Below are 57,671 nucleotides of genomic sequence, written 5' to 3'. Positions count from 1 at the left end.
GCTGCTGCAATCGTGCTCGCTATTCAACAGCAGCCATCGAATCGATGGCTGTGGCTGTTGTTTGTTGCTGCTTTCATCTTGGCGACCTCGAAAATTCAAAATGCGCCTGTGGGCTTTGCTTTTGCACTGTTTGCCTTCCGCTTATATACGAAGCGTGAGGATGTGAGCTGGAAGCGCATCATTATCGCAGGTTCTGTGATAATGCTTGCTACGACAGCTTTTATGTATATGCTTGCTCCAAAAGAGTTAAAGCATATCAATTTATACCAGACGATCTTTTTTGGCATATTAAAAGATTCACCGCACGTGAAACAAGATCTGCAAGAGCTTGGTATTCCCGAAAAGTATGCGGTGTTAGCGGGGACGAACTATTTTCAAACCGATGTTGCCATTAAGCAAAATGCCCCTGAACTGAGAGAGCATGTATATAATCGGTTAGGGCATGTTGATGTGCTAAAGTATTATTTGCGCCATCCCGAGCGTTTTATTGACAAATTGGAGGCTGCGGCGACGCAAGCGATGATGTTGCGCCCTTATTACTTGGGTAATTACGAGCAGAGTTTAGGTAAAGCACGAGGTGAATTGTCGTATACGCACAGTTGGTGGAGTGAACTGAAAAGAAATGATTTTCCGCCAAACTTAATATTCTACGTCGCGTGCTTTGCTATTTATATCGGGGTTATTGTAGGGGAATATTTCCGTAAGCGCTATGCCAAACATTTGCTAGATGTGATGCTGCTTATTAGTTTGATCGGGATGTTTTCTGTTGTCGTGCCATTAGCTGGTGATGGAGAAGCGGATTTAGGTAAACATTTATTTTTGTTTAGTGTAAGCTTTGATATTATGATCATTGGTGCACTGATTTGGATAGTGGCCCAAATGGTACAAGTTAAGCATTCGTTTGGTTGGAGAAAAAAGTAATGGGGTAAGTAGGAATAACACGTTCAGGATTGGAGAGGGATACGATGAGTTTTTTGCAAAAGATTAAAGATGGGGCTTCAATAGCAGCAGAGAAAGCACAGGTAACAGTAGAGGTAACGCGGTTGCATACGAAAGTATCGTCCAAAAAGCGTGAGAAGGAAGAACAGTGCGCACAGATTGGACAATATGTGCTTGAAGCTTTCAAAAAAGGCAGTATTATCATTCAGGATCAAGTGATTATTTCGAAGTGTGAGCAGTTAGTAGGCATAGAAGCTGAGATGAAATCGTTAGAAGAGCAAGTCAGGCAGTTGAAAAAGGAAAAAGATTGTGTGTGCGGCAAAACGATTTCTGTGGATGCTAAGTTTTGTCCGGAGTGCGGTCAACCTGTAAACTAGAGCGCAGCGATAGGAAGATCCCGATTAAGGGGTATGAATAGGTGCAATTCGGCTCGACTTTATGCGAATCATTTTCCGGGAAATAATGTCGAATCGTATGCTGCGATAAATGGAAAAGAGGAGTAATAAAGGAAATGACAACGATGTGGCGGCTGTTCCTAGCGATTCCGTTGGCACCACAAGTCAGCCAACAGCTAAATGATTGGCTGCTTGAACGTACTATCCGTACATGCAGTACAAATAACGAAGACGTATCTTCGCTGCCGTTATTAGCAGCGTTTCGTCGAGATGTGCATCCACAAGATTATCATATTACGGTTCAGTTTCTTGGTGATGTGTTTCCAGCGCGCGCAGCGGAGCTGCAAGCTTCATTAGACGAAGCGGTGACCGGATGCAAGCCGTTTGAGCTTCAGGTGCAGGGGATGGGCAGCTTTGGCAGCCCAGCGGCGCCGCGCATATTATGGGCGGGTGTAGAAGGTCAAACGGAGCAGCTACATCAATTACAGCAGCGAATCGTAGCCGCCACGAGCTTGCTTGGCTTTGCGCCAGAAGAGAGGCCCTATCGACCGCATATTACGCTAGCACGGCAATATACAGGGCAGCATGAAGGCAAGCAGTTAGGTGTCCCTGCTAGCCTATGGAGAGAGTTAGCGGCCCATATGCCATCCTTATCGTGGACGGTCAATGGTGTTGCGCTGTACCGGACCCATTTAGATCGCCGCCCCATGTATGAGGCGGTGCATACAGCCTGTTTTGTGAGCGGCTGATTGAACAAAAAGCTTCGCTCTCCGTTACGAGATGGAAACGGGAGATGCGAAGCTTTTTGTTGTGGTTATTTGGTTTAGCTATCAGGTTTGGCTAAAGATCACACATAAGGTTTCTGCACGAAACGTTATATGATGCAGCTTTGTCTTTGGCTGTTACTTCGTTAGATTGGGCTGAACAGGGGATTTAATCCACGCTTTGCCGTGTGAAGTGTTGATTTTGTACCAGATCGCACCTTTGTTATCCGTGCTTTCGCTCAACACTTTTACGCTCTGTTTGCTTAACGAACCAAGCGCTTTACCGTTGGGAGCTGCAAAGTAGTAGGTGTTACTTGCTACAACAGCCGTTTTAATATGGGCGTTCGGGTCTTTAATCCACGCTTCGCCAATCCATGTATGTACGCGATACCAAGTAGCATTAGAACTGTCTGTTGTTGCTGTATGTACGGGAACGTCTTGCGGTTGTAGCCAACCGAGCAATTTGCCGCCAGGAGCCTCGTGGAAATAAGTTTGCTCATTTAAGGCAAGTGGACTCTTTATAGCGCTAACCGTATTGCTCGTCTGAATGATAGTATTTGTCGTCGTTGTATGGTTTCCCTGATTTGTGTTGGTAGTAGAAGCCGACTGGGCAGAAACGACCACCGTTGCAAATGTACTTAACGCAAGCAGTAATGCTGTTGCTGATAACATTTTTTTCATCGTACTGATCTCCTCTCGATTTGCAAATTTCATTTAATGCTATGTAACCGCTGCTTAAACAGTTTGAAACAACGAAGCTTAAAAATGTAGTCATAAAATTTGGAAGCATAGACTCTAATGTAGCTAATCTACACAATATGTTATAAAATGTTCAGCGTTACATATAACATGAGTATGTGAAGAGCTTGGATGAAATGTCCACAGATGGGCAGTAATATTAACAGCCCCTCGCAGCAAGGGCCACGCATCCAGAAGGGGAGTTGATGTGCCGTGTCACAACCATGGTGGATAGGAATACATTTTGTCATTATGGCAGCACTGCTAGTCGTGCTTTACATAATGCAGCGTAAGCATATTAGCTTTACGAAGCGCGTGTTTACAGGCCTAGGATTGGGGATTGCGTTCGGTGCGCTGCTGCAATGGCTGCACGGAGTAGATTCTAACGTCGTTACCGTGTTGAATGACTGGTTTAATATTGCGGGCAGCGGTTATGTAAAGCTGCTGCAAATGATTGTGATGCCGCTCATCATCGTCTCGATTATTTCAGCAATCATTCATGTGAAATCTAAAGCGGGTGTCGGCAAAATGAGTGCATCCATAATCGGTGTCCTCATTGGCACAACCGCTATTGCCGCCGCAATCGGCATTTTTACATCGCTGGCATTTGATTTATCAGCGGTTGATATTGAGGCGGGCCAGCGTGAAGTAGAGCGAGGCGCCTATTTGGATAACAAAGTAGGCGAAGTGCGCGACTTTACATTGCCGCAGCAAATACTTGAATTTATTCCGAGCAATCCGTTCGCGGATATGACGGGTGAACGTCGGACATCGACGATTGCTGTCGTTATCTTTGCCGCGTTTGTCGGCGTAGCCGCGCTCGGTGTAGCGCGTAAAAAGCCGCAACATGGCGAAATGTTCAAATCGATCATCGATAGCTTGCATGCTGTCGTTATGCGCATGGTTACGATCGTACTGCGCTTGACGCCTTACGGCGTACTCGCCATCATGACGCGTGTCGTCTCTACGACAGCGCCCGCTGAAATTTGGAAGCTCGGCAAATTCGTGCTCGCTTCCTACGTGGCCTTGATCTTGATGTTTATTGTGCATCTGGTTATGCTGGCGATATCCGGAATATCTCCGCTGAAATATTTACAGCGCTCGATGCCTGCACTCGTGTTTGCATTTACGTCTCGCACAAGTGCAGGGTCTATCCCGATAAATGTAGAGACTCAGGTAGCGCGTCTAGGCGTGCCAGAGAGCTTTGCTAACTTTAGCGCGACGTTTGGTGCTTCAATGGGACAGAACGGTTGTGCGGGCATTTATCCGGCAATGCTGGCGGTCATGATCGCACCGACGGTCGGCATTAACCCGTTTGATATCGGCTTTATTTTGCAGCTTATCGCGATCGTGGCTATCAGTTCATTTGGTGTAGCTGGTGTCGGCGGCGGAGCAACATTTGCGGCGTTGATCGTACTGTCTTCGATGAATATGCCTGTCGCATTAGCGGGCTTGCTTATTTCTGTCGAACCGTTGATCGATATGGGACGTACAGCTTTAAATGTGAACGGATCAATGACAGCTGGCGTGCTTTCTTCCCGTTGGTTAGGCCAGTGGGATAAGAAGAAATTTTTGCGCAACGAACAATCAGCAACAGAAGCATAAGCTTAAGCGAATAGAATGATTTTAAGAGGAAAAGGACACTGTTACGGTTATGTATGACATAGCCTAGCAGTCGTCCTTTTTTTGTTTCATTTTGAAGCCAATATTTAGAAAAAAATATTCAAAATCCTGTATATAAAATGGTTTGATTTACCGATATACAATATATAAACTTCGAAGGCCGAAGCCATGCTCATACCTCAAGGTAAGAAACTCTCTCATACAAGGAGATGTCAAATGAAGCACGCAGATGAGAACATACAGGCCGCACTTCATGTAGCGGAACAATCACAGTATCCGAAAGACATTTTAGCTGGCCCCGTTAGAGTGGGGAATCAATACATCGAGTTTGCGCCGCAACTCTTTTTCAAGGATACATTATCGGTCTATATCCCAACTGAGTTTGAAGATATGCCCGAACATTTAAGAAAGCTTAAATATCCCTATGAGCAGCGCCCGCAGATCATTAAGAGCGACGGGTCTGGAAGTATCAATTTTACATTTAATTGGATTGATCAAGATTTGCAGGAGCAGTGGGTCAAACAAATGACGGATGGGATGAAATCGATTATTCAAAAGGCTAACCCATCTAATGTCTTTTTCTCAGAAGGTATCGAGGTTGTGGATAACAAGCAAATCGGATTTTTCGATTTTAAGAGCCCAGCTTTAGACGGATTTATTTATCATGTGATGTACTTTTTTGAGTTGGAAGGCAAGACGATTATGGGCACCTTTAACTGCCTTTACATTGACCATAAGCAGTGGCGGGATTTCGCGTTTCAAGTGATGCGTACGATTAAGGTTGTACAAGAGGATGAGAAGGGGGTGTAAGGATGAGCCAAGCGGTTTATACGTATACGAACGTGTTTGTGGCTCCATACCAATTTGAGACGATTACGGATTTGAAATTAACGAAACAAACGAACGAGCATGCGAAGCTGACGATTAGCGGAATTGTACCTGAGTCTAAGCTGGATCAGTATGTAGTGCGAGCGAATGAACAGGAGCATATCGAACTATTTGTGCAAGACGAAGATAACAAGATTGTATTATTTCAAGGCATCGTTACCAGCATAGCGGTACAAGCTGTACGGAACGTGAGAAGCATAACGATTGAAGCTCGCAGTTCCAGCTATTTGATGGATATTAAGCGAGAGAGTCGTACTTTTCAAAATAAACAGTTAGCTTATACGGAGTTATTTTCTACAATTGGACAATCGTATCCGCAATACGATGTTATTGATGAGGCCTCGCAAGGCAAGAGTATTGGTGGACTCCTTGTTCAATATAAGGAAACGGATTGGCAATTCGCCAAGCGATTGGCGTCGCATTTTAACGCTCCGCTCGTGCCGAACACGACACTGCGCGGGGTTAAGTATGTCGTAGGAGTTCCGGAGTCGAGTGAGCCTCAGCGGCTGGAAGAGTTTAATTATACGATCAAAAAAGATTTAAATGAGTATAGGCTGAAGTCTAGCAGCGATATGCAGGACATTTACGAGCAGAACATGATTAGTTATGAGGTGACGAGCAACAAAATTGTCCAGCTGTGCAGTCCAGTTATCTTCCAGCAGCGGACGTTGTACGTATATCGTGTTGAGACGAGCATCGCCAACGGTGTGCTTATTAACAAGTACACGTTGCGTGATAAAAAGGGATTGAGTTCCCAGAAGTTATATAACAACGGTCTGTCGGGCATTTCGCTCTTTGGCAAAATATTAGACGTGTCAAAAGATAGAGTTAAGGTACAGCTGCATATAGACGGGCAGCAGTCTAAGTCTAAGGCAATTTGGTTCCCATACTCCACGGTGTTTTCTTCTCCAGATGGAACCGGTTGGTATTGTATGCCGGAGACGGGTGATGAAATTCGCGTTTATTTCCCAGATGAACGAGAAGAGAATGCATTTGCAGCCAGTTCCGTAGATACGGACGCGCCTGATCCTGAACGACGCAGCGACCCATCTGTCAAAAGTATAAGCACCAAATACGGCAAGCAAATTGTGTTTAAGCCAGGGGCCATTGAAATTATCGGGAGCGGCAAACTGTTGATGCGCCTTACCGATGAAGGTGGTATCGAAATTAATAGCGACAAAAAGATTGTGTTATCGGCAGTAGAAGACATTGAAATCAATGGCGGGGCCAAAGTGTTAATTCAAGGCGAAGAGGGCGTTGATCTCAAACAAGCCAATGCGAGCCTTAACATTTTGGAGCAGGTCCAACTTAGTGGCGCCAAGGTCAATATTGAATGAGTCAGCTTATAAGCAAGCAAGAGGCGTTACAGCATTTTTATGAAACCTATGTACGTGACCAATGGCAGTATGATTTTGTGGTCATTAATGAGCGCTACAGCGAGCAGCGGGAGAGCATTGAACACGGATTAATATCGGCCTTTCATGACTTATGTATGCAAGCTTACGAGCAGCAGGAGCAAGGAATCAAAGGGGATATTCACTATATGTATATTTCCTTTTTGCGGACCAGCATGATGCAGCAGTCGTCTACTTATCGATTTGATGCTTATGATGAACAATGGTTTTTAGACCGAACTGAGTGCTCGAAGATGTGGCAGGCTGATTTTATATTTGATCCTCTTTTTCGCACAATCGATCATTTGGAACGAAAAAAAGGTGACTATGCCCGCAAAGTCACGTCGATGGATATTGAGCATATGGTACAGCTTGAAGCGCTCAAGTATCACGTGTTAGTGGTTGAATTTATGAAAAGCATGGTTCCTGCATTGCTGAATTGTAAAGGATTTCAACAGATGGCGAAGTCTACTCAGCTGAAGTTATTTGTTGGTGAATACCGAGATCAGTGCGAGCTGTTGCATGAATACAACGAAAGTCTCGAAGGTGCTGACCATGGTTATGAATGAACGTCATAACAGAGCTGATGGAGCGGATCACGGATGATGGATTACTTTTTACTTAAACAAGACCGACGATATACGAATGTTCCCGTGTTGCAAGAAGTAAGACAGAAGCTCGATTCACGCCATATTAACCGTTTGAATGCCCACAGCATCGCGGATACGTTGATGTTCTATGTTAAAGCAGAAGCAGACAGCAGCTATTTAGACTTGTTCGATCAACAACTCTTTCTAATGTCTGATCAACTGAAACGAGTTGTTGAATTGTATGCACCAGATACGATATTTAAACTTACTCCCCTTGTCGATCACGTCCATCATAAGCAGCACAATTATGTTCTCCCTATCTTTGAAGAAGTAGATGCGCTAAGCCCAAGTTGTGAATTTAATACGGATAAAAGCGTAATTAAAAAGCTTATTTTGCTTGGAGATGCCTTGCAAGGTAAGAAGATTGTATCGATCAAGGGAAGTTCACAGCGGCTCGTAGTCGTTCGGCTAGACGTTGCAGAGAGCATTTTGCGGCGGAGTTTGGTAGGCATTCAGCTTGAGAAGGTAGCGATTGAACAAATGCGGAGTTCTTATTTTTAAAAATCGTGGTTAGAAAGGAGGAGGGGAGATGTCGGATGTACATCAATACGTGGTCAGAGGAGCGTCCATGAAATGTGATTGCGGCAGTCACCGAAGAAAAATTAACTTGCCAACTAGCCACGGTTCCTATGTGAATGGGCAACCGATGATGAATGAAAGTGATTGCAAGCCAGTGGACAACATCTCTCACTTTGGGATTTGTACGGGTGCAAAAAATCAAAGCGGAGCTGTAATTTACTTAATTGCGGAGGAAACTGGGGCAACGATATCCGGTAAGCCATGCCTCCCTGCGATTTTGAGCAATTGGATGAAAGTGAAGGAAAATGCCAAGGTCGAACAAAAGGCGGCGCTGACGACGCAATCAGAGCTGCTGTGTGAGCTAGGTGGGTTGATCACTTTCCTAAGCAATGGGCAGGATGGCAAGTAATCGAAGCGGAGGCGGACATGGATGGGGATAATCGGATTTGATTATTTAAGAGCTGCTTCGCCGTACGGAATTAAACGCATCGAAGATATACGAATGGAATGGCGGGCTAACGAACATGGGCGGCTCTATTTACGAGGAATCGTAGAAGATACAGCAAAGGTGAATGCTGCGCTGCAAGCTACAGCGGACGATGTTATTCGGGTATATGAGAGTGGTAGGGAGTCTGAAAAGACTCTATTCGAAGGAATTGTGACGTCGGTCGAAATGAGCCATCTGAACGGTGTGTATACGATTGAGGTGGAGGCTGCATCGGCGAGTTTTCAATTGGATGTGAAAAGGAAGAAGCGCTCATTTCAGGATACGAATATGACTTATTCTGCACTGATTCGCGAGATCATTAAGACGTACCCAGGTTATGATGTGATCGAAAGTGTCGGTGATGGGGTTAAGCTTGGAGCGCCGCTGTTCCAATATAGCGAGACGGATTGGGCGTTTGTGAAGCGATTGGCGAGCCATTTTAGCAGCGTTGTGGTGTGTGATATATTAGAAGCAAAGCCGCGTTTTTATTTTGGTTTGCCGCAAGGAAAGAGCTATACGCTGTCTGATGAGACGCCGTATGTGGCAGCCAAGAATTTGCTTGCCTTTCAACAGGCGGGCGGGAGCGCAGCAGGGCTGCATGATACTGATTTTTTTACTTACGAAATTGAAAGTGGAGAACGGTACCTGATCGGTGATGAGATTCAGTTTCGTGGGCTGAGGATGGTTGTTAGCGAAGTAAGGGCACGGATGGATCGTGGGCAGTTTATTTATACGTACTTGCTGTCACGTCGGGAAGGTGTGCGTCAAGCGATTATACATAACGATAAGCTGGCTGGAGTGTCGCTTGAGGGCGAAGTGCTGGATGTGAAGGGGCAGCAGGTCAAGCTCCACTTGGAGTTTGATCAGGAGCAGTCCAAGTCGACTGCGTATTGGTTCCCGTTTGCGCCGCCGACGGGAAATGTGATGTACAGTATGCCGCAGGTAGGAACGAATGCGAGCTTGTATGTGCCGGATGCAACGGGGAAGCGGGCAATTGTGATAGGCTGCGTGCGCAAAAATGGCGGAAGCTGTGCGAAGACGAGTGATCCGAATATTCGTTATTTTGGCACGGAGCATGGTAGCGAGCTGGAGCTGTCGCCCACCGCGATCAACGTGGTGAGCGGGAGTAAGGAGCCGTTAAGCGTTAGCTTTGATGACAAGGTTGGGGTGACACTTACCAGCCACAAGAAGCTGACGCTCAATGCGGATGGTGAGATCTCGCTGTATACGCCTAAACGGGTAGTGGTGAGTGCGCAGAGCCAGATTTTTGTGAAGAAGCGCAATGTGCCTAGCGGGTTTGCGATTGAAAGTGAGTTCCATTTCCTCGGGGAAAATGTGTTGCTGGAAGGTCAGGATCGCACGACATTCCCACCGTACAACGATGAGCCGAAGAAGGGTGAGCCGCCACCGCCGCCGGATCCGGAGCCGCCATTTAGTTGGGGGAAGCTGGCGATGAACGTGTTGGGCGGCCTTGCTGTAGTCGCTGTTGTGGTGGCAGCGGCGGCCTTGACGGTAGCGACGTTGGGCGCTGGGGCGGTTGTGATTGGAGCGGTCGTTGCAGGGGCTGCTATCGGCGGAACGGCGGCTGTTGCGAGTGTCGCTGTCTCGGATGTGATGCGCGGCGAGGTGAGCGATTTCGGCGCCTATGCGGGAGCGGCGGCGCGAGAATCGGTGATAGGCGCGGTGTCGGGCGCGATATTTGGGCCGCTCGGTTCGATGGCGACTGTCGGAGGCAAGATGGGGCTTGGCGGTCTAACGAATGGCGTGGAAAGCGTGATCCGCCAGACGTTAGAAGGGAATGGATTCAGCTTCAAGACAGTACTCATTGATACTGGAATCGGTATGTTGACCGGAGGTCTCGTTGACCCAGTGCTGGGCAAGACGATTGATAAGGTGTCGCCATGGTTGGAAAATGGCGTGAAGAATGTTAAGAAGCAGCTTAATCTCAACCAAAATGGAGGACGGCTTGTTCCTGCGCATGCTGGCGGTGGACAGGGGTACGTTAATTTCTCCAAGATGGATGATGAAATACCTGTTCCTACTGGTGGTCGAGGCAGTGGTGGGAGTAATCCTTCGAAAGTAGATGATGTTGCTGAGGGGATGGGTAAAAGTAATCTAGATAATTTTACATCAGAGGAAATTCAGAAACTTAAAAACCATGTTATTGAAGAGGCACAGATGTTGAAAGATATTGGTCTTACTAATAAGCAACTTGGTCCGGCAGTTGCAGGAGCATACGATAGAACTACTGGTAAGATTTACACGGCGATTAATGATGTTGAAGGCAAATTACCAAAAGAATTACACCCTCATATTGAAAAACGAATTATTGACATGCCGGATGATGTTTATGATTCATATAGTCTGTATACTCATGGCGCAGGGTCTCACGCTGAAGTATATGCGGCTAATAAAGCATTATTGGATAATCAAAATGCGACTCTTGATGATATACTAATATACGTTATTAAGCCAGGAGGCACAACAAAGCCTGTAACCGATATTCCGTTTCATACGTGTCCGCACTGTAATTATATTTTAAAAGGCTTTCCTATACTATCTGATTTGAAAAAGTAGGTAATATTGAGAGGCGGTTATCAAAATGGGTAATGTTGATATTTTACCTATAGAATTTGTACTATCTAATGGCATAGAGTTCACTGGGGACGTTTGTTATTCTGGGGTTTATGGGCAAGAAGTTTTTAATAAACCTTTAGAAGAAGGGGGAATACCTATATCAGGTATACTCTATGAAAGGTATAAAAGTGGTAATTTGGCATATTATGCGCATTACAAAAATGGTATGTCTGATGGAGAAAATGTGAATTATTATGAAAGTGGTAAAGTTGCGAGTTCTCAACAAATGAGCAATGGGGTCATATCAGGAAAAAAAATCACTTGGTTTGAAAATGGTAACATAAAATCAAAAGAAGAATATAAGTATGGATTTTGCATAACACACAGACAGTGGAGTGAAGCAGGAGAATTAGTCATCGAAAAAACAGAACCTAGTGAATTTGATAAAAAAATGATCGAAAAGTATAATAAACGGGCTGAAAAGTCAGAGGGAAAATAATAATACTAGGGGTTAACAATGCTTTTTGAAAGGATCAGTGAATATTAACTTGAATGAGGCTCGAAAATCGGATTAAATTTCTAGATGGGGTACTATATAAAGATGGGCGCCCTTCGCCCATCTTTATAATTAGCTAAGAAACTTCTAGCTGAGTGACAAGTTTTTTTTCACGATCTGATCTGCCTGTGGAGTCGTTTCAGGTAACCGATATTTCGGTGACAATCGGAGTATCCACTCGCAGGCAGTTTTTAGAGAAACTCGATGACCGATTGAAACAAAGATGGGTTTAATGTTCTTCTGCGTTCGTAATACATTTCCAATGATTTCGTTGTTATCAACTAATGGTGACAGATCTCCTCTATTTTGATCAGGTTCAGTAAAATTACCCAACAGCTTCATTTTTTCACACCCAATTGTAGGAATATCAAAAAGGACCCCTAAATGATAGGCTAATCCAAACCGTCTAGGGTGGGCAAGCCCATGTCCATCGCAAACGACTAGCTGAGGAGTAGTCTTTATTTTTTCAAATGCCTTAATAATTGGAGGAAGTTCTCTAAATGAGAACAATCCTGGGATATAGGGGAATTGAACTGTATCTTTAATAACAATTGACTCTACTAATTCCAATGAATCTGATTCTAAAATAACAATTGCTGCTATTAATTTATTATTACTTTTGCTATAAGCAACATCTACTCCGGCAACATAGCGAATTTGATCCGAAAAATCTTTTTTATAATTTTTTGGATAATTCCTGCTGTATTTTAATGGCTTCCATTTCACACAAATTCCATTTATGCACATTTGTTTTCATTTCAATTCCTCCGAGTTTCAAATAAGCAACAGATCTATTTTAACAAATTTCCGTTTTCTATAGAGGGGATGGGTAATTCTTCAAAGATACCTAGATCAGGATCAGAATGGGATGAGTATTTCCGTTCAAAATATGGTGATGACAATGTGGACTGGAAAACGAGCTCTGAATACAAGCTATATGGTGATAAGCATATTCCTTATACACCTAAAATTAGACCAAATTCTAAAATTACTAAACCATCGTTATCTAAGGGGGGGGAAGCGGAAGGGGATTATGCCAAGATCCCACCGAAAGGTGATAGAGGATTAGAAAGACAAAATGAATCTGCTATTGTACTTGCAGAACAAGGGTATCGTACTATAATGCTTGATGAACTTCCAAACGGAAATGGTTTTGGTGGAAATGGCTATGGTATTGATCCTAAAAAAAGCCCAGATTTTATTATAGAGGGACAAGTATTTGATTGTTATGCTCCTGATTCAATTATTCTAAAAAATACTCTTGACATGCTTAGAGAAAAAACTACAAAGCAAGCTAGAAGAATAGTGTTAAATTTAAATGACTATCCTGTTGAGAAAAGGACGGAGCTTATTGATCATTTAATAAGTCAGACACACAAGGATTTAAAACATTTAAATGAACTATTAGTCATTGAAGGTCGTCAAGTAACTAGAGCGTACTGGAGGTATGAGTAATATGGATTTTAGGCTATCTATTGGTTTTGATTTACCTAGAGAATCCTTGAGAAAGTTGCTTTATGATATGATATGTGAAGTATTATTTGTAGAATTAATTGATGATGAGGCAGAAGTGCGAGATAGGTCTGATAATCGAGAAGTGAGTATTGGTTGCACTTATTTTTCAATGAGTATTGATTTAGATGGTGAGGATGAATATTTGGAGCGTTTTCGAGAAATGAATTTTGAAGCGTATGGTGTGACTACAAATGTTCTTATTAGTATTCAATTTATAACAAGCACTTTTGATATTGGTTGGTTAAAAATGTTGGAGTTAATTGGTAAAATATTGCGAATGAACAATTTGGATTTGGTTATTGAAGATCATACCTCGTATCCACTATTGAAAAGAATTAAAGGGCGTTTAATTATTAATAGTAATTTAGATTATCGGGCATGGTATCTGGCAAAAGAAAATCTAGCACTATTGAATTATCCATATGAAGAGGAGGATTTTTTAAAAGATAGTGAAGAAGAAAAGTGAAGGTTTTTCCAAATTTCTTGAGTCCTATCAATAATCTTATTAACCACGCCACAATGCGAGCTAACCGCCCGTGTTGTGGCCTTTTTTCTCTGATATAGATGACGGGAGTTGATGAAGCAGACCCGACCCAGTGCCGAACGAACTCATCATTCCAGAAACGACATACTTAACCCAAGTAATATCCGTATAAAGATTTCGTCATTTTGGTTGTACGCACATGAAGCTTGAATTTTATACACTATTTAACATAATAATACAAAAGAAACAGGTCGATTATAGTTAGATACCACCATGATTGCCCTGTTTCTGTTATATTCGTTTTTTCACGGATTTTTCAAAATCTTCCTCAATCGAAGAATGGGACGCCTCAATAGGAAAAGTGAAGGGATAATTCCGCAACTCAAAAGTAAGACGAGGAGGAATTTTTGAGAATATAAAGGCTTCCTAGTCATTAATATAGCTCATGACATACGGAGAAGTAGAGGGTTAATCAAGCAGTCAGACATTATATTAACTCCAGAAGCAAGTCCTCCTCGAATATATGGAAAGAGCCGCAACATTGTACCATAACGGCATCACTCAATTTATTCTACCTTCTGGTGGTACGATCCCTCATGTAGAAAGAACCGAATGGGAGTTTCTTAAAAATGTCGGGTAGCGTTAGGAGTACCTTCAGAATCATTACTTAAAGAAGAGAAAGCAACTAATACCTTTGAAAATGCACGTTTCTCCTCGGAAGTGTTACAGCAACAAGGAATTTACCCGAAAATGGTTGTTTTAGTTCATTCAAATGATTAAGCTAACGGATAACAGTAGGTTCAAGTAATCGATGAGACGAAGAGGGGGAAACCGTAATGAAGACGATAAAGTGCATGATGGGCCACCTGTACTGGGCGGACGGACGCATTTTGGACGCGCTCGAGGAGAGTGAGACGAAGAACAAGGAGCTTTTGAAGCTGGTTCGGCACGTCGCGGTCGCGGAACGAGTCTGGCTGTCCCGATTGCAGGGCAAGGGCAGCGCGCAATATTCGTTGTGGGAGGAAGCGGAAGACCTGACGGCGATTCGGACCATGTTCGAAGAAAACGCTGAGCAATATCGCGTCTATATTGAAGGGCTAGAGGAATCCGAGTTGGACGAAATGATCGATTATGCGAGCCAGAGCGGGGTTCCATTCCGAACGTCCGTCCGGGACATCCTGTTGCAGGTCCTCTTACATGGGCAATATCACCGGGGACAGATCAACCGAGCACTTCGGATCGAATCGGCAGAGCCTGCCCAAGTCGATTACATCACGTTCACGAGGCTCTAACAGGGCCATAATAATCATCATTACTCGGAATGGGATTTAACGGGTACGATAGACGCCAACTAGGACTTAAGTTGGCACTGAAATATCTTGCCGCACAAGAAATGGAAAAGGAAACTCAGGATAAACTTAGGCGAACTCTAATAGCGATTGGAGCAAAATCAGCTGCTACAAAAGCCGCCACGGCTTTAGCAGAACTGTTACCGAATACTTCGGCATTTAATATTCCACACTTAACTCAAGGGCAAACATGCTAGTAAAATGGGAGTGACTTTAGAAAGCGATAAAGTAAGATTAAAGATCCCGGCTAATTTAGAAGATTTCGAACTTCAGGCTGATAAATTAGCAGACGATGATGTTCTATAAATGATAAGAACCTACACTGCCTTATTTAGGATCAAAAAGAGCCCATTCCCTTATAAATTGGACAAATAATTTGCTTCCAAATACGGTTATGGGCTTATTTGTTTTTCATAAGTACTACACTACATAAGGCTTAAAAAATCTTGTAGTGGCAGAGATTGAAATAGATGACGCTCGTGCTCTGAAGGTTTTTGAGAGTACAAAGAGGTAAGATTTCAAGAGATCGAGGAAATGCTGAATTAGCTAAAGAGCTGAAATATTAAAGGAGTGAGAGTATGGAATTTGATATCCATGAGATCCTCGGTTATTATGATACTAAATTACGAGACTATAATTACTTTGAATTGATTGAACTTGGTATTAGTCATGAAAATGCTGATTTTATGGTTAGTATTGGAGTGCCAGAGAAATATGATAATTTTGTATTCTATGACGAAAATGCTTTTCAAAAAACATTTATTGAAGGTGAACGATTTATTATTATCGGTCATTATGCAGATTACGGTGGGCGTAAATCAAAAGATTTGTACTTAAAAGAAGGTAGCGATGGTTTTTTCACTACTTCTTCCCTTCATGCCCCCCAAATTTATATGTTTAATAAAAACTTGAGAACATTTTTTTTGTTCGATTTAATTAAAAATGAAGTGGCCACGAAAATGAGAAAAGAAGGTGAATTTAATTCATATAAATATGCGATTGAGCTACGTGGGTTATTTGAACAAATTGATCCCGAAGCGATGAAAGACGTTGAAGGATATTGGTCACATCTAATCGAAGACTATGAAACCGGATTATGAAACTGGGTGAGAAAGTAAGCTCCATTCACATCCACACGAACCAGCATGACGTTGACGTTTCAACCGCAATCATTTAGGGTAAATCATAATGATTGCAACAATAACTGTAACTACGCGAAATGGGCAACCATTTCTACGAGGCAACAACCAACTAACGCTAAAAGAGAATATTATAAATCATGTTGCGCACCCAAAACGGCTGCTGTCCATAAGCAATGGATGGCGTAGCCGTTTTCTGCTTGTATACTACAACACTTTTTAGTCCAGAAGCGAACGAATGAATGATAGGGCTTTAAAGGAATGTTTTTACAAAAAAATATGTCGAAGCATGTTCATTTTCGGTATAGTTAGAGTAGCGGTATAGTTTGGCTTGTGTCGTACATAAGAGGAGGAGCAGCTGATGAACGTACTTATTGTCGATGATAACCCAACCAACGTCATGCTCGTTCGTGAAATTTTACGCAAGGCTGGATACACAGGCATTTCAACAGCTTCGTCTGCTCGCGAAATGTATCGCATATTAGGTATGGAAGAACCGACTGGCCCATTGGCCGTTCCTGAAATAGACATTATTTTGTTAGATATGATGATGCCCGAAATCGATGGTCTTGAGGCGTGTCGCACCGTGCAGCAATATGCGGAGTTAAAAGATATCCCGATCATTATGGTAACCGCGGTGGGAGATTCCCATCTGTTAGCGCAGGCGCTGGATGCGGGTGCTGTTGACTATGTGACGAAGCCAATCAATAAAATTGAGTTAATGGCGCGGATTCGGGTGGCGCTGCGCTTGAAGCAGGAGAAAGATTGGCACAAAGAACGTGATCGGCTTATTCGTGAAGAGTTAAGATTGGCTGGAAAAGTACAGTCCTCCGTACTGACGGAACCGTATCAGGACGAGCGGATTAACATTCATGCCTTGTATCAACCGTCGGATGAATTGGCGGGGGATTTATACGCATGGTTTCCGTTAGGGGAGGGGCGATACGGTATCATCATTATCGATATGATGGGACATGGCGTTTCCTCTGCGCTGCTATGCATGTTTATCGCTTCCGTGCTGCGCGATACCGTTGTGCAGAAAAAAGAGCCTGATGAACTGCTGCGCCTGTTAAACACGAAGTTCAATCAGCTGCATATGAACGGGAATTTGATGCTGTATTACATGACAGCTCTTTACGCGATTGTAGATACCCGCGCTCATACGATCCATTATGCCAATGCGGGCCATCCACCAGGCATCGTCCATATGGAAGATGGCAGCATCGTGACGTTGGATTCGACGGGGTATCCGGTCGGCATGTTTTCAGAACTAGACATTGAGGCGCGGATAATTTCAATGACGCCAAATGCGAAAATGGTGCTGTTTACAGATGGTTTACTGGAATCATGCAGTGAAGATATTGACGAAGCAAAAGATTATATCGTCCATTTGCTTCAATCCGAGCAATCGCTAGCTGCACCTGCTTGGAAAGAGCTATTTAAAATAGCAGACGAAGAAACGCGTGAAGATGATAAATGTATCATCTGGATTGATATGAATAGCACAGCGGATTCAAATGGTGAGTAGACTTGGAACAAAGGAAGGGGGGGACAAGCCTTGAATTTGCGTACGAAGCTTGTGATCGGCTTTACGAGCTTTCTTGTCATTTTATCATCACTTGGCTGGATGTCGTATTCTCGAATTAGCAATTTGAAAAGTGAATTAGATACGTTCTATTATGAACGCTACAATATGGTCAAATATGCGCTGATAGCACGAGACGATGCGAATAGTATCGCACGAGAGCTCGTCAATGAGCTGCTGAATGAGACGCATGTGCAGGACAGTACGGTTGAAACGATTCGCGTATACAAAGAACGGATTGTTAGTTCACTCGATTTGCTGGAAAGTGGTATCCAAACGCCACAAGAAAGACAGCTTGTAGAACGGGTGCAACGTGCTTGGACGACATACGATCAGTTTATACAAGAAGCGATACGACTTGCGAAGCAGAGCCAGACCGAACAAGCGAACAAACTGCGCAATTCAATCGGTCTGGACAGGCAAAAAGAAGTACTCGAAAGCACACGGAGCCTTGCTTCCCACCATGAGCTCATTATGGACAACCAGCTCCAACAGTCGAATAAGGCATACGCAGAAGCCGTTACAATGACGATTACGGTTATGATTGCTGGTTTCGTTGTGGCGATTGGCGTTATGCTCTGGGTGATCCCGAGTGTGACACGGAACCTGAACAAAATGTCACTCATGATTCAGAGCTTGGCGCGTGGCCGCCTGCGCAGAGTCCGCAGCATTCAGCCATATGCACGTGATGAAATTGGCGAAGTTATCGAAGTGTTTAAGACGATGGCTGAAGATATTGAGCAGCGCAAAAGGGCGGAACAGCAATACGCCCGCACGCAGAAAGAGCAAGCTTGGATTAACAGCAGCACAGCTAAAATGACAGAGCTGCTTACGGACATTACGAACTTGCAGCAAGTCGGTCAAATGTTTGTGAGCGAATTTGTGCCGATCTTAGGCGCTCAATATGGAGCCCTCTATTTACGCGATGATTTGAAAAATCCGAACCTGTTTCATTTGTTCGGAACATACGCAGGTACGGATCTCTTGGCAGCCGAGCGTTCTTTTGCCGTCGGAGAAGGGCTAGTCGGTCAATGTGCGGCCGACGCACGTCCGATCATTATCGATGAGCTGAACGATAGCTCGCTTCGAATTGATTCCGGGTTGTGTCATTCACAACCCGTTCAGCTTGTATTGTACCCCGTTACATTTGAGAAGCGGGTAATCGGTGTGCTTGAATTGGCGAGCATCAAGCCGCTTGGCGAAGTCCCAATGCGTCTGCTGGAGCAGCTTATGTTAAGTTTGGGTGTGATCGTGCATACGATTTCAGAACGTTTGCGTATCGAAGATTTGCTAAGAGATTCACAGGCACTAACAGAAGAGCTGCAATGTCAGTCTGAAGAATTATTGTCGCAGCAAGAAGAACTGCGCCGCTCAAACGAGCATTTAGAATTGCAAACCGATAGACTCAAGCATTCCGAAGAAACGTTGCAGCGTCAGCAGGAAGAGCTAGAGCATTACAATACCGAACTTATCGCCAAAACACGGGCGTTGGAAGAGCAAATGTCGGCGTCAAATGATAAAAACGATGAGCTAGAGCGTACGCGTACGGAGTTGGAGCGCCAAGCGTTGCAATTGGCACTTGCCTCTAAGTATAAGTCGGAGTTTTTGGCGAATATGTCTCATGAGCTACGTACTCCGTTGAACAGCTTGCTCGTCTTGTCACAGCTCCTTGCCGAGAACAAGGAAGACAACTTGCTGCCGAAGCAAATGGAATACGCGCGTACGATTCACATGTCGGGCACCGATTTGCTGAAAATGATTGATGAAGTGTTGGACTTGTCCCAGATGGATGCAGGCAAAATGCGCTTAAACGAGGAACAGCTTCATCTGAGCGAGTTCACTTCTTTTATGAGGGATAGCTTCGCCCAGATCGCGTCGCAAAAAGGATTGTCGTTTGACGTCCATATTGAAGACGGTTTGCCATCGTATATGTATATAGATGGCTACCGTGTCAAACAAGTCGTCCGCAACTTGCTATCCAACGCGTTCAAATTCACAAGCAGCGGGCACGTTGAGCTGCGTGTAGAAACGGCGCAAACGGATGAGCTACCTTTATTTATGCTTAGCACAGGACGAAACTACATTGCCCTGCGCGTTGCGGATACAGGAATCGGCATCCCTGACGATAAACAGGAGTTAATCTTTGAGGCGTTTCAGCAGTTGGACGGCACCACAAGCCGCAAATACGGTGGAGCAGGCCTAGGCTTATCCATTAGCCGTGAGCTAGCTCGCATCTTGGGTGGTGCCCTACTCGTGCGCAGCGAAGAAAACGTGGGCAGTACGTTCACGTTTATCATTCCGCAGCATACCGAAACGCCTAGCAAAGAAGCGATGTCTGGTGCCATACATTCGACAGCTTTAGATGCAACAGTGATGGACACCATAGCTTCGGGATTAACTGCTTCAGAGACAGCAGCCTTAGTATCTGCTGCATCTGCGAAAATTGCTTTTCTGGAACATGGATCGGAGCAGGTGCAGGAGCAAGGGTTCGGGCAAAATTACACGTTCGGACAGGAGCAGCCACAGGCGCAAGTGCAAATAGAAGGGCTAGGGTACGGACAAACATACACGCATGACCATAAGGAAAAGCCAGCATCAAGCAATCAGCAAATGGAACAGCTGGCTCAACAGCTAACGCAGCAGCGTGAAGTAGCTGCCGCACAATCACAACTGTATCAACGCCATTGGCCATTTGAACGGAAGCAGTTGCTAATCGTGGAAGACGACGGGCCGCAGCTGAAATCGTTAATGGCGCTCATCGAAGGTGTGAACGTGAAAGTATCAGCTGTTACAACTGGAACCGAAGCACTCGCTCAGTTGGAACAGCAGTGCTTTGACGGGATGGTTCTTGACCTGACTTTGCCGGATATGAGCGGATTCGAGCTGCTTGAGCACATAAGCAAGCTCAAGCAGCACCAGACCATGCCGATCATTATTTACACAGGTAGAGTACTAAATGCGAAACAAGAGACCGAGCTACGCCAACGTGTGCAAAGTATCATCATTAAGGATGTGAAGTCGCCAGAGCGGTTGTTGCAAGAAACGATGCTTCTTTTAAGCAAAATGAAAGCCGAACGTGCAGCAGAGGAGCAGCCCCACATCGCCGTCAAAGATGATCACCTGTCAGGCAAACGTATTTTACTCGTCGATGATGATGTTCGTAACGTATACACGCTTTCCAGCGTGTTAGAACAATATGATATGAATGTCACTTACGCAGAAAATGGGGCGGAGGCGCTACAATTGCTGGAGCAGGAGCAGCACTATGATCTCATCCTGATGGATATGATGATGCCAGAGATGGATGGCTATGAGGCCATGCGCCGTATTCGCAGTAGCAGCGCCCCGAACATGGCCACGCTCCCGATTATCGCTTTAACCGCCAAGGCAATGAAGGAAGACCGTGATAAGTGCATTGAAGCTGGCGCATCGGACTATGTAAGCAAGCCGTTTGAAACCGAGCAACTGCTGTCCTTGATGAGAGTGTGGTTGTATCGATGAGTAGCAATGAGCGAATATATCAAGAAACCGATCGTGAACGGATCGAGATTGAACTGTTGCTAGAAGGGGTATATCGTATATATGGATACGATTTTCGTGACTATGCCTACTCTTCGCTTAAGCGAAGAGTGTGGCATCAAGTATATGCTGAGCAGCTAGTTACAATATCCGAACTACAAGGCAAAGTGTTGTATGATAGAGCCTGTTTTCAACGGCTTATTAATGCGTTTTCGATTCCGGTTACGGAAATGTTTCGTGATCCGACTATGTTCAAGATGTTTCGCAGTGAAGTGATTCCGCTACTGCGAACTTATCCATACATTCGTATTTGGCATGCAGGATGCTCCACAGGTGAAGAAGTGTACTCGATGGCGATCATGCTGCAAGAAGAAGGACTATATGAGAAAACGCGATTGTATGCGACGGACATCAATGACCGCGTGCTCAAACAAGCGAAGGACGGCATTTATTCACTCGAGAAAATGAAGCTGTTTACGACAAATTACTTAGCAGCCGGCGGCACGCGTTCCTTCTCGGAATATTATGTTGCTACGCAAGACGGGGTGCAATTTCATCCCGATTTACGTAAGAACGTTATTTTTGCTGAACATAACTTAGCGGCTGATCACTCATTTAATGAATTCAACGTCATTTTATGTCGCAACGTCATGATTTACTTTAACGAGCCGTTACGCAATCGTGTTCATGACCTGTTCTACGAAAGCTTGGCACCATTAGGGATACTTGTACTAGGGTCCAAGGAATCCATGCATTTTACACCACGAAAAGCGCAGTATGAAGAAATGGATCGTAACGAAAAAATGTATCGAAAAATTCGCTAAGGGGAGGGGCGCCGATGCCTACTTTGGAACCGATAAACATCCTGCTCGTTGATGATAGACCGGAAAACTTGTTGGCGCTTGAAGCGGTTCTATCTGATGAGCATTATCGTCTCGTAAAGGCGACATCAGGAGAAGAAGCGCTGCGGCACTTAATGAGGGAGGAGTTCGCGGTCATCGTGCTGGACGTGCAAATGCCGGGAATGGACGGTATCGAAACCGCCAAGTGGGTTAAAGCACGTGAAAAAACAAAGAACATTCCGATTATTTTTGTGTCGGCGAACTATAAAGAGACCGAGCATCTGTTTGCGGGCTATTCAGCTGGCGGCGTCGATTACATGGTTAAGCCGTTCGTGCCGCACATTTTGAAGTCGAAAATTCAAAGCTACGTCGGCATGTTTCTGGCGCAAAAGCGGCTGCAAGCCCAAAAAATGCTGCTCCATCAAAAAACGCAGGAACTGGAGCGAATGAATCGTGAGCTGGCTTCCGCTAAAGAAACAGCAGAGCGGGCTGCGATGGCACGGACACAGTTTCTCGCGATGATGAGTCACGAAATTCGCACGCCGATGAACGGTGTGCTCGGGATGGTAGATTTACTGTGCGATACGGAGCTGGAGCCGGAGCAGCAAAGCTATGCCGAAATGATTCGCAAGAGCGCGGATGCACTTATTAAGACGATTAATAACATTCTTGATTTTACAAAAATGGAATCAGGCAAGGTCGAAATGGAAGAGTATCCGTTCGAGCCGCAAGCGCTTATCAATGAAGTGTTTGAGTTGTTTACAGCAGAAGCGAGCAAGCGGGATTTGACCTTATCGTACGAGGTCGATACAGAGCTACCGACTTATTTGTACGGAGATATGATTCGTTTGCGGCAAGTTCTTATTAATTTAGTCGGTAACGCCGTTAAGTTTACGGATACGGGCAATGTGCGTGTACACGTCTCACTGCTAGCTGGCCATGATCATTCGGAAATGGACAAGCATGCTGAATCACAACCTTATCGGGTGCAATTTGAAGTAGAGGATACGGGAATTGGCGTACCTGTAGAGAAGATGGAAGGTCTGTTTATGCCATTTTCACAATTGGATTCCTCTATGAATCGACGCTACGGTGGAACTGGACTAGGACTAGCGATATGCAAATCGATCGTCCAAATGATGAGTGGAGATATTGAAGCGATTCCTAGTGAGCAAGGCGCTCATTTTCGCTTTTGGGTCCAACTAAGACATTATGAAGACGAATTGAAAAATATTGTTTAACGTTGAACGATTCAGGGTAAGAAAAAGTGAGGATGGGTTTACCTTTTTTAAGACGAAAAATGGGAGAGGTCGTTATGAGCAATAGATTTTCAGTGACCATGCACAAGACAGAGAATCATGTAGTTATAGGCTTGCAAGGAGACTTGGACTTGGCTGCGGCAGGTGAATTTAGAGCACATATGGAGCCGATTGTAAATGATTCGACCATTGAGTTAACGTTAGATTTAGAGCGATTGACGTATATAGACAGCACGGGCATAGGAATTCTTATTTCGATATTAAAAGTAAGACATGGCATGCAATCACCTTTTCACATTATAAATGTGCCGCAATACGTACAGAAACTTTTTAAAATGACAGGGATTTCGAAGTTTTTAACACCTACGGCGTAACCGCTATAACATACTTTTGAAAATGAGATACGAAAGGGATAGGAATATGAACGATGGGAAGCAAATTGAGCAAGTGAAGTTGACCTTGCCAGCACAAGCCGAATATGTCGACTTGGTACGATTGACGTTATATGGTATTGCTAGTCGAATTGGCTTTACGTATGAAGAGATAGAAGATATGAAGGTTGCGGTGTCGGAAGCGTGTAACAATAGCGTTTTGTATGCCTATAATCGTCATGACGGCATGGTCGAAATCGTATTTGATATAGGCGAGCACGAGCTTAGTTTGACTGTTATTGATGAGGGTGAGAGCTTCGATGCGAACAACAAGCCGAATGGTGTTCAAGGCTGGCATCATAAACAATTGGATGAGGTACAAGCTGGGGGATTAGGATTTTATTTAATGCAAGCGTTAATGGATGAGGTGGAAATTAGTAGTACAGCGGGTCAAGGGACTGTTGTCAAAATGAAGAAGCGTAAACTATTTAGCGGGGAGCTTCTATGAATGTAGGTTCAATGAATGCTGATGATCCGAATGTACTAATTTTCCAGTATCAAGAAACAGGCGATAATGAAATTGCCACAATCCTCATCCAAAAGTATGAACCGATGGTCAAAATGGCTGCCGGAAAAATTTCTCGTAACCGCCCGGATCTGTTCGAAGATTTGCAGCAGGTCGGTAATATGGCCCTTATCCGACTGTTACAGCAGTTTGACGGCTCACTTGGTATCCCGTTTGAAGCGTATGCAATGAAGAGCATTATTGGGCATATGAAAAACTTTTTGCGTGATAAATCGTGGTACATCCAAGTTCCGCGGCGAATTAAAGAAAAAGGCGCACTTATCCAGCAAACGATTGACGAGTTGACGATGGAACTAGAACGCTCGCCAAATGTGGATGAAATTGCTGCACGCTTAGAATTGTCGGTCGAGGAAACGGTCGAGGTGCTCGCTGGTCGCGAATGCTACCATTACGTTTCACTCGATACACCCCTTTCCCAAGAGGAGAGCGCCGCAACTTTAGGAGAGTTGATTAGTACCGAAGCGGACGATTATGATGCCGTTGAGCGTAAAATGGATTTGCTTGAAGCGATGCAGGAGCTGCAAGTGGAAGAACGCGAAGTGCTTACGCTCGTCTATGACGAAGGATTGTCGCAGCGGGCAGCGGCTGAGCGGATGGGCGTGTCTCAGATGAGTGTATCGCGTATCCAGCGGCGAGCTACGGATAAGTTGAAGCACATATTATCGATGCAAGTGCCAGAATCGGAATGACATGATGAAAAGCGATACATTCCGAGCTGTCTATGGCAAAGTTGATCTTATTGCACGTATCGTGTTACGAACGAACATACGAACATACGAATCCAGATACAAAAAAGATACGAAGGATAGAGCGCAGTTACTAGCGAGTGCAACAGCGTACAATTAAGTACGCGGTGTACGAGTAACGAGTTCTTCACTTCGTATCTTTTTCGTGGTGCATGCGCTTTACATGCTATTTGCTCACATTCAGCGTGTGCTTTCTTCCTTTTAACCACTGCATGCCGTATATACATGCAATGAGCCACACCATCCCCGCCGCAAATCCGGCAATGACGTCGGTTACGTAATGAACCCCTAAATAAATGCGGCTTACTCCGATGCCGCCAATCAGGAGCAGGGTCAATATTGGGACGTAAAATCTAACTTTTCCACGCTCTTTTAAATGCAGCCAGATTAGAAATCCGACCATGCCATAGAACGCTAGTCCCGTCATGGAATGACCACTCGGATAACTATAGCCCGTTGCGTGTACCCAGTGCTCCCATTCCGGTCGAGCGCGCTGGAAAATTAACTTCAAGCCTTCGTTTAGCAGTGCGCTACCGCCAATGACGACCGCGACACAAAGGGCATCCCATTGTTTTTTAAAGCCAAATGCAAGCGTAGCAGCCACGATTATCGCGATAGGCGCGATGATATGGCTTGAAGCAAAATGAGTAATAAACGTTACGATTTCTGTTAATTGTGGTGAAGCAAAAGAGCGCAGTGTATCAGTAACTGCAATATCAAATTCACTAAAGCTATTTTTTAAGACGCCCCTCGTTATTACAAATAGCAACACGACAAGCACGGGTACGACTACTGTCGCCCAAACTAAACTTATCGTTAGCTTGGCCGTTCCTGTTAGCGCTGAATTCGTAGACGGTTGTTTATTCACGATCGTTCATTCTCCTTTAAGCGTAAAATAAGCTAAAAAACAACATGCATCATCTTTCCTAATTAATAGCGAATGCAAAATGATTGCGCGAGTGTGCTCCTATATGCATAACATAATTTGAGGTATTTGCGCAAACGTTAGACGATATTCGCGCTCCCTCTTACATCAGATTCCCTTCAATGAGAGCATGATCTTGTTTTCTTATGTCCGCGAACTATGCACATTTCTTGTATTTTGTTTATAATCAAGGGAGTACGAATATACAAGCATGAGCAGGGGAAAGGAAGTATGGGATCATGAAACAATTGTTGGTCGAAGAAACCCGCAATGGCTGGTTGGAATGTGAACATTATGGAGCTATTTGTGGTGTCGGTCCAGACAGTACAATTCCTTATGCGCTCGGAGATATTGAACGGCCGATGTTCTTGCGCTCGGCGGGCAAGCCGCTGCAAGCTATTCCAGTCGTACAGAGCGGAGCATTGGAACGTTATGAACTAAATGATCAAGCACTCGCGCTAATGACGGCTTCCCATCGGGGAGAGTCCATTCATATGGAAACGATGAACCGTATCATGGCGCAAATGGAATTAGACGAACATCATCTCATCTGTCTTCCAACTTACCCGTTAAATGATATAGCAAAAGTACAATGGATTCGTGAGGGAGGCTTCGAACGACGGGCCTTTCACAATTGCGCAGGCAAGCACTTTGGTGTCCTAGGTTGGAGTAAGCTGGCTGGCTACGAGTTGGATTCCTACACGGAGCTTTCTCATCCAGCACAACAGCAAATCGTCCAGACGTTAGCTGATATGTCTGAGACGCCGATCGAACACATGCAGCCTGGAACGGACGGTTGTGGTTTTCCAGTGTTTGCGCTACCTCTGCGTGGATTGGCAACCGCTTATTTAAAGCTGGCATGCCCAGAGCTAATTGCTGATGAATCCATGCGCAGCGCAGTAACGCGCATTGCCGCAGCCATGCAAGCACATCCACTGCTCGTAGGCGGAACCGGACGCATTGATTCCGTGTTAATGGAAGACGATAACATCGTTGCCAAAGGCGGCTTCAAGGGTATATTTGCGTTTGCGCTTCGCAAAGAACAGCTTGGCTTTGCGTTTAAAGTTGCGGACGGTTCAGATGAAGAATGGGCACTTATTGTCGCTTCGATTTTGGAGCAGATCGGCTATGAGCGAACAGCAACGATTGAACGTATTAAAGCAGCGTTCCCGGAAACGATTTATAATGACAACCGCATAGAGGTTGGCCGTAGTCGGGCCGTATTTACATTACAGCATGAAGATTGATGTCAACATAAAGGAATGATGAGATGAAGAAATTAGATCACGTGTTTGAAGTCATCGCGACAACTGTCAACGATGCAGTAATTGCTGCTCAGCATGGCGCAGACCGTATTGAACTTATAACAGCTATCGGTGAAGGTGGCTTAACACCAAGCCTCGGATTGATTGAAGAAGTTGTACGGGCCGTGAGCATCCCCGTTAACGTGATGCTGCGTCCGCATAGCCGGACGTTTATCTATAACGCTGAAGATTTGCGAACGATGCTAGCAGATGTACGCTATATTCGCGATACAGGTGCGAATGCGCTCGTATTTGGCGCGCTAACGCCGCAGCGCCTCGTTGATACAGCTTCACTCGAACGCGTGTTAGAAGCGGCGGAGGGGCTGCCGATGACGTTTCATCGAGCGATTGATGAGGCTCGCAGCGTACATGAAGCGATTGAGACGCTACTGCACTATCCGCAAATTACGACCGTACTAACGTCAGGTGGTAAACCGAGTGCGTTAGAGGGGGAGACTGACATAGCTACCATGGTGCGTCGCACTGAACAGACACAACTAGCGGTGTTGGCTGGTAGTGGTCTATCTTTGGAGTCGATGAGCACGTTCATCGCGGCAACGAGTGTACAGCAAGTGCACGTCGGTTCAGCCGTGCGTGTGAACGGTAACCCTTTGGCTCCGATTGATGCTGCGCGCATGCAGAAGCTTAATGAAGTCGTACGCCAAGCATGGGCATAAATGGGTATGAAAATGGGCGCAAGGATTGTACATCCTTGTGCCCATTTTTGTATCGTTGCGTTTATCGACGTAGCTTGCCTAATTCAGATACGAGTGCTTCCATCTCGCTAATGCTGAACGCCGGTTTGTTCATGACCACATCGTAAATGTCCTTAATATCTTCGTATTGATCTACTGAAAAAGCAGAAGCTTGCATCGCTGCTGCAGTAGCCATTTTCAAGCGATCTTTAATTGCCTCGATCATGAATTCTACGTTTTGCTGAGTTTGTTCATTTAAATTCATCTTAATATCCTCCTTGGACGCGCATTGTCCTTTTTGCTGCTCGTATTGTAACACGAACCGGAAATAAAAAAAATGAAGTTGTATATGACCAGACATAACCGCATAACATGTAATGTTGTGCAGATCGCATGTTAAACTTGGCATCAAGCGGATAACTACAGTACAATAGGCAGCATATATGATATGCCGTTCAAAGGAGTACTTTCTTGATGCAGGGTCACATTCATCCATCTCATAAAGCTGTAATTGTGCCGGAACGAAGGCAGAAATGTTCGGGAACACAGCTGCATTCTTTTTTTGCTCAAATAGCAGCACACTATACTGCCGCCGAAGTTCACTTTATTTGTATCGGAACCGACCGCTCGACCGGAGATGCACTCGGCCCTTTAGTAGGCACTAAGCTAATTGCACACGGATTTACCAACGTAATAGGCAGCATGGCTGCTCCTTGTGATGCCTCCAACTTAGAAGCTCGCCTAGCATCCATTCCACAACATTCCATTACGATTGCCATAGATGCGTGCCTCGGACATCCGTCTACAGTAGGGTGTTTTATGGTAGGTAATCAACCGCTAACGCCTGCTGAATCAGTAGGGAAGTCATTCCCTGCAATCGGGGATTACAGCATTGCCGCGGTTGTAAATGAGCATGGTCCTAAGCCATATTGGACGCTGCAAACGACCTCGCTCTGGCACGTGATGCAGATGGCAGACGAACTAGCTGCTGCAATTACAAATGCTTTTTGCACAAAAAAGGAAGCATAAATGTTCATAAATACCCATACGATGATTTCGTGAGCCAAAAAGTCTATACCATACGCAAGCCAACTCTTAGGCGGCTCATGAGCACAAGCGGTAAAACATGGAGTTGGTGTTGCACCACAAAAAAAAGGAGCCAGCATGTGCTGACTCCGTATAAAAAAGAACATAGCCCATAAAGACATGAATTGCTGCCGATCCGTTCCTTTGCCCGAAGGAGCGGTTCATTTTTTGTTCTGCCGGTCTGTAATGTTTAGAAACACTTGCACAAGACCGATAATCAGCATCGACGAACCGAAAAACACTTCAAACAGTTCCATGACTTCTTCACCTCCTTTCATGAGGAAAATGAAGCTGCCTGTTCCTGATGAGGTTGCATAGCTATAGCCAATACTGCGTTTCATGCCACTGGTGTTAGTGTAATATATTGTATATCTATGGACGTATGTCGATTACTAGAATAATTTTAATGTGAAATCAATAAAAAATTTGGCATCACGCTATGGGTCGCATATTGGGTCTAACATGAACATATACTGTTTATTTGAGAGAAGAGGGATGCACGTTGACACATTACAGCGTAAATGAAAATGTACATGTATATGCCGTGGATCAAGGGGAAGGCGTGCCTGTCATCTTGCTGCACGGTTACTGCGGCAGCTCGCAATACTGGAGCAAGGTAGCTCCGTCATTGTCTGCGCATTACCGCGTCATTACGCCTGATTTGCGAGGGCATGGCAAGTCGGATGCGCCTAACGGGGCATACACGATCGAGCAAATGGCAGATGATGTCCTTGGATTGGCGGACAAGCTCGGTTTAGATCAATTTGTGCTGCTTGGCCATTCCTTAGGAGGCTACATTGCCTTGTCAGTTGCCGAACGGTACAGTGAGCGGCTGCTTGGCTTTGGCCTGATCCATTCGACAGCTTATCCCGATACCGAAGAGGGTAAGCAGAATCGCTTAAAGGCTGTGGAAACCATTCAAGCGCAAGGCATAGCTTCATTTGTAGACAACCTTGTGCCCAAGCTATTTGCGCCGGATCATGCGCAATCCGCTGCTGCTCAGCTAGCACGTGAAATCGGCTACCATACTCCTCCACAGGGTGCGGTGGGAGCGGCGCTGGCCATGCGTGAGCGTTTGGATCGGACATCTGTGCTGCACACGACTTCACTTCCTGTATTGCTCGTAGCAGGCGAACAAGATCAGATTGTTCCTGCTGAGAAATTGTTCATCGTAGATGGGACGCATATTACGCAAGCGGCGATGAAAGGGGTCGGGCATATGGGAATGTTTGAAGACCCAGATGGGCTCGTCGACATTGTTACTCCATTTATAAGCTCGCTACGCAGTTAGTATATATCGACTGAATAAAAAAGATCTGGATCTTAGGGTGTCGTCTCTTGCGGGCGGCACTTTTGATCGTTATACTTATATTTAGAACATTGTCTAAATAAAGCGTGAGGAGTTTAACATGAACGAAGCGTTTAAAGCATTGGCAGATCCGACCCGTCGTCAGATCATCTCGTTGCTTAAAGAGAAGGATTTGACAGCAGGTGAGATAGCAGACAATTTTAATATGACAAAGCCTAGCATATCTCACCATTTAAACGCCTTAAAGCAAGCTAAGCTCATTATTGATGAACGCCGTGGTCAGCATATTTGGTATTCATTAAATACGACAGTGCTTCAAGATACGCTTAGCTGGATGTTAGACGTCGTACAATACAAACAGGAGAATAAGGGGGACAACTGATGAAGACAGATGGTCGCAAGGTCATTTTTCGCCGCAACGCCGTACTGCTACTCGCGTTTAACATCATCGTCTGTGCTTTAGCCTGGTCTTTGTATTCGCAACTTCCTGAGCAAGTCATCTCGCACTTTAACTTCAAAGGGGAACCGGATGGGACCATGTCAAAGGCAGCTTTTTTAGGGATGTTTACTGTATTCAGTGTCCTGCTGCCAAGTGGGCTACACATCTTTTCACCATTATTGGATCCAAAAGCACAAAACTACGAAAAGTTCGGGCCCACCTATGATGCATTTTTTTGGCTGCTCTCGATTTTTTTACACGTCGTATTCGGTTCAGCATTGGCTTATCAATTGGGCTGGAATGTGCCGATCACGGACATTATTTTAATTGGAATGGGACTGCTGTGGATTCTTATCGGCAATTCGATGGGCAGACTCCGTCCTAATTATTTTATGGGCATTCGCACACCTTGGACACTAGATAATGAGAATGTGTGGAGGCTGACACACCGCTTCGCTGCTCGAGTATGGGTCATTTCGGGTTTCATTTTTGTTGTATTGGCTTGGGCAACTGAGCCGTACAGCACCGCGACGATTATTCTTCTTGTTGCGTTAGTTAGCGCTTTTCTCCCTGTCATCTACTCTTTTCTTTTGTATCGTCGTCAGAAACAAATTTAATGAGGTGATACGATGTATCAGCGTGATTATTTAGTGCGCATGATTGAAGAAATGGCCGCCATTCTTGGCAAAGCAGTCGGACTTCGTGAGCAGAGCGAACGAATCGACGTGCTGCACGAACTAGATGAGCTGATGCAGAAGCGCTTTCGGATAAATGGTGGCTTAGCAGATCGATTAACAGCGGATGACCTTCAGCGTCTATTTACCCGTAACGGGGCCATTCATGCCGATGAGCTGCAAGCTTTTGCTTACCTATTGCTTGAGCGTGCGAAGCTGGAGTATGAGAGCGACCTGCGCTTGCAATCAGATCCGTCTTCCGCGCGGCCAGCTGATGGAGTGTATCTTCATCCGCATCCTCAATTAGCGGAAGTTGAAGCTAGTTACATTCAGCGTCTGAGCAAAGCGCTCACGTTGCTGCTGGAGGCCATGTTGCAAGGCAGTGATCGAAGGCTAGTCCCTGCACAACAGCGTGCACTTGAAGCGTTGGAATTGTTAAAAATGGTTCGTCTCGATGACCGTACGCTGCATCGTTTATGGCGCTGGCATGAGACCGACCGACGGTATGCAGAGGCGGAGGACGCTTTATTTCGCTGGTTGCAGAGCCACGAAACGCAGAGCCACGGAACGCAGGATCACGAAGCGGCTGACGAAATGGAAGGCCGTGAGTATTTACCTGTAGATGGCCGTGAATCGGCGGATGGCACATACCTTACTTTAAGTGAGCGGATTCGGGCAGCAGAAGCGTTTTATGACCGCTTGTCGGCCTTCGACGATGCTCAATTGGAGCAAGGCGGTCTGCCGCGTGACGAGCTGCAAGAAGGCTTAGCGGATGTTGTTCATTTCCGTCATACAGCAATAAGAAGCTAGTGGATAGCTGTACAACTGACCATATAACACGAATTGAAGTATTTAAATAGGAGTACAACAACATGGAACAATTAGCACAACTTATTAACCGAGTCATCGAGCAATCTTTGCTTGATTCCGCGGTGCTTAGTCAACTTCGTAAGAAGACAGAGGAAGGCTACACGAAACTCATCGTCAAGCCCGTCCTCGTACGAGACGAGCTGCATTTGCAGTTCGAGTATCACTTTGCGAACAAGGTTACACATGAAAATGTACCTTGGGCTCAAGCGAGCGAGCGTTTGTTGGAACTATTTGAAACAACGTTCCGTCAAGGGTTACTGCGGACGACAGAGGCAGACTATCAAGTTTTAATTAGTAAAAAGTTTAAAGTATCGATTCGCCAACAAGCAGCTGTCGTTAAAAAGGTAGACGTCTCGCACAATCGTAAGAAACAGTACGTGCTTAACGAAGGCGACCCTGTTCCGTTTCTTATTGAGCTGGGCATTATGAATGAGCAAGGTAAAGTGCTCGCTGCCAAGTACGATAAATTCAAGCAAATTAATCGCTTTTTGGAGATGGTCGCGGATGTGCTGCCTTACTTGCCGCAGGGGCGGACGGTGCGCATTTTAGATTTTGGCTGCGGCAAATCGTATTTAACGTTTGCCCTATACCATTTCTTGAAAGTGCAATCCGGCAAAGATGTTCACATTATCGGCTTAGATTTGAAAAAAGACGTTATCGAGCACTGCGAGTCGCTGGCGCGTCGTCTTCAGTACGATGGCCTGTCATTTTTAGTCGGCGATATTGCCGAATATGGTGGGGTCGACACGGTTGATATGGTCGTGACGCTTCATGCCTGTGACATTGCTACAGACGCAGCGCTAAACAAAGCCGTCCGTTGGGGAGCTAGTGTCATCTTGTCTGTGCCATGCTGCCAGCACGAACTGTATCGTCAAGTGGAGCAGGAAGTACTCGGTCCGATTTTGGAGCATGGCATTTTGCGGGAGCGCTTCGCCTCATTGTCGACAGATGCGGTTCGCGCCAAATTGCTCGATTGTGTAGGTTATCGGACACAACTACTAGAGTTTATCGACATGGAGCATACGCCCAAAAATTTATTGATTCGTGCGGTGCGTACTGAAGGAAACGTGGAACAATCATGGCAGCAATACACGGCCTTCCGTGATTTTCTGTCCATTCAGCCGTACTTGGAGCGCGCGCTTGCTGATCTATTGCCTGGAGATAGTGCTCCTAAGCGCTAATCCTAAGCGCTAACCGCTAATCCCAATTGCCAACCCTAACAGCCGAATCTAACCACGATGCGTCCTTTGATGTGGTAATGAATAGGCAATGGGTCCTAAGCATAAAGCAGTGTAAAAGGCAGTCCATATGCGACTGCCTTTTATGTATTTTATACCGCAATTTATATGAATTTAACCCAGTATTTACAGGAATCTTAATTGTAACCCACTATAAAATGGGGTAGAATAATTTGGGACCTGTATAGTTCTAAATCCTCAATAATAGGCCTATATACGAGCGTCCCGTTCAGGAATTTGATAAAGGGTGAGAACATGCTATTGGGACCATATTGGATCGACTCCTTCCTTTTTATCATTCTTTTCTCCATTTTTATTTACGTGTTTGCTGTAAATCAAATTACGACACTTCATAAGACTTATTTGGCGTTCCATTTTTTAATGATGTTGTGGCCACTTAGTCAGATCGTATTCCACCATGCAGCAGATGAGATCGCACTCCGAGACCTCTCACTCCTCATTGGCTTAATGTCTTTACTAGCTCTTGGGCCTGGCTGGCTGCTCTTCACACGCTTGTTAACGCAGCAGTCGTATTCGTTACCGCATTCAACGATATACAAGGCCATCGCACCCGTCGTTGTTATAACTTTTCTGATGTCCATCTATCCAGAGCTCTGGTTAACTATACTTGGCTCACAAGGGCAGTATTACCGCTATGGCCCTTTTTTTGTGCTATATGTGATGGTGTGTGCCGTTTATTTCGTGTTGGCAGCCGTGCTGATGCTGCGCACCATACGTACCTCCCCATCTGCAACTCAACGCAAGCAATTGTCCCTTTTAATGCTGGGCATGCTTATTTTCATCGTATTTACACTTGCTGATCTAGTTAACAATGTCATCACATATTTTCCGGGACAAGGGCGTGAATTGTTCGGCTTAACTTCGCTTGGCATCTTACTGTCCGATATCTGCTTCGTGTTCGTTATTCAACGTTACCGGGTGTTGGAGATTGTTTCTATTGCTCGGCGTGAAGTTGTCGATACGATGAAGGAAGGAATCATTGTAGTTGACGACGATGATATTGTGCTTGATGTGAACCGAGGCATGGACTCTTTTTTGTCCGTTCATCGAGGAGAACAGTTGAACATGAAGATTGTCGTTCGTCAAATTCCAGACCCCGTTGAGGCTGATCGTGTCTGGACAGCTTACTATTACAATCGCTATGAGGCGATCGAGACCGAAATTTGTATCGAAACATCGCAATCCAGATATGTATCTCTTCACATTTTCCCTATTTTAGACGATAAAAAAACATGGGTAGGTCGTTTGCTCACCTTTCATGATGTGACTGAGCTTCGGCATCTACTAGACGAAATGAATCATAAAAATAGGATACTATTTGAACGGAATCAAGAACTTGTACACATTCAGCAGGAATTACGTACAGCAAATCGCAAGCTAGAACATATGGCTGTAACGGATGTTCTGACAGCATGTTATAACCGTCGTTACTTAATGCAGCGTTTAGAGACCGATGTCGTTATCCATACGCATTCACGGACGCCATTTAGTTTAATTTTGTTTGATATCGACCATTTTAAGCGCATCAATGATACGTACGGGCATCTGATCGGGGATCGTGTGCTTCGTTTAATAGCTGAGGTGGTTCGTTCCGTCCTTCGCGGCACCGATTTATTAGCGCGTTACGGTGGGGAAGAATTTATTGTGTACTTGCCATATGCTCATGGTGGCCAAGCACAGCTTGTAGCCAGACGCATCGTGGAAGCGATTGAACACCAATCGATTGTAACCGATGATGGCGATCCAATTATCGTAACCGTAAGCATGGGCTGGATCAGCTATGAAGGTGAAGAGACGGAGATGCATGACCCGCAAGCTTGGGTTCTCCGTTTGATTGAACAAGCAGACCGGGCGTTGTATCAAGCCAAACAGCGCGGACGCAATTGTATCGTAGCTGCGAACAGTCATTATGATGAGGTGGCACCGACACAGAGCGATACGTGAAGATACAGTGTTCAAAGGTGTTCCGTATGATGAGGTGTGCTTGATGGAAGTCAGTAGGAGGTTATTTGATGAAAGAACTACTCACACAAGACGTGAAGCCGCAGCCTCTCCGTGCATTATTGCACAGTCGAACGGTGTTAGAAGGAGAACGATGCGTAGCATCTGGAGTGTTGTCATACGTTGAGGGAGACTTGATGGATGTTGAATTGCCCGAGTTTGATCGATTCCAACTGGGAGAGCAAGTAAAGGTCACCTTGTATTCACCAGTCGGGATGCATACGTTTACGACAAGAGTGATTGCTCGTGATAAGGGCTCGCTTCTTCTTATTCACCCGCCGCATCAACAGCGTAAGTTCATAGATAAACGGGATCATCCGCGGGTCGAAATCCGCAAACATGGCTTTATTCTTGCCCGTGAGTCAACAAGCGGCTCATCAACGGCGGTATCTTCGCCCATTGCGATACAAATAAATGACATTAGCTTGGGCGGACTCGGATTTACCACTTTAAAAGATGTTCAGCTCGGAGGCAACGAATGGGTAGTTGCCGAATTGCAGCTCGGTTTTTCCTTGCCATGCCGTCTTCAAATTAAGCGGCAAATGATGAAAGAGAAAGAAACATTTTATGGTGCAGTCTTAGAAAATGCAAAAGAAGAAGGGGCTCGCGCCTTACGCGCTTATATCTTGCGTGAACAAATTGAATATCACGTAAATCGCAAATCAAAGCGGGGGTTGACTGGTGCGCCCGTGGATACTACTGGCAACGGAAACGCCTAAGGCACAAATTGCGACAAATAGTTGTCTGAACCTGTTTGCAGCGTTATTCTATAAAGGTGTTTATATTATAATATGAACATATATGCGCAATGAAGCGTGCTGAGTAACGTATAATCGGAGAGGAGAGAGTCAGCTTGAGTGTTGCAAGGCAGCTTTGTATCGTGTTTAAAAGTTGGATAATAGCAGCTATTTTACTGCTGTCTTTTGCGTTTGCACCAGCGAATGTAGAAGCGGCTGGAACCATATTTCCAGACAAAACATATACCGACTACACCCTAAACATCGGGAGCAAGCAGTTGTTCCCTGTCCCGCTGTCTGTTACCGGAGCTACATACAGTCAAGTTATTAATATTGACGATAGTATAGCTACCGTTACGGTGCAGGAGACACCGTCTCCCCAGTATGTGGTCGAACCGCGTAGACTAGGGATGACGACAGTTGAATATGAGTGGATTCATGCAACGGGAGATAGAGAGCGCCATAAGTTTACGATTACGGTGACGGATCCTCGTGTGAGTAATATCCCAACGATAAAGGTAGCGGACAGGGATGAGTACGTTCAACTGGACGCCGTTGAGATTAACGCATTAGCAGATATGTTTAATGCCAATTGGAGTAATAATGTTACACAGACACAGATGTATTTTGAAAAAGGCGATCGGGTATTTAGTAGGCCTAGGCTTGATCAAACCAATCCGACTAAACCTTATGTATCTACTGCTAAGGTTGCTGAGGACGATCGAGCCGTGTTCAAAGTAACAACGAGTGTCGGTACACAGCGAGTAACGGCCACTTATTATAAGGATTATTCCGTTAATACGAGTCCTATCCACGATTCCACGAAAGTGGAGCGTCTGAACGTAAGTAGGGACGGCAACGTAAACATTTCTTTGCAGAGCAGCGGAATGTTTACCGATCCAGACGGGGATAAATTGAACTTTACCGTAACCGCATCACCAAGTGGCATTGTTCAAACCGAGCTTCAAGGCGAAATACTTACTGTAAAAAGTATTTCAACAGGCACAGTCCAACTCGAGATAACAGCACGTGATGGACGCGGTGGCGATGATGTAACTGGTACGATGGAAATTCATGCATGGATGCCGAGCGTTGCTGGCATCGCAGGAACTTACAGCGAAGTGAACAACGTTGTCGAGATGCAAAGTGCACGCAGCGGAACGTATTATTTATTGCGTTTTAGCGAGCGTTTACCGGATGTGGCTGCCTTGGAACGTCTTGCAGCAACAGGAGTAGCACGCAAGGCAACAGCAGGTGCGGCAGGGGATTCCGTACAACTTCCGATCGATAAGAGTCAGTCGTTCACGAATGAGCTTGCCGCAGGCCTTTATGGGGTATATCACTCCGATGGATCGACGGTCACACTTGAGCGAGTGCTGGAATTGCAAAGCAAGGAACAGCTCAAGGCCGAAATCTTAGAAGAGGCTAAACGAAGAGGCAAATCCAAAGCGGACATCACAGATGCACGTATTTGGCTGCTGAAACAAGGGAATAACGATTACATACGAGCCAAGTTTGCATTGCTCGTTAGCGGAGAGTAGAACGCTGCGATGGTTTAACGGGATGTTGCATCTAGAGGTCAACCTAAGGTTGGCCTCTTTTTTGCAAAGAAAGAGAAGGGGAACGCTCTAATTATGGACCATTCTAAATTGTCTCGATCAGTCACTAATTCGAAGATATTGCATGTGCCTATATACGAAAAAGATGAGCTGCAAACTCGCTCAGTTGCTGTGGCGGGAGTAAGTATGTTGATATTCATATTGCTGCGCTCGCTGTGGAGTAATGGCCTTTTTTTTGACAGAGATATGTTGCCCGTCGCTCTAATCTTGTTATTGTTTGCTGTAGGTTTGCTACTATATAAGGTCGTGTTCCCGCTAATACGCTTGAATCGAAGCACATACACGGCGCAAATGGCAACTGTTGAACAAGCGGATCATTTCATCTACCCCCATTCAATGGTGCACATGGCTCAAATGCCGCTCATGTTGTATTTCCCATTTTACGTTGCTGTATGCTACGGTGCAGCACTGCTACTAGAACCAGCTTCCATGTATGGGACAGAGCTGCAATTGATCCGATGGAGCATGTATACCGCTTGGGTTATTGTATGGTGGAGCTTCTTAACGGGTAACAAAGGTCATACGACTTGGAAGTTGTTCTATGGTGGGATTGGGATCGTGGGACTTGTCAGTAGCCTAGCATCCCTATGTATGCTTTATGGTATTTTTGCAGCAGATACAGGAGTCATGCGAAGTGATAATGAGCAAATTTCGGCACTAGGCTTTCGGCTAGCAGGTTGGGTGCAATATCCGAATGCTCTAGGGGCAATCGCGGGGTCATTCGCGCTGCTTCATTTATTTGCGGCTGTACAAGCGGACAATCGTTACAAGTGGTTATTGGCCACTATTCCGTTAGTACCACACTTAACGGTGCTGGGACTCACAGAGTCACGAGGCGCTTGGTTAGTCATGCTGGTCGTCTGGGGAATAGGTACGCTAACAATGAAAAAACAGCGTATCGCTTATATCGGATGGTCTATCTGGTTTATGGTGATCAGCTTTGCAGCGGTAAGTGGAACAGCGGCGTTATGGTTACAACAGAGCAGTTTAATTGCCCTTCCATTTTTGTTGCTGTGGGTAGGTTCTATTGTGGCGAGTTTATACATTGGTCGAAAAGGTGTTCTCGTGCGCGGTGTAATCATAGGGTTGCTGCTCGTTGTGGGGCTAGCTTTGTTACCAGCGCATGCGACAGACCGACTTACTGAGCATTATGAAACGGCAGGGGCGCGCACGCTTATTTATGCAGATGCCTTTCAATTGTGGCAGGTGTCACCTTGGTTTGGCTCGGGCGGTGATGCATGGCGGCAGCAATTCGCAAGTATACAAAGTGAGCCTTACGTGGGAAAAGAGGTTCATAGCAGCGTGCTTGATTTGCTGCTTGATATTGGCCTAGTAGGCACACTGCCAGCTCTGGGCTTAGCTTGTTGGGCGCTTGTGTCCGCATGGCGGCGCCACGTTGGTATGGCAATGGCAGCGACTACGCTTACGCTGCACAGTGTGTTCGATTTTGATATGGCCTATGGCTTTATCGTACTGCTGTGGCTGTCGTTTCTCATACTGGCCATATCGTACAACAGGAGCGAGGAACGTGTGGAGTGGATAGCCGATCATTCTGTGCGTGGCAAGATGATAATCGGCAAGGCGCTCATGCTCGTCGTGCCGCTCGCGGTCGTAGCGTTGCTTGGCGTATGCCATCTTGTGGCACAGCTCTTGACCGCAGCTACCAGCGATGGCATCAACGGCAGCTCTGCTGTTGGCGACGCCTCTAATACGGGCGTGGCCGTGCGCAACAAGGCGCAGCTCCATGCCGCTGCGCTGCGCCTCACACCGGCCAACACGGCGCTACGCATTGCCGTGGCGAGCCGCCTGCCCGCGCCCGAAGCCGCCACCCTCCTAGCGGAGGGGCTGCGGTACGAGCGCTCGGGCAAGCAGCTCTACCGCGAGCTTGCGCTTGCATTCGGCGCCAGCGGCCGCCCGCAGGACGCCGTCGCCTATTGGGAGGCGGCGATCCAAAGTGACCGTTACGACCGCGCCTTGCAGACGGAAGCGGTCGAGCAGCTCGCTGCGCAGGCACTGGCCGCAGCAAGAAGAGGCGAACAGCGTCATGCGCTCATACTAGCGCAAGGCGTTGAGCAATTGTTCGCCAAATACGAAGCTGAGGTGCGGCACCTAGAAGCGATGCCGCACCCCGCCAACGATAAGAAGTTTATGCTAACTGCTGATGCTGAGCGCGCCATGATGAGCGTGCAAATGATATTACTATTATCGGATTAGCTAGGTTGTTTGCTCAAGCCATCATGTCCCCTCATACATACACTAAGTACGTTATATCAACGTATGGAAGGGGAATGGAGATGAGCTTGAAGCTAGTACGTCCACCTAGAAAAGATCCAGCAGGGAAAAGTACATTTGCTCGCAAGAGCATTGCTCCTAGCAGAATCACACCAATTGGGCCCATTTTTAGTCGCCTGACTGTCGTTTGGGTGAATAGAAACGGAGTGCCGTTCAACACAACCGGATTTTTTGCCCTTGCCTTTGTAGGTAACACCTTAATTAGTACAGCTTTTTTTGACAACTTTGGGGTCGTTCGTTTTAACAACATTAACACGCTCACTAACGTTCCGATCACGATACGTACCTTTAATGCAGCCGGTTTCTTGTTCCGAACGCGTCACATCCCAGCAGGTGTCGAAACGTTTGCCATTATTGGTTAACAACGATCCCATCATTCCGCGATTCCACGCCGAGAAGCCCAACTCCACTATGAGTTGGGCTTCTCGTATTACCCGCCGAACGCTTGGCGAAAGCTTGCTGACAGCTTTGCTTGCTCTACATTCCACAATGCTGCCAATTCTTCGCTCACGGCTTCATCCCACCAATCAGCAAGCTTTTTGCGATTTTTATGATTTTCATGAATCCACACTGAGTTGTGAATCACCTTTTTAAAATACAATTCTTCTCCTTGCTTCAACAGTTCCTCCGGTATCCATACATTCAGCCGTTTCACGGTGCGATACAGTTCCATGCTGCAAGCACGGCGAATTTTACGGGCAGAGGGGAGGGAAGATTCGTGCTGCTCTTTGGGTGGTCTCAACGAGGAAGCTCCTTTCTATGCAGGGCTATATCCCAACATATGCAGAAGCGTGCCAGAGCGTCGCTGCTCTGATAAATCAGTCAATCACAATATAGCCGATCATCGGTCCGCCATGCCGTGCATCAGCATGATTCAGACAGATGATGCGGTAAATGCCTTCCTCAGCGCGGAACGTCACGACCGTTTCCTTGTTTTTTTCAATCGTACCGCGCACATTAAGCCCTTCAATCTCGAACTCATGCTTATGACCATTTACACCTAAAATACGCAACTCGACACGTTCTCCTTCATTCGCGTACACAGTTCCAGGATCAAATCGGTACACCTCCAACTCCTGTCCACTATCCGTCTTCGTCTTAAACTCGCCCGTTACCATATGGATAACTCGAGTCGTCTGTGGTACTGCTTGTGCTGCCCTTTGCTCCGCCTGCAATGATTCATACCGCCAAAAGGCAGCTGCCACCATTATCGCAACTAATACAATCGTTCCAAGTCGCCATTGTTTGCGACTCACGACCCAAAAACGAGACATCTCTCAACACCTCCGTATCGTACCTTCACAACTAAAGTGATCACCTCTCACTGTACAAGTTGTGCTAGTCCATACGTGATGTATATGTCCTTTCATGGTCCTACATACCTGTACGAATCCTCATATGCACCTACCTCGCGTAGCGTCTGTTCGATCTTCTTGGCTGCGGAGCTGCTGAAGGCACGCACTTTAAATGCGTCTGGTAAATTTTTGGAGACATGTCCACCCATGTGCTAGAATAAAATAATTACAAAAACAGGAAAGAGGTTCGCCATGGAGTTCATACATCGCATCGTTAGCACGCTATTTGACTGGATTCAAAGTTTAGGCGAGTGGGGCATTATGCTTGGTTTAATGCTTGAAGTCATTCCGAGTGAAATCGTGTTGGCGTACGGGGGCTATCTCGTTTCAACAGGTGCCGTTCATGTTGTAGCAGCGATATGCTTTGGCGTTATTGGCGGCGTACTCGCGCAGCTGTTCATATATTGGCTTGGTCGCTACGGAGGTAGGCCTTTTTTGGAGAAGTACGGTAAATACATATTTATTCAAAAAAAGCATATCGATCAATCCGAGAAATGGTTTGAAAAATACGGGACAGGCGTCATTTTTACCGCACGCTTCGTTCCTATCGTTCGTCATGCCATTTCGATTCCGGCGGGCATCTCGCGGATGCCGGTATGGCGCTTTACATTGCTAACGACACTTGCTGTCATTCCGTGGACGATCTTTTTTGTGACGCTCGGTTACATGCTTGGTGACCGTTGGCAACAAATTGATGAGGCGGCTGCACCTTACATCAAACCGTTTATTCTGATTGCATTGTCCCTTCTTATCGTGTATGTTGTCATTAAATACACGATTTTGCGCCATAGGAAGGAGCATACAATATGAGTAAAAATGTAGCAGACGTCTTGGGTAAAGGTCTTTCTCCGCAATCATATATCGACACCATGGAAAAAAATAAAGATAAATTTCAAGCGTGGTCCGATCAGTTTGCGTGGACGAGCGATGAGGAGCGCGAATTTTTTGAGTCGCTGCAATTCCGTGACGATTTGCGCTGCCTGATTATTGCGGCGGAGTGGTGCGGCGATTGCGTACGCAACGTTCCAGTCGTATTGCGCGCGCTCGAAGCGACACAAATCCCTACGGAAATACTTATCATGGAGCAGTTCACGGAGACGTTGGACAATTTCCTGACGTTAGGTGGACGTTCGATTCCGGTCGTTATTTTCGCAGATACAGGCGGACATGTACTTGCACAATGGGGACCTCGTCCGGTTGATGTACAAGCGCACATGGTTGCCTTCAAACAAGCAAATCCAGACCGCGAAGCAGCGGACTATCAAGATAATCTTAAAGTCGTGAAACAACAAATGCTGGTGCAATACGGTGAGGGCACTGCGTACCAAGCGCGTATCGTAAATGAATTGCGTGAAGTGTTGTCGGCTTTGTAAGTGAAAGGAAGGGATCTACATGTTTCACATTTCAAGCTTTGCTCTAGGACCGTTTGAAACGAATGCATACGTATTGAAAAATGAGGAGACTAACGAAGCGATCGTTATTGATCCGGGCGTTGGTCCTGATCAGTTGCTAAAAGCGCTTAAAGGCGTTAAGGTACAGGCGATTTTGCTCACGCACGCTCATTTTGACCATATTGGCGGGTTAGAACAAGTACGAAAAGCCCATGGCTGCCCCGTCTATATTCACAAAAATGAACAAGAATGGCTGACAAACGCCGAGCTGAACGGCTCCGCGAGGTGGCCTAGTATGACAGCGGCTATTTCAGCGCAGCCAGCAGAGCATTTGCTCACACATGGCCAGACGTTGGAGCTGATTGGACACACGTTCCAAGTGCTGCATACACCGGGACATTCCCCTGGTAGTGTTAGCTTTGTACATGGCAGCCATTTGTTCGCGGGCGACGTACTGTTCCATAGGTCTGTTGGCCGTACTGATCTGGAAGGTGGGGATCATGATCAGTTGATCCGTTCCATCAAAAATAAGCTGTTCCCGCTAGGCGATGAAGTTACCGTCTACCCAGGTCACGGACCAAAGACTACGATCGGTTATGAGAAGACGCATAACCCATTTGTATAACCCATTGTCACATTTAAGCATTGAGATAAGCATGTTGGTATGCTGCTCTTAATGACCTTCATAAACGCGCTGCACGTTATAACGATACGTTAACGTGCAGCGTATTTTAATATGTCTTACACTTCTATCATTGAACATAAAGCACAGAGGACGGTGTTCTAATGCTTCATGATTCCAATCATCTCGCTAATCGCGCATCCAATCATTCCAACCCTTCTTCTCACGCGCATGCCGATATCCTGCACCAAGGCCAAGAACACCAAGAGAACCGAGAATGCCAAGAGCGCCAAGATCGACAAGATCGAATAGGGCGTTTACAAACACTGTTACGCACGAAAGGCTTGGACGGTTTTTTATTGACTCACAATGTAGATTTATACTATTTGACCGGTTCCATGCAGACAGGCTATGCCTTTATACCTTGTGAGGGGGAACCGATATTCTTCGTCAAACGTAGCATCACGCGTGCCCAGCAAGAGGCAGTTATACGTGTAGAGCCACTAGGCTCGTTTCGTCAATTTGCGGACACATTAGCCTATCATTATCCCGATATGCAGCAGCGTGAACAGTGTGCACAACCCGAGCATCTCGACCAGCCCTGCCAATCTGAAGAATCTAGCCAGCCCGAGCAACCTGTAATCGCATCCGAGTACGATGTACTCCCCGTTCAGCAATGGGAACGTTTAAGGAAAGTGCTGCCTCATGTCAGATGGACAGACGGCTCCACACTGCTGCGCGAGCTGCGTATGGTCAAATCTCCTTCGGAAATAGAACGTATCCGTACTGCCGCAGCTGCCGCTAAGCTTGCTGTTGAAGAAGCGGTGCGCCATATTCGAGTGGGTATGACCGAGTTAGCGTTCATAGCGCATATCGAGCATACGTTACGATTGCAAGGCCATATTGGCATGATGAGAATGCGCGGATACAATCAAGAAATTATAACGGGGATGGTAGCTGCCGGAGCTGCGGCGGCAGAACCGACTTATTTCGACGGCCCAGCAGGTGGCCGTGGATTGACGCCTGCGAGTCCACAAGGCGCAAGCTGCCATACGATTGCGGCGAACGAGCCCATTTTGGTCGATATTGGCTGCTGCATCGACGGGTATGTCATTGACCAGACGCGCACGCTCGTTATCGGTCAATTAGATGAAGACTTGCAACGGGCCTATGACGTTGCCTCGTCGATTCTTCGTGCAACAGAAGCAGCTTTAAAGCCGGGGACAAGCTGCGAATCCCTTTACGAGCACGCATTGAACATGGCTGCTGAAGCGGGACTGTCTGCTCATTTTATGGGCTATGGCGCAGACCAAGTGAAGTTTCTTGGCCACGGAATCGGGATGGAAATCGATGAGTGGCCTGTACTGGCGCGTGGATTTACACAAACGTTACAGCCAGGCATGGTAATCGCTGTAGAGCCAAAGTTCACGTTTCCAGGTCGCGGCGTGGTCGGAATTGAGGACACGTATGTCATTACAGACGACGGCTGCGAGAAACTGACAATGGCTCCCGATGGACTGTACACGATCACGAGTGTTACAGATGAGCACGATTAGGTTCTACCTGTACAACTTCTCGCCCAAAGCTAGCATCGTCCATTACTGACGGACATTTGATCGGAGCTGTCTCATCCACACAAGATGAGTAGCTCTTTTGCTGATCGTAACATTTACAGCCCTCCTTTTTTTTAGTACGATAAAATATGTACAAACTTCAGCACGTACCGACATTTTTTTGATCGTATCGTGCTTATTTATAAGAAACTGCGTTAGGGGGCAATTGACGATGCATCCTTTGGGAGAGAAAGTGCTTATCGTTGCCGACCGTTTCGAGCAGAATTTGCCTATCGGGGACTACGGCTATATTATCGCTTATGACCGCAATGCGGATAATGCTTTTGATTACGTCGTTCGAGTTCCGAATGCGAATCGCAACTTCTTTGTACCCGCTTCCGATATTGAGCGTGAAGATTTGCTCTTACAGCAGGAAGTCGAACGCATCGAGCGGGAGGCGCTCATTGACTTTGCGCTAGCGACACGCAATGAAGAGCTATTCCGGCGGCTAATGAATGACGAAGAAGCGGAAGACACGGAAGAAATGGATCCGCAAGACATATTGACGCAAGAAGAGTTCGTCCGTCAAGTTAACTTGCGGGCATGGATCTAGTCGACATATATCGTGTAACGGAAGTACTGTAACGGAAACACCGGCGCAGCGAGGAAAGCCCGCGGCGCACCGGTGTTTTTGCTTTAAACCTTTTCTAGTTGCCAATATGCTGGACAAACAGGTGGACATGCACATATACGCCACCTGCAAATGTCATATAGTTCCAAGTGATTCATTGAGTTGAATCCGCTTCTAAGCTATAATAAAAGGATGAATTTGCCCATCTGGGCGTAAGGAGGAACAGTTAGGATGAGCATTGGTATTCAGGATGTCGAACACGTGGCTAAGCTTGCTCGGCTCAATTTGAGCGACGATGAGAAAGAACGTTTTACAGAGCAGTTGAACGCCATTTTAAAATATGCTGAAAAGTTGAATGAACTAAATACGGACGACGTACAGGCGACAACTCACGTTTTGCCTATTAAGAACGTGATGCGTGAGGATGAAGTCCGTCCATCGCTTCCAATTGAACGTGTAATGGCTAATGCACCAGAAGAGGAAGACGGCCAATTTAAAGTTCCAGCAGTGCTGGATTGATGCAGTAAAGGAGGATTTACGATAGTGACGCCATTAGATATGACATTAGCTGAATTAAGACAAGCGTTAACAGACCGTAAGCTGTCTGTTTCTGAACTCGTCGATGCATCTTATCAACGCATTACAGCAACGGAAGAACAAGTGCAGGCGTTTTTGACGCTGAACGAAGAAGCAGCACGTGAGCAGGCGCGTCAGTTAGACGGGCGCTTGGCAGAAGGTGCGGCATTGAACATGTTGGCAGGTTTGCCGGCAGGTGTTAAAGATAACATCGTAACAGAAGGGCTGCGCACGACATGTGCTAGCCGTTTCTTGGACAACTACAACCCTATTTACGATGGAACGGTATCCCGCAAGCTGAAAGCAGCGGATGTCGTTACGATCGGTAAATTGAATATGGACGAGTTCGCGATGGGTGGTTCCAATGAGAACTCGGCTTATCAAGTAACACGTAACCCTTGGGACTTGGAACGTGTACCTGGGGGCTCTAGCGGTGGCTCTGCTGCCTCAGTAGCGGCAGGACAAGTTTACTTTTCTTTAGGCTCTGACACGGGCGGCTCCATTCGCCAGCCAGCATCGTATTGTGGCGTGGTCGGCTTGAAACCAACTTACGGTCTCGTATCTCGTTTCGGGCTAGTCGCATTCGCGTCTTCTCTTGACCAGATCGGCCCGATTACGAAGAACGTTGAGGATTCTGCGCACGTGCTGCAAGCTATTGCAGGTTACGACAAGATGGATTCCACATCGGCTAACGTTAACGTACCGAACTATGCGGAAGCATTGACAGGCGATGTCAAAGGTCTGCGCATTGGCGTGCCGAAAGAGTATATCGGTCAAGGTGTCGATCCAAAAGTCAAAGAGGCCGTTATGCAGGCGTTGCAAGTGTTTGAGCGACTCGGCGCAACATGGGAAGAAATTTCGATGCCGCATACCGATTATGCGGTGGCAACGTACTACTTGCTGGCATCGTCGGAAGCGTCTTCGAACTTGGCGCGTTTTGATGGCGTGCGCTACGGCGTACGTGCGGACAATCCGGACAACCTGCTTGATTTGTACCATCAATCCCGTAGCCAAGGCTTTGGCACAGAAGTGAAACGCCGCATTATGCTTGGAACATACGCGCTCAGCTCCGGCTACTACGACGCGTACTACTTAAAAGCACAGAAGGTGCGCACGCTTATTAAGCGCGACTTCGATCAAGCTTTTGAACGTTACGACATTTTGCTCGGGCCAACGGCGCCAACGACGGCGTTCCGTATCGGCGAGCAAATTAACGATCCGCTTGCGATGTACTTGAACGATATTTTAACGATTCCGGTGAGCTTGGCGGGCGTGCCAGCTATCAGCGTACCGTGCGGTTTGGCTGACGGGTTACCAGTCGGCTTGCAATTGATCGGTAAGCCGTTCGACGAAGCGACTGTACTGCGTGCAGCGCATGCGTTCGAACAGGATACGGAGCATCATAAGCTGCGCCCGCAGCTGTAATTGGAGGAGGATTCATCATATGCCGAGTGCAAAATATGAAACGGTCATCGGTTTAGAGGTGCACGTTGAGCTGCATACGAACTCAAAAATCTTTTGTGGCTGCTCGACTCAATTTGGCGCACCACCGAACACGCACACATGTCCGATTTGTTTAGGACATCCTGGCGTGTTGCCGGTACTGAACCGTCAAGCGGTTGAATACGCAATGAAAGCGGCAATGGCGCTTAACTGTGAGATCTCATCGGTCAGCAAATTTGACCGCAAAAACTATTTCTATCCCGATTCGCCTAAGGCTTATCAAATTTCTCAAGCGGATCAGCCGATCGGACTAAACGGCTGGATCGACATCGAGGTGGACGGCAAGACGAAGCGTATCGGCATCAACCGTCTGCACTTGGAAGAAGATGCAGGTAAATTGACGCACGTCGATGGCGGCTACGGTTCCTTGGTGGACTTTAACCGTGTAGGCACGCCGCTCGTCGAAATTGTATCTGAGCCGGAAATATCCTCTCCTGAAGAAGCGAAAGCTTACTTGGAGAAGATGAAAGCGATTATGCAATATTGCGACGTATCCGACGTTAAAATGGAGGAAGGTTCTCTTCGTTGTGATGCGAACATCAGTATTCGCCCACACGGTCAGGAGAAGCTTGGCACACGTGCGGAATTGAAAAATATGAACTCCTTCCGCGGTGTACAGCGCGGCTTGGAATACGAAGAAGAGCGTCAAGCGGACATCTTGGACGAAGGTGGACAAGTTGTACAGGAGACGCGTCGTTGGGACGAGGCACAAGGACGTACGATTTCGATGCGCGGCAAAGAACAGGCGCATGATTATCGCTACTTCCCAGACCCTGATCTCGTAACGATGCTTATCGATGAAGAGTGGAAGGAGCGCGTTCACGCATCTATTCCAGAGCTTCCTGACGCACGTAAAGCTCGCTACACGTCCGAATTCGGCTTGTCCAGCTACGATGCAGAAGTGATCACTTCTTCCATGAAGCTGGCGGACTTGTTCGAACAAAGCTTGCAGTACACGTCCGACGCGAAAGCGGTCGTGAACTGGATCATGGGCGACCTGCTCGGATTCCTCAACTCCAATGGCTTGGAAGTTGATGGCGTGAAACTGACAGGTCAAGGCTTAGGCGAAATGATCGGCCTGATCGAGAAAGGCACGATCAGCAACAAAATCGCCAAAACCGTGTTCAAAGAAATGCTTGAATCCGGCAAATCACCACAAGCGATCGTCGAAGAAAAGGGACTCGTCCAAATTAGCGACGAGGGCGCGATCAAAGCGATCGTAGAGCAAATTGTTGCTAACAACCCGCAATCGGTAGAAGACTACCGTGCGGGTAAAGAAAAAGCAATTGGCTTCCTTGTCGGCCAAGTGATGAAGGAAACGAAGGGTAAAGCCAACCCGGGACTCGTTAACCAACTGCTTATCGATTGCCTGAAGCAAGCTTAACCTAGACCTTTTACAACAATTTGAACAGCAGCTCGACACAATAGAGCGGAACAGCAAGCTATTACCATTCATGTCACGCAGACATGTTATAGCGAGGTTCCGCTCTTTTTTTATATATTCAACTTTTAACGGGGGGAGTATGTATGATTAAACGCTTAAATTTGAAAGATATAAATACATTAAAGCAGTTGTGGGCCTTGCAACAGGCTGCCTACCGCGTAGAAGCGGATAAGCTTGGCTTTGATAAAATACCGCCTTTAATGGAGACGGAACATCAATTAGCGAGTGTACAAGAAACGTTTCACGGCTGGTGGCAAGATAATCAACTTGTTGGGGCTGTATCCTACGTTGAAGTCAAAGCTGGCGTCATTGATATTTACAGGTTAATGGTGCATCCTGATTATTTCCGTCGTAAAATAGGCTCCACATTACTCGATTTTGTTTTAGAGCTGCCTGACATCGATACGCATTATATTGCAACAGGAGTTCGTAATGAACCAGCCTTGGAACTATACAAGCGCAAAGGGTTTAGTATCGTCGAGGATCAAGAAATTGCGCCGGGAGTTTGGTTGCGGCATTTAGAACGAACAACATCAAAAGCTCATTTGCTTTAGTACATAAGGCAAGTAGGTAAGGAGGGTATCGTCTATGGACGAAGTGGCAGTTGCAACATCAGGAGGACTACATAATCCTTGGCTTATTAGCAATATGAATCTGGGTGTGCGTCTGTTAATGGCGATGCTGCTCGGTGGACTTGTCGGATTTGAACGTGAAAAGCACAACCATCCTGCTGGACTACGTACCCATATTCTGGTGTGCCTCGGTTCTGCACTGATTATGCTGTTGTCTATGTATGGTTTCTCGCAATTTATATATGAAGGCAATGTACGTGTTGACCCAGCCCGCCTTGCTACAGCCGTCATAACGGGGATCGGATTTCTAGGCGCTGGCACGATTATATTTACAGGCAAATCCATTGCCGGTTTAACGACCGCCGCTTCGTTATGGGTAGTGGCTGCGATCGGCTTGGCTGTCGGCGCAGGCTTTTATTTTGCCGCTATTATTACGACACTGCTCGTCATCGTCAATCTGTTTGTGTTTAACAAGCTGGAGCAGCGCTATATGACCGGTGAAAAAATCCAGCTCCTAACCGTCGTGACAAACGGTTCTTCCCATTCACTCAATCAACTTCATGCCTACTTACAAAACAACGATATCACCGTGAAAAAGATGTCCCTACAGCATAAACATACCTTTTCGAATGACGATAACTATGAAGCAGGGCAGACAGAATGGCAGCTTATCATTGGCGTGCCGAAGTCGTTCTCTATTTTACCTGCGGCAGCAGAAATCGAACAAATTAAAGGGATTCGTTCCGTTACATTAGAGTGAAATCAGAATAAATAACAGACAATTGTCGAGTTCTAACCTAGACTTAAGTCGGTGAAGCCTTCCTAGACTCTGGAAGGTTTCTTTGTATTCGTCATCCCTATTACAATTAATGTAACAATAAAACGGGATGGACGTGAATACAATGTTATTTCAAAAGTCGGATGAATGGATTGTGCAAAGAGTGCTGGAAGGCGAGAAAGAAATGATGCGGATTTTGGTGGAAAGACACCGCCCCTTTGTGTTAACGTGTATTTGTCGGACGGTTAAAGATCGTCATTTAGCTGAGGACATTGTACAGGAAGTCTTCGTGAAGGCGTATCGCGCTTTGCATACGTATCGTGGGGATGCGAAATTTACGACGTGGTTGTATCGTTTAACGTGCAATCAAATGATAGATTCATTGCGCAAGCAACGTAGAGGCGGACGTCTGGAGCAGATTGAGTATAACCATACCGAATTATTAACAGACGGCTGGAGCAATGAGCCAGAAGAGTATGTGGTGAAACAAGAACATTGCGAAGAGGTTAGACGTACGCTCAAGCAGCTTCCTGATAAATATCGGTCGGTGATGGAGCTTTATCATATGCGTCAACAGTCATATGCTGAAATAGCAGAGAAACTTCACATGCCTGTTCGAACGGTAGAGACACGGCTATATCGCGCTAAGATGCTTTTCAAAAATGCATGGACACAAGCTCAGACCTTAAAAGCTGGAATAACCTAATTCTAATAAATGATTAGCTAGGAGAATTAGACGATGAGCAATCAAAAAGGTAAGACAAGTGAAGAATCATTTATACGTGAAAGAATGGAGCGAATCGAACGCATGCAGCCCATTTCCCAGATGCAATCTTTTAATTCTTCTACGCCTCCACGCAAGAGTAAATTTGTAGCTGTACTGCTCTCACTCTTTTTTCCGGGACTCGGACATTTTTATTTGCGTCTGATGCAGCGCGGATTATTGATTATGATGTTTTTAATGCTCGACATCGTTGCCATCGTATACTTTACGACGAAAGATGTTGCGACGAATGTCCCGCTCATTGTTCTGCTGTCGCTCATGCTACCTGTCATTTACTTCTTTAATTTATTCGATGCCATGCAAAATACAGAAAAAGTGAATGAGCAAGCGATGTATGGTATTGCGTCCGAACCTACTAAACAAGGGCCGTGGTTTGGTGTTCTGTTTGTATCTTGTGGTGTCCTTATGTTGCTGCTTACGGTTGATCCGAGCTGGTTGGGCTGGTTCTTCACATACGGCGGTTCCTATGCTGGAGCAACTGTACTTATTGGTGGAGGCATATATTTGCTCTATAAGGAAACGAACAACAAGTCTTAATGTCAATTTAATAAGGGGGCTCAGAAGCTGCTATGGTTAAGGTTGGAAGAATAACAGCGTCGATCTTACTCATTGTGGTCGGTGGGATGTTATTAGCAGACCAACTGTTTGCAAGCCGTAGCCTCGCCTTAATTGCAAAATGGTGGCCAATCGGGCTTGTTATGTGGGGGCTTGAATGGTTATGGCAAAGTTGGTATTTAAAACGCTCCACACACGAGTGGAAACTGGATTGGAGCGGGATGGTTCTTGCTTTTGCCGCAGCTTTAGTCGTCATCACCGTTTCTCAACCACAACTATTTCGTGATTGGATAAAGGGAATTCAATTTGATTTCTCCATGATGAAGGTCATGTCAGAGGGTCCTGGATTGAAATTCGAACAACCTGCACAGACTTATAAGCTGACGGCACAGAGTAAACAAATTACGATAGCAAATGATAATGGCAAAGTGTTCGTTCGTTCAGCCGACGTTGATGAGCTTCAAGTTGACGCTACAGTGATCGTGACAGGATTGAAAAATGACGAAGCGCAGCAAGTAGCCAAACAATCTCGTATCGAAGTGAAAGAGAGCAAGGCAGGTCAATTGTCGGTTAGTACGAAAAGCGGGATGCCTGTGAGTGGCCGTCAACAAGCACGTATGGACGTTACCGTTATCATTCCTAACCATCTCGATTTACATGTAAATGTCGTGAACCGTAACGGTGATGTAGAAGTGCAACGAGTTCGAGGTGACGTTCAAGTGAAGACTCACAACGGTGACCTGCGCTTGCAGCATATCGGTGGGGAGTTGAATGCAGAAAGTCGGAATGGAGACATTGATATTAAGCAGGTAACACGCAGTGCGGTTGCGAACTCACAAAGTGGCAATATTACGATGAATAACGTAAGTGGGCATGCGACGGCTATTACTCAAAATGGCGAGATTCAGATTAATGAAGCAGATGCCAGTGTTAGGGCTGAGACATTAAACGGTGATATCATGATTGAGTCCAAACAAGTGAGAGGCAAATGGAATGCACAAAGTTTGGCAGGTGACGCTGTCATTCGGTTTCCAGAAGCTGCAAATGTTACCGTGAGTGCAACGAATCAATTTGGAGATATAACCTCGGATTTTTCAATGACAAGGACAAATGAAAAAGAGGGTACTATACTAGGTACAGGGGAATTCCCGATTCACATTGAGGTGAATGGTGACATACGGATATTAGCCTACTAGTGAAAAGCGCGCTATACGATATAAGGATTGACAAATTGAAAAGCTACCCCGTACAATGGACATAAGTATTATTTGTTAATAATCGTTATAATGTACGATATACCCGATATCAAAATATAATGAGCGGAAGGGCGGTGGAAAGATGAACACACGGGTACAGCATGCATTAGAACAATTGAAAACGTCCGGCGTACGCATCACACCGCAGCGTCATGCGATTTTAGCATTTTTGATGGATTCCATGACCCATCCGACAGCTGATGAAATATATAGATCGCTAGAACCTCAATTTCCGAGTATGAGCGTGGCAACTGTCTATAACAACTTGAAGATGTTTATAGAGGCTGGTCTTGTTAGAGAATTGACTTATGGGGACAGTTCCAGTCGATTTGATGCAGATGTGTCCGATCATTATCATGCGATATGTAATGATTGCGGAGAAATCGTTGATTTCTCGATGCTTGGCTTGATAGAGGTTGAGAAGACAGCAGCACACAGTACCGGATTCGTTATCACGGGTCATCGTATGGAAGTGTATGGTGTTTGTCCACAGTGTGCGGTTAAGGTGAAGCATTAGTCAATCCCGTACCATTTATCGTTAACATGTTCAAAGCGCGCAGCAGTTAGCTTGCGGGCTTTTTTTATTTGCCATTTGATCTAATGTTTAAGGTTTGTTAACGTGATAGTTAACTTTTATTCATGACAAGATTTTGGGAGGAGAACAGGTTGAGTAAAAGAAACACGCAAAAAAAGGGCTGTGGTGGATTTTTATTTATTATAGTAGGACTCCTTGTACTCGTATTAGGTGCTTGGAAGGTTTGGGAGCAGTGGGGACCTGCACCACAATATAAAGCGAATGAAATGGGAAGCGTAGATCAACCGTTGACGTGGAACGGACAATGGAGCGGTTATGGCTCGAAAGGAAAAGGGGACCAACTGCTTGTACCTATTGAGGCCGTTAAAAAAGGGATCACCACACGTGTTTTTGAGGAAGGTGATTCCCGACGTATTATTTTGACATCTAAAATGAATGTGGCTGTGCTTGAAGTAGGCGAGTCCAAAGGGAAATGGAACGGTCAGGACATCGATTGGGGAGTAGAGCCTGAGCGTGTGGATGGACAAGTATTTATTCCGATGACAGCACTTGAACGGTTGTATGGTGTACAGGCAGTTCAATACGAATCGACGGGCGGAGTTCAAGTTCGTTTTCCTGGGCAGACCATTCAGCTTGGGGTTATAAACGAACAGCAATCAACCGCTGACACAGTCACACTTTACGAACAGGCGGATAAACGTTCACCAGAAGTAAGCCAGCTTGCGTCAGGAACACCCATTACAATGTGGAAAGAACAAGCGGGATGGTTCTTAATAGAAGATAACGGTGGCCGACTAGGTTATATCGCTAGCGACTCTATTGAACAAAAAGGTTCAGAAACGGTTGAGAAACAGCCTGTGCCACCGAAGCCGAAGTTTGTCGAGGAAGGGCATTCTGTTAGTTTAGCGTGGGAAGCTGTTTATTCACGTAACCCAGACACGGATACCTTACCTAAGATGCCAGGCGTGAATGTGATTAGTCCAACGTGGTTTAGTTTGGCTGATGAGCAGGGGAACGTGAAGAGTAAAGCCGACTCCAAACTATTGGATTGGGCTCATCGCAATGGCAAGCAAGTCTGGGCATTGTTTAGTAACAGTTTTGATCCTGACTTAACGACCAAAGCTTTATCGACCTATGAGCGTCGGGAAACAACCATTAATCAGTTACTGGACTACGCCAAACAGTACCGTATTGATGGCATTAATATCGACTATGAAAATGTAAACGTAGAAGACCGCGATGTATTAACGCAATTCGTTCGCGAGATGACACCTCGACTTCATAGCGCGGGGCTAGTCGTATCCATTGATGTGACTGCTAAATCTGGTAGCTCACGCTGGTCTAAATTTTTGGACCGAGGACCGCTCGCAGAATCGGTTGACTTTATGATGGTCATGGCATACGACGAACATTGGGCAACGAGTCCAAAAGCGGGCTCAGTAGCCTCGTTGCCTTGGACCGAAACCGCCGTCACACGAATTATGAAAGAGGACGGCGTGCCTGCAAATAAACTTGTACTTGGGATGCCGCTTTATACACGAATTTGGACAGAGACAGAAAAGGATGGAGAACGTAAAGTATCTTCCAAAGCAGTGGGAATGCGTACGATACAAGAATTGCTTAGTAAACAACAGCTGAAGCCAACATTTGCGGAGCAAGAAGGTCAAAATTATGTGGAGTATAAGGAAAATGGCACACTCCAACGCATTTGGATTGAAGATGAGCGTTCCATTAAAGCGCGAATTGATTTGGCCAAACGGCTTGATTTAGCTGGTGTAGCTGCATGGGCACGTTCATTAGGTAATGCAGAGATTTGGGACATCATTCATTATTAATAGAACATAAACAACGAGCGGCCAATCCCATTCAAAGGATTGGCCGCTTTTCTTTCATTATTAATACTCTTTAAGGTAACTGAATCTTAGGATAACGTTGTTTGCTTGTTACTGTGGTTCGTGTCTAATTCATTTTCGTCTTCGAGCGGTGTAGTCGCTTTGTTTGGATCCAGTGTCAAAATCGTACGACAGAACATGCAACGATCCGTTTTACCTAGCATTTTCGTGTGGCGTTCGCATTCAGGACATTGTAGAACGACTGCGCTAGTAGACAACATGCCTGCCCAGAAGTAGACAGCCATACTAGCAAGCAAGCCTATCATACCGATTACTAGGCACACAGCTGCAACAGCTCTGCCTGCAACCTCCCAGATCAGTATTCCGCCAGTGCCCAAAATCATTAAGCCCATTCCGGACATAGTCAATACAAGTCCCCATAAACGAAATTCGTTTATTTTACTCGTTTTAAACAACCGTTGTTTCAAATTCATCTTTGACTCTCCTATTCGTCTTTTAAATGTTTTTTCATGCTTAGAAGGAAAGAGAGATAGTATGTAGAATTATAAACTATCATCGGTTGTTAAAGAAAGCCAAAATAAAGTGTGGGATTAAGATGGTGGAAAATCTGATGGATAGTCCGTTCTATCATGTAGTGCAATGTAGCAACGTGAGCGCGGTGCTTGTTTGGAATCGGCAAAAAGATAAACATACTGATTTATGTGAAACAGATTGGAGCAACTACGTATTAGTAGTAGAACGGGAGTTGACATCTTCGCCCGACCAATGCGGTTCAGTTTGGGATTCAATTTGTCAAATGGATGGGGAGACAAGCAGAGTTCGGTTTAACCGGATACGACCCGAGCGTATTATGGAATGGTGCTCGTCTTCGGATGCTCATCTTCTAAAGGACAGGGTAGATGGAGTTACAATATTGAAAGACACAGATGCTGTAAACGAAACTATCCAACAGCACTTTCATAAAGCGAAGCAGGAAGCTGCTTCCCTTGAACTATTGTCAGAATTCGCTTGTTGGCTACAAATGACTCGGCAGTCTAGACGTCTGCTACAGCAAGGAATGCCACTGGATGCTTATCACAAGTTAGAAGAGGCTTTTTGTTATTGGGCCAGAATCGTCGTACTTGAGCATGGTGAGAAACCAGAGCTTGCGATATGGCAGCAAGTAAAGTCACATCATTTAGGCATCTACAAAATGTATGAAGAACTATCATGTAGTACAGAAACGTTGGCGCAACGAGTAGAGTTAGCATTGCTAGCATGTGAGTTTTCACTTACATCCAAAGCTAAGCAATACTGTGAGCCGTTGTTAAGTTGGTTGCGTAACGAACAATTAGTCGTTTCATTAATAGACATTCAACAGCATTTCAACTATAAGAATCTACATGATAATCTTCCGGTGCTTCTGCATAAGCTTGTGAAAAGGGGTTATTTGCAGGAACGGCTTGTGGAGGCTGATGCGGATCGACTAAAATGCGGGCTCGTTCCCGTATACTCTTGGATTGATCAGGACGAAGCATAATTGGCCATGAAGAAGTAATCTATATATGAAACAATAAGAGTCGTTCCGACATAGGTGCGGCTCTTATGTATAGTTGAGCTTGTGGTTGTAAATAGTGTATAGAAGCAATGGAACAGTCGGTAGCGACATGTAATAAATTGTATGTATTAAAAGTGTTGACTCTTAATGAAATGGTGTGATATATTAATACTCGTTCTTCTGAAGAACACTTCTTCGAAAGAACAGCACAACTTAACGAAATAACCAGTACTGACAAGGAGTTAGAAAGTTAACTTCGAAGGTGCTGAAAAAAAGTTAAAAAAAGTGCTTGACGAAAAAGAACGAACATGATATATTAATTAAGTCGCCGCTGACACGGCGCTGAAATAAAGTAAGTGAGACGAGCAGTCGAACTTCTGAATTTCATAAAGAAGATTGTTCTTTGAAAACTGAACAACGAGCGAATCGTTTGAAATAAGAAATTCACTTAGTGAATTTCGTCAGCATTACAAATGAGCAAGTCAAACACTTTTATGGAGAGTTTGATCCTGGCTCAGGACGAACGCTGGCGGCGTGCCTAATACATGCAAGTCGAGCGGACTTGATGGAGTGCTTGCACTCCTGATGGTT

Annotated in this window: 58 protein-coding genes, 1 rRNA gene and 3 pseudogenes (2 of these 62 only partly in view); 55 read left to right on the top strand and 7 right to left on the bottom strand. The window is 45.7% G+C overall.

The window, feature by feature from the left end; translation table 11 throughout:
• From wsfD to thpR, 3 genes are all read left to right on the top strand, one after another.
• Nucleotides 1–921: the 3' portion of a glycan biosynthesis hexose transferase WsfD gene (wsfD, locus tag KIK04_RS06895; RefSeq protein WP_232277542.1), read on the top strand. It extends 513 nt beyond the left edge of the window; 921 of the gene's 1,434 nt are visible here — the last part of the coding sequence; its start codon lies beyond the left edge, outside the window; its stop codon occupies nt 919–921.
• Between the two features lie 44 nt (nt 922–965).
• Nucleotides 966–1,316: a zinc-ribbon domain-containing protein gene (locus KIK04_RS06890; protein ID WP_232277541.1), complete on the top strand. Its 351-nt coding sequence runs from the start codon at nt 966–968 to the stop codon at nt 1,314–1,316.
• Between the two features lie 134 nt (nt 1,317–1,450).
• Entirely contained in the window at nt 1,451–2,083 is a 633-nt protein-coding gene (gene thpR / locus KIK04_RS06885; protein WP_232277540.1) for an RNA 2',3'-cyclic phosphodiesterase, read from the top strand.
• A 153-nt stretch (nt 2,084–2,236) separates the two neighbouring features.
• Here the strand turns inward: thpR and KIK04_RS06880 are convergent, their stop codons facing one another.
• Nucleotides 2,237–2,779, bottom strand: a complete 543-nt coding sequence (locus KIK04_RS06880) for a hypothetical protein (RefSeq protein ID WP_232277539.1) — start codon at nt 2,777–2,779, stop codon at nt 2,237–2,239.
• A 309-nt stretch (nt 2,780–3,088) separates the two neighbouring features.
• Here KIK04_RS06880 and KIK04_RS06875 point away from each other — a divergent pair, with 309 nt between their 5' ends.
• From KIK04_RS06875 to KIK04_RS06840, 8 genes are all read left to right on the top strand, one after another.
• A complete protein-coding gene (locus tag KIK04_RS06875) occupies nt 3,089–4,441 on the top strand; it encodes an L-cystine transporter (protein WP_232278633.1) in 1,353 nt (450 codons plus the stop codon).
• A 234-nt stretch (nt 4,442–4,675) separates the two neighbouring features.
• On the top strand, nt 4,676–5,269 hold the full coding sequence (locus KIK04_RS06870) for a hypothetical protein (protein WP_232277538.1): 594 nt from the start codon (nt 4,676–4,678) through the stop codon (nt 5,267–5,269).
• Nucleotides 5,270–5,271: 2 nt separating this feature from the next.
• Nucleotides 5,272–6,684, top strand: coding sequence for a contractile injection system protein, VgrG/Pvc8 family (locus tag KIK04_RS06865; RefSeq protein WP_232277537.1), 1,413 nt, complete (start codon nt 5,272–5,274; stop codon nt 6,682–6,684).
• Entirely contained in the window at nt 6,681–7,310 is a 630-nt protein-coding gene (locus tag KIK04_RS06860; protein WP_232277536.1) for a hypothetical protein, read from the top strand. Before KIK04_RS06865 ends, KIK04_RS06860 begins: the two co-directional genes overlap by 4 nt.
• A gap of 33 nt (nt 7,311–7,343) precedes the next feature.
• Nucleotides 7,344–7,892, top strand: a complete 549-nt coding sequence (locus tag KIK04_RS06855) for a hypothetical protein (RefSeq protein WP_232277535.1) — start codon at nt 7,344–7,346, stop codon at nt 7,890–7,892.
• Nucleotides 7,893–7,920: 28 nt separating this feature from the next.
• Nucleotides 7,921–8,319, top strand: a complete 399-nt coding sequence (locus KIK04_RS06850) for a DUF4280 domain-containing protein (RefSeq protein ID WP_232277534.1) — start codon at nt 7,921–7,923, stop codon at nt 8,317–8,319.
• Nucleotides 8,320–8,340: 21 nt separating this feature from the next.
• Nucleotides 8,341–10,974: a YwqJ-related putative deaminase gene (locus KIK04_RS06845; RefSeq protein ID WP_232277533.1), complete on the top strand. Its 2,634-nt coding sequence runs from the start codon at nt 8,341–8,343 to the stop codon at nt 10,972–10,974.
• Between the two features lie 25 nt (nt 10,975–10,999).
• Nucleotides 11,000–11,473: a toxin-antitoxin system YwqK family antitoxin gene (locus KIK04_RS06840; protein ID WP_232277532.1), complete on the top strand. Its 474-nt coding sequence runs from the start codon at nt 11,000–11,002 to the stop codon at nt 11,471–11,473.
• A gap of 144 nt (nt 11,474–11,617) precedes the next feature.
• On the opposite strand, the pseudogene nfi reads toward KIK04_RS06840, so the two are convergent.
• Nucleotides 11,618–12,287, bottom strand: a pseudogene (nfi, locus tag KIK04_RS06835) (deoxyribonuclease V).
• A 68-nt stretch (nt 12,288–12,355) separates the two neighbouring features.
• Between nfi and KIK04_RS06830 the strand changes: the two are divergent.
• The 14 genes and pseudogenes from KIK04_RS06830 to KIK04_RS06770 all read left to right on the top strand — a co-directional run bounded on the left by KIK04_RS06830 (nt 12,356) and on the right by KIK04_RS06770 (nt 25,025).
• Nucleotides 12,356–12,985 (top strand): CdiA C-terminal domain-containing protein, encoded by a 630-nt coding sequence (locus KIK04_RS06830; protein ID WP_232277531.1) that lies wholly within the window; start codon nt 12,356–12,358, stop codon nt 12,983–12,985.
• Nucleotide 12,986: 1 nt separating this feature from the next.
• Nucleotides 12,987–13,511 (top strand): hypothetical protein, encoded by a 525-nt coding sequence (locus KIK04_RS06825; RefSeq protein ID WP_232277530.1) that lies wholly within the window; start codon nt 12,987–12,989, stop codon nt 13,509–13,511.
• Between the two features lie 666 nt (nt 13,512–14,177).
• Nucleotides 14,178–14,309: pseudogene (locus tag KIK04_RS24395) on the top strand (YdcF family protein); the annotation flags it as partial.
• Nucleotides 14,310–14,365: 56 nt separating this feature from the next.
• A complete protein-coding gene (locus tag KIK04_RS06820; protein ID WP_232277529.1) occupies nt 14,366–14,821 on the top strand; it encodes a DinB family protein in 456 nt (151 codons plus the stop codon).
• A gap of 71 nt (nt 14,822–14,892) precedes the next feature.
• Nucleotides 14,893–15,075 carry a hypothetical protein gene (locus KIK04_RS06815; protein ID WP_232277528.1) on the top strand — a complete coding sequence of 61 codons (183 nt, stop codon included), beginning with the start codon at nt 14,893–14,895 and terminating at the stop codon, nt 15,073–15,075.
• Between the two features lie 381 nt (nt 15,076–15,456).
• Nucleotides 15,457–15,978, top strand: coding sequence for a hypothetical protein (locus KIK04_RS06810; RefSeq protein WP_232277527.1), 522 nt, complete (start codon nt 15,457–15,459; stop codon nt 15,976–15,978).
• Nucleotides 15,979–16,378: 400 nt separating this feature from the next.
• A complete protein-coding gene (locus KIK04_RS06805) occupies nt 16,379–17,545 on the top strand; it encodes a SpoIIE family protein phosphatase (protein WP_232277526.1) in 1,167 nt (388 codons plus the stop codon).
• 30 nt (nt 17,546–17,575) lie between these two features.
• Nucleotides 17,576–21,103, top strand: coding sequence for a response regulator (locus tag KIK04_RS06800; RefSeq protein WP_232277525.1), 3,528 nt, complete (start codon nt 17,576–17,578; stop codon nt 21,101–21,103).
• Entirely contained in the window at nt 21,100–21,945 is an 846-nt protein-coding gene (locus tag KIK04_RS06795) for a CheR family methyltransferase (protein WP_232277524.1), read from the top strand. The genes KIK04_RS06800 and KIK04_RS06795 overlap by 4 nt, the downstream gene beginning before the upstream one ends.
• A 14-nt stretch (nt 21,946–21,959) precedes the next feature.
• A pseudogene (locus KIK04_RS06790) lies at nt 21,960–23,168 on the top strand (ATP-binding protein); the annotation flags it as partial.
• A gap of 110 nt (nt 23,169–23,278) precedes the next feature.
• Complete coding sequence (locus KIK04_RS06785) at nt 23,279–23,596, top strand: STAS domain-containing protein (protein WP_232277522.1); 318 nt, start codon at nt 23,279–23,281, stop codon at nt 23,594–23,596.
• A gap of 46 nt (nt 23,597–23,642) precedes the next feature.
• Nucleotides 23,643–24,101 carry an anti-sigma B factor RsbW gene (gene rsbW, locus KIK04_RS06780; RefSeq protein ID WP_232277521.1) on the top strand — a complete coding sequence of 153 codons (459 nt, stop codon included), beginning with the start codon at nt 23,643–23,645 and terminating at the stop codon, nt 24,099–24,101.
• Nucleotides 24,098–24,868, top strand: coding sequence for a sigma-70 family RNA polymerase sigma factor (locus KIK04_RS06775; RefSeq protein ID WP_232277520.1), 771 nt, complete (start codon nt 24,098–24,100; stop codon nt 24,866–24,868). The genes rsbW and KIK04_RS06775 overlap by 4 nt, the downstream gene beginning before the upstream one ends.
• Before the next feature lies 1 nt (nt 24,869).
• Nucleotides 24,870–25,025, top strand: coding sequence for a hypothetical protein (locus KIK04_RS06770; protein WP_232277519.1), 156 nt, complete (start codon nt 24,870–24,872; stop codon nt 25,023–25,025).
• Nucleotides 25,026–25,091: 66 nt separating this feature from the next.
• Here KIK04_RS06770 and KIK04_RS06765 read toward each other — a convergent pair whose 3' ends face one another.
• Entirely contained in the window at nt 25,092–25,793 is a 702-nt protein-coding gene (locus KIK04_RS06765) for a phosphatase PAP2 family protein (protein WP_232277518.1), read from the bottom strand.
• A 296-nt stretch (nt 25,794–26,089) separates the two neighbouring features.
• On the opposite strand from KIK04_RS06765, the gene KIK04_RS06760 reads away from it, so the two are divergent.
• Nucleotides 26,090–27,097 carry an asparaginase gene (locus KIK04_RS06760; RefSeq protein ID WP_232277517.1) on the top strand — a complete coding sequence of 336 codons (1,008 nt, stop codon included), beginning with the start codon at nt 26,090–26,092 and terminating at the stop codon, nt 27,095–27,097.
• A 23-nt stretch (nt 27,098–27,120) separates the two neighbouring features.
• Nucleotides 27,121–27,831 (top strand): copper homeostasis protein CutC, encoded by a 711-nt coding sequence (locus KIK04_RS06755; protein ID WP_232277516.1) that lies wholly within the window; start codon nt 27,121–27,123, stop codon nt 27,829–27,831.
• A gap of 61 nt (nt 27,832–27,892) precedes the next feature.
• Here KIK04_RS06755 and KIK04_RS06750 read toward each other — a convergent pair whose 3' ends face one another.
• Entirely contained in the window at nt 27,893–28,114 is a 222-nt protein-coding gene (locus KIK04_RS06750) for a DUF1128 domain-containing protein (protein WP_232277515.1), read from the bottom strand.
• Between the two features lie 209 nt (nt 28,115–28,323).
• Between KIK04_RS06750 and yyaC the strand changes: the two genes are divergently transcribed.
• The 11 genes from yyaC (at nt 28,324) to KIK04_RS06695 (ending at nt 40,497) form a co-directional block, all read left to right on the top strand.
• Nucleotides 28,324–28,878 (top strand): spore protease YyaC, encoded by a 555-nt coding sequence (yyaC, locus tag KIK04_RS06745; protein WP_232278632.1) that lies wholly within the window; start codon nt 28,324–28,326, stop codon nt 28,876–28,878.
• 559 nt (nt 28,879–29,437) lie between these two features.
• Complete coding sequence (locus KIK04_RS06740) at nt 29,438–30,226, top strand: alpha/beta fold hydrolase (RefSeq protein ID WP_232277514.1); 789 nt, start codon at nt 29,438–29,440, stop codon at nt 30,224–30,226.
• 118 nt (nt 30,227–30,344) lie between these two features.
• Nucleotides 30,345–30,626, top strand: a complete 282-nt coding sequence (locus KIK04_RS06735) for an autorepressor SdpR family transcription factor (protein ID WP_232277513.1) — start codon at nt 30,345–30,347, stop codon at nt 30,624–30,626.
• Nucleotides 30,626–31,300: an SdpI family protein gene (locus KIK04_RS06730; RefSeq protein ID WP_232277512.1), complete on the top strand. Its 675-nt coding sequence runs from the start codon at nt 30,626–30,628 to the stop codon at nt 31,298–31,300. The genes KIK04_RS06735 and KIK04_RS06730 overlap by 1 nt, the downstream gene beginning before the upstream one ends.
• A 12-nt stretch (nt 31,301–31,312) precedes the next feature.
• Nucleotides 31,313–32,167, top strand: coding sequence for a DUF6483 family protein (locus KIK04_RS06725; protein ID WP_232277511.1), 855 nt, complete (start codon nt 31,313–31,315; stop codon nt 32,165–32,167).
• A gap of 62 nt (nt 32,168–32,229) precedes the next feature.
• Nucleotides 32,230–33,408: a class I SAM-dependent methyltransferase gene (locus tag KIK04_RS06720; protein ID WP_232277510.1), complete on the top strand. Its 1,179-nt coding sequence runs from the start codon at nt 32,230–32,232 to the stop codon at nt 33,406–33,408.
• 312 nt (nt 33,409–33,720) lie between these two features.
• Entirely contained in the window at nt 33,721–35,430 is a 1,710-nt protein-coding gene (locus KIK04_RS06715) for a histidine kinase N-terminal 7TM domain-containing diguanylate cyclase (RefSeq protein WP_232277509.1), read from the top strand.
• Between the two features lie 68 nt (nt 35,431–35,498).
• Entirely contained in the window at nt 35,499–36,206 is a 708-nt protein-coding gene (locus KIK04_RS06710; RefSeq protein ID WP_232277508.1) for a PilZ domain-containing protein, read from the top strand.
• Nucleotides 36,207–36,340: 134 nt separating this feature from the next.
• Nucleotides 36,341–37,765, top strand: a complete 1,425-nt coding sequence (locus tag KIK04_RS06705; RefSeq protein WP_232277507.1) for a dehydroquinate synthase/iron-containing alcohol dehydrogenase family protein — start codon at nt 36,341–36,343, stop codon at nt 37,763–37,765.
• 93 nt (nt 37,766–37,858) lie between these two features.
• Complete coding sequence (locus KIK04_RS06700) at nt 37,859–40,057, top strand: O-antigen ligase family protein (protein ID WP_232277506.1); 2,199 nt, start codon at nt 37,859–37,861, stop codon at nt 40,055–40,057.
• Between the two features lie 80 nt (nt 40,058–40,137).
• A complete protein-coding gene (locus KIK04_RS06695; protein ID WP_232277505.1) occupies nt 40,138–40,497 on the top strand; it encodes a hypothetical protein in 360 nt (119 codons plus the stop codon).
• 68 nt (nt 40,498–40,565) lie between these two features.
• Here KIK04_RS06695 and KIK04_RS06690 read toward each other — a convergent pair whose 3' ends face one another.
• Together KIK04_RS06690 and KIK04_RS06685 are read right to left on the bottom strand one after the other, a co-directional pair.
• Nucleotides 40,566–40,877: a dehydrogenase gene (locus KIK04_RS06690; RefSeq protein ID WP_232277504.1), complete on the bottom strand. Its 312-nt coding sequence runs from the start codon at nt 40,875–40,877 to the stop codon at nt 40,566–40,568.
• Between the two features lie 76 nt (nt 40,878–40,953).
• The gene (locus tag KIK04_RS06685; protein WP_232277503.1) at nt 40,954–41,409 is read right to left on the bottom strand and encodes a cupredoxin domain-containing protein; all 456 of its coding nucleotides are present in this window, start codon (nt 41,407–41,409) and stop codon (nt 40,954–40,956) included.
• 273 nt (nt 41,410–41,682) lie between these two features.
• On the opposite strand from KIK04_RS06685, the gene KIK04_RS06680 reads away from it, so the two are divergent.
• From KIK04_RS06680 to KIK04_RS06610, 15 genes are all read left to right on the top strand, one after another.
• Complete coding sequence (locus KIK04_RS06680) at nt 41,683–42,300, top strand: undecaprenyl phosphate transporter UptA (protein WP_232277502.1); 618 nt, start codon at nt 41,683–41,685, stop codon at nt 42,298–42,300.
• On the top strand, nt 42,297–42,863 hold the full coding sequence (locus tag KIK04_RS06675) for a thioredoxin family protein (RefSeq protein WP_232277501.1): 567 nt from the start codon (nt 42,297–42,299) through the stop codon (nt 42,861–42,863). Before KIK04_RS06680 ends, KIK04_RS06675 begins: the two co-directional genes overlap by 4 nt.
• 19 nt (nt 42,864–42,882) lie before the next feature.
• On the top strand, nt 42,883–43,506 hold the full coding sequence (locus KIK04_RS06670; RefSeq protein ID WP_232277500.1) for an MBL fold metallo-hydrolase: 624 nt from the start codon (nt 42,883–42,885) through the stop codon (nt 43,504–43,506).
• A gap of 161 nt (nt 43,507–43,667) precedes the next feature.
• A complete protein-coding gene (locus tag KIK04_RS06665; protein WP_232277499.1) occupies nt 43,668–45,059 on the top strand; it encodes a M24 family metallopeptidase in 1,392 nt (463 codons plus the stop codon).
• Between the two features lie 229 nt (nt 45,060–45,288).
• The gene (locus KIK04_RS06660; RefSeq protein WP_232277498.1) at nt 45,289–45,669 is read left to right on the top strand and encodes an ATPase; all 381 of its coding nucleotides are present in this window, start codon (nt 45,289–45,291) and stop codon (nt 45,667–45,669) included.
• Nucleotides 45,670–45,918: 249 nt separating this feature from the next.
• The gene (gene gatC, locus KIK04_RS06655) at nt 45,919–46,206 is read left to right on the top strand and encodes an Asp-tRNA(Asn)/Glu-tRNA(Gln) amidotransferase subunit GatC (protein WP_232277497.1); all 288 of its coding nucleotides are present in this window, start codon (nt 45,919–45,921) and stop codon (nt 46,204–46,206) included.
• A gap of 24 nt (nt 46,207–46,230) precedes the next feature.
• Entirely contained in the window at nt 46,231–47,688 is a 1,458-nt protein-coding gene (gene gatA, locus KIK04_RS06650; RefSeq protein WP_232277496.1) for an Asp-tRNA(Asn)/Glu-tRNA(Gln) amidotransferase subunit GatA, read from the top strand.
• 19 nt (nt 47,689–47,707) lie between these two features.
• Nucleotides 47,708–49,150: an Asp-tRNA(Asn)/Glu-tRNA(Gln) amidotransferase subunit GatB gene (gene gatB, locus KIK04_RS06645; RefSeq protein WP_232277495.1), complete on the top strand. Its 1,443-nt coding sequence runs from the start codon at nt 47,708–47,710 to the stop codon at nt 49,148–49,150.
• A 143-nt stretch (nt 49,151–49,293) separates the two neighbouring features.
• A complete protein-coding gene (locus tag KIK04_RS06640) occupies nt 49,294–49,764 on the top strand; it encodes a GNAT family N-acetyltransferase (RefSeq protein ID WP_232277494.1) in 471 nt (156 codons plus the stop codon).
• A 34-nt stretch (nt 49,765–49,798) separates the two neighbouring features.
• Nucleotides 49,799–50,542 (top strand): MgtC/SapB family protein, encoded by a 744-nt coding sequence (locus KIK04_RS06635; RefSeq protein WP_232277493.1) that lies wholly within the window; start codon nt 49,799–49,801, stop codon nt 50,540–50,542.
• A 127-nt stretch (nt 50,543–50,669) separates the two neighbouring features.
• Nucleotides 50,670–51,266, top strand: coding sequence for an RNA polymerase sigma factor (locus KIK04_RS06630; RefSeq protein WP_232277492.1), 597 nt, complete (start codon nt 50,670–50,672; stop codon nt 51,264–51,266).
• Between the two features lie 33 nt (nt 51,267–51,299).
• Nucleotides 51,300–51,881, top strand: a complete 582-nt coding sequence (locus KIK04_RS06625; protein WP_232277491.1) for a TM2 domain-containing protein — start codon at nt 51,300–51,302, stop codon at nt 51,879–51,881.
• 32 nt (nt 51,882–51,913) lie between these two features.
• Complete coding sequence (locus KIK04_RS06620) at nt 51,914–53,095, top strand: DUF4097 family beta strand repeat-containing protein (RefSeq protein WP_232277490.1); 1,182 nt, start codon at nt 51,914–51,916, stop codon at nt 53,093–53,095.
• Nucleotides 53,096–53,237: 142 nt separating this feature from the next.
• A complete protein-coding gene (gene perR / locus KIK04_RS06615; RefSeq protein WP_232277489.1) occupies nt 53,238–53,672 on the top strand; it encodes a peroxide-responsive transcriptional repressor PerR in 435 nt (144 codons plus the stop codon).
• 149 nt (nt 53,673–53,821) lie between these two features.
• On the top strand, nt 53,822–55,525 hold the full coding sequence (locus tag KIK04_RS06610; protein ID WP_232277488.1) for a glycosyl hydrolase family 18 protein: 1,704 nt from the start codon (nt 53,822–53,824) through the stop codon (nt 55,523–55,525).
• Between the two features lie 86 nt (nt 55,526–55,611).
• Here KIK04_RS06610 and KIK04_RS06605 read toward each other — a convergent pair whose 3' ends face one another.
• A complete protein-coding gene (locus KIK04_RS06605; protein ID WP_232277487.1) occupies nt 55,612–56,016 on the bottom strand; it encodes a DUF2614 family zinc ribbon-containing protein in 405 nt (134 codons plus the stop codon).
• Between the two features lie 86 nt (nt 56,017–56,102).
• Here KIK04_RS06605 and KIK04_RS06600 point away from each other — a divergent pair, with 86 nt between their 5' ends.
• Entirely contained in the window at nt 56,103–57,062 is a 960-nt protein-coding gene (locus KIK04_RS06600) for a hypothetical protein (RefSeq protein WP_232277486.1), read from the top strand.
• 509 nt (nt 57,063–57,571) lie between these two features.
• A 16S ribosomal RNA gene (locus KIK04_RS06595) occupies nt 57,572–57,671 on the top strand (it continues 1,451 nt past the right edge of the window).

The sequence above is a fragment of the Paenibacillus sp. 481 genome, assembly GCF_021223605.1.
GTDB lineage: Bacteria > Bacillota > Bacilli > Paenibacillales > Paenibacillaceae > Paenibacillus_B.
This window is presented reverse-complemented; position numbering and strand designations above follow the sequence as displayed.

Coding starts and splice junctions, on each gene's coding strand:
- KIK04_RS06890 (WP_232277541.1), top strand. CDS start 966: ATGAGTTTTTTGCAAAAGATTAAAGATGGGGCTTCAATAGCAGCAGAG.
- thpR (WP_232277540.1), top strand. CDS start 1,451: ATGACAACGATGTGGCGGCTGTTCCTAGCGATTCCGTTGGCACCACAA.
- KIK04_RS06880 (WP_232277539.1), bottom strand. CDS start 2,779: ATGAAAAAAATGTTATCAGCAACAGCATTACTGCTTGCGTTAAGTACA.
- KIK04_RS06875 (WP_232278633.1), top strand. CDS start 3,089: ATGGCAGCACTGCTAGTCGTGCTTTACATAATGCAGCGTAAGCATATT.
- KIK04_RS06870 (WP_232277538.1), top strand. CDS start 4,676: ATGAAGCACGCAGATGAGAACATACAGGCCGCACTTCATGTAGCGGAA.
- KIK04_RS06865 (WP_232277537.1), top strand. CDS start 5,272: ATGAGCCAAGCGGTTTATACGTATACGAACGTGTTTGTGGCTCCATAC.
- KIK04_RS06860 (WP_232277536.1), top strand. CDS start 6,681: ATGAGTCAGCTTATAAGCAAGCAAGAGGCGTTACAGCATTTTTATGAA.
- KIK04_RS06855 (WP_232277535.1), top strand. CDS start 7,344: ATGATGGATTACTTTTTACTTAAACAAGACCGACGATATACGAATGTT.
- KIK04_RS06850 (WP_232277534.1), top strand. CDS start 7,921: ATGTCGGATGTACATCAATACGTGGTCAGAGGAGCGTCCATGAAATGT.
- KIK04_RS06845 (WP_232277533.1), top strand. CDS start 8,341: ATGGGGATAATCGGATTTGATTATTTAAGAGCTGCTTCGCCGTACGGA.
- KIK04_RS06840 (WP_232277532.1), top strand. CDS start 11,000: ATGGGTAATGTTGATATTTTACCTATAGAATTTGTACTATCTAATGGC.
- KIK04_RS06830 (WP_232277531.1), top strand. CDS start 12,356: ATGGGTAATTCTTCAAAGATACCTAGATCAGGATCAGAATGGGATGAG.
- KIK04_RS06825 (WP_232277530.1), top strand. CDS start 12,987: ATGGATTTTAGGCTATCTATTGGTTTTGATTTACCTAGAGAATCCTTG.
- KIK04_RS06820 (WP_232277529.1), top strand. CDS start 14,366: ATGAAGACGATAAAGTGCATGATGGGCCACCTGTACTGGGCGGACGGA.
- KIK04_RS06810 (WP_232277527.1), top strand. CDS start 15,457: ATGGAATTTGATATCCATGAGATCCTCGGTTATTATGATACTAAATTA.
- KIK04_RS06805 (WP_232277526.1), top strand. CDS start 16,379: ATGAACGTACTTATTGTCGATGATAACCCAACCAACGTCATGCTCGTT.
- KIK04_RS06795 (WP_232277524.1), top strand. CDS start 21,100: ATGAGTAGCAATGAGCGAATATATCAAGAAACCGATCGTGAACGGATC.
- KIK04_RS06785 (WP_232277522.1), top strand. CDS start 23,279: ATGAGCAATAGATTTTCAGTGACCATGCACAAGACAGAGAATCATGTA.
- rsbW (WP_232277521.1), top strand. CDS start 23,643: ATGAACGATGGGAAGCAAATTGAGCAAGTGAAGTTGACCTTGCCAGCA.
- KIK04_RS06775 (WP_232277520.1), top strand. CDS start 24,098: ATGAATGTAGGTTCAATGAATGCTGATGATCCGAATGTACTAATTTTC.
- KIK04_RS06770 (WP_232277519.1), top strand. CDS start 24,870: ATGATGAAAAGCGATACATTCCGAGCTGTCTATGGCAAAGTTGATCTT.
- KIK04_RS06760 (WP_232277517.1), top strand. CDS start 26,090: ATGAAACAATTGTTGGTCGAAGAAACCCGCAATGGCTGGTTGGAATGT.
- KIK04_RS06755 (WP_232277516.1), top strand. CDS start 27,121: ATGAAGAAATTAGATCACGTGTTTGAAGTCATCGCGACAACTGTCAAC.
- KIK04_RS06750 (WP_232277515.1), bottom strand. CDS start 28,114: ATGAATTTAAATGAACAAACTCAGCAAAACGTAGAATTCATGATCGAG.
- yyaC (WP_232278632.1), top strand. CDS start 28,324: ATGCAGGGTCACATTCATCCATCTCATAAAGCTGTAATTGTGCCGGAA.
- KIK04_RS06735 (WP_232277513.1), top strand. CDS start 30,345: ATGAACGAAGCGTTTAAAGCATTGGCAGATCCGACCCGTCGTCAGATC.
- KIK04_RS06730 (WP_232277512.1), top strand. CDS start 30,626: ATGAAGACAGATGGTCGCAAGGTCATTTTTCGCCGCAACGCCGTACTG.
- KIK04_RS06725 (WP_232277511.1), top strand. CDS start 31,313: ATGTATCAGCGTGATTATTTAGTGCGCATGATTGAAGAAATGGCCGCC.
- KIK04_RS06720 (WP_232277510.1), top strand. CDS start 32,230: ATGGAACAATTAGCACAACTTATTAACCGAGTCATCGAGCAATCTTTG.
- KIK04_RS06715 (WP_232277509.1), top strand. CDS start 33,721: ATGCTATTGGGACCATATTGGATCGACTCCTTCCTTTTTATCATTCTT.
- KIK04_RS06710 (WP_232277508.1), top strand. CDS start 35,499: ATGAAAGAACTACTCACACAAGACGTGAAGCCGCAGCCTCTCCGTGCA.
- KIK04_RS06700 (WP_232277506.1), top strand. CDS start 37,859: ATGGACCATTCTAAATTGTCTCGATCAGTCACTAATTCGAAGATATTG.
- KIK04_RS06695 (WP_232277505.1), top strand. CDS start 40,138: ATGAGCTTGAAGCTAGTACGTCCACCTAGAAAAGATCCAGCAGGGAAA.
- KIK04_RS06685 (WP_232277503.1), bottom strand. CDS start 41,409: ATGTCTCGTTTTTGGGTCGTGAGTCGCAAACAATGGCGACTTGGAACG.
- KIK04_RS06680 (WP_232277502.1), top strand. CDS start 41,683: ATGGAGTTCATACATCGCATCGTTAGCACGCTATTTGACTGGATTCAA.
- KIK04_RS06675 (WP_232277501.1), top strand. CDS start 42,297: ATGAGTAAAAATGTAGCAGACGTCTTGGGTAAAGGTCTTTCTCCGCAA.
- KIK04_RS06670 (WP_232277500.1), top strand. CDS start 42,883: ATGTTTCACATTTCAAGCTTTGCTCTAGGACCGTTTGAAACGAATGCA.
- KIK04_RS06665 (WP_232277499.1), top strand. CDS start 43,668: ATGCTTCATGATTCCAATCATCTCGCTAATCGCGCATCCAATCATTCC.
- KIK04_RS06660 (WP_232277498.1), top strand. CDS start 45,289: ATGCATCCTTTGGGAGAGAAAGTGCTTATCGTTGCCGACCGTTTCGAG.
- gatC (WP_232277497.1), top strand. CDS start 45,919: ATGAGCATTGGTATTCAGGATGTCGAACACGTGGCTAAGCTTGCTCGG.
- gatB (WP_232277495.1), top strand. CDS start 47,708: ATGCCGAGTGCAAAATATGAAACGGTCATCGGTTTAGAGGTGCACGTT.
- KIK04_RS06640 (WP_232277494.1), top strand. CDS start 49,294: ATGATTAAACGCTTAAATTTGAAAGATATAAATACATTAAAGCAGTTG.
- KIK04_RS06635 (WP_232277493.1), top strand. CDS start 49,799: ATGGACGAAGTGGCAGTTGCAACATCAGGAGGACTACATAATCCTTGG.
- KIK04_RS06630 (WP_232277492.1), top strand. CDS start 50,670: ATGGACGTGAATACAATGTTATTTCAAAAGTCGGATGAATGGATTGTG.
- KIK04_RS06625 (WP_232277491.1), top strand. CDS start 51,300: ATGAGCAATCAAAAAGGTAAGACAAGTGAAGAATCATTTATACGTGAA.
- KIK04_RS06620 (WP_232277490.1), top strand. CDS start 51,914: ATGGTTAAGGTTGGAAGAATAACAGCGTCGATCTTACTCATTGTGGTC.
- perR (WP_232277489.1), top strand. CDS start 53,238: ATGAACACACGGGTACAGCATGCATTAGAACAATTGAAAACGTCCGGC.
- KIK04_RS06605 (WP_232277487.1), bottom strand. CDS start 56,016: ATGAATTTGAAACAACGGTTGTTTAAAACGAGTAAAATAAACGAATTT.